The organism is Streptomyces adelaidensis (assembly GCF_016598475.1).
GTDB lineage: Bacteria > Actinomycetota > Actinomycetes > Streptomycetales > Streptomycetaceae > Streptomyces > Streptomyces adelaidensis.
In genome coordinates this window covers 114100-171770 of record NZ_JAEMUX010000005.1, presented here as the reverse complement: position 1 = coordinate 171770, position 57671 = coordinate 114100, and the positions used below count along the sequence as shown (strand labels likewise).

Sequence of the window (57671 nt, the reverse complement as noted above, 5' to 3'; positions counted from 1 at the left end):
CCCGGCCCGTTGTCAGTGGCGTACGGCATGCTGTGATCAGTGGCTGCCGTACGCCACTGATGCGACGGGGAGGCTTTGTGCTCACGGGGATCGACGACGTCGAATGGGCGTCGATGGGGCATGCGTACACCGAGTCGGCGACCGATGTGCCGGACCTGCTGCGGGGCCTGGCGTCGGACGACCCAGCCGAGCGGGACATCGCGCTGGACGGAATGTACGGGGCGGTGCACCACCAGGGGGATGTGTACGACAGCACGGTCGCGTGCATTCCGTTCCTCTTCGAGCTGACGGCGATGGAGGGCCTCGCCGACCGGGCCGCGATCGTGCATCTGCTGTGCAGCATCGCGGGTGAGGAGGAGCCCGACCCTGAGGAGATCGGCGGCCTCTTCGAGGACGAGGAGGAGGACGCGGCGTTCGTCCGGCCGTTCCTGGACGCCTGGACGGGGGTCCGTGAGCGCGCCGACGCCTTCCTCCGGCTGCTCGCCGATCCGGACGCCGAGGTGCGCGCGGCGGCGGCCGAGGCGCTGGCGCATGTGCACCCGGATCCGGTGCGGGTCTTCGGGGTGCTGCGCGACCGGCTGTCCAGGGAGCGGGATTCGGGGGCGCTGTGCGCGTTGGCCGGGGCAATCGGCACGCTGGGCGTCCGGCACGCGGAGTCGATGGGGGCCGAGGCGGGTCCGGTGCTGCGTGAGCTGGTGATGTCCGGTGACTCGGGCCCCGAGGTACGGCTGGCCGGACTGGCCCGGCTGGCCAGCTGCGCCCCGGAGTCCCTGCCCCATGACACCGCTGAGATCGCCCTCGCCGTCATGCGGCTCGCGTACGAGCGGAAGGCGTCGGGTGCGCCTGCGACCGAGCCGGAGCCGGAGCGTCCGCGGACGAACACGATGGTGTCGTATCTGCGCGAGCTGAAGGCCGGGCACGACGCGAGCATCGACGCCGACGTCGCCGACGACCTCCTCACCGAGTTGCACCACGCGCTCGGCGACCGGGCGGACCTGCGGTACGCCCTGCTCCTCGGGCAGTTGCGAAGCCCCGACCGGGGGCAGCGTATGGCGGCGGTGAGGATGGCCGGGGCCCTGATGACGGGGTGGCGGGTGCCGGACGAGGAGCCGTTGATCGCGCTCGCCCAGCAGTTGCGCGATCCCGAACTGCGCCTGAACAAGGCGGTGTTGCACGAGCTGCGGTATCTCGCCCCGATCGCGCGCGTGGTGGCCGACGACGTGGCCGCGTACGTCGAGGGGTGGGCGGACAGCGGACGCAGAGAGGGCGACACCGGCTTGGGGTGGAGCGCCACAGCCCTCGGCAAGGCCGCCGAGGTGCTCACGCTCCAGGGCGACGAGCGGATCGTGAACGCCCTGAAGTCCATCCTGGGCCGGCTCGATCCCCCGGAGGACATCGTGCGATGGCTGGCCGCGTTCGGACCGGAGGCTGGCCCCGAGCTGGGCCCGGTGCTGCACGAGCGTCTCGCCGGCCTCGACCCCGCCGACCGGAGCGTCACCCTGCACCGAATCCTCGACGGCATCGGCGTCCTCACCCCTCTCGACTCCCTGCCCTTCGTCCTCACCCTGCTCCGGGCGAGCCACACCGACGAGGCGACCCAGCGGCACGCGCTCAAGGCGCTGGCCCGGTACGGCCCGGCCGCGGCAGAAGCCACCCCGCTGCTCAGGGAGTTGGTCACGGACGCAGCCCTCTCGGACCTCAACCGGCTGGAGGCCGCGGCAGCCCTCTGGGCGGTGACCGGCGACGCCGAGGCCGTGCTTCCCGCACTGCGCGCCGGCCTGAAGTCCGACGGCTGGTACGACCGCCATCTCGCCGTACGGCTGATCGGTTCCCTCGGCCCGGCGGCCGGTCCCCTGATCCCGGATCTACGCGCCGGCGAACGAGGCGTCGAGGAGGCGATCGCGCTGTGGAAGGTGACCGGTGAAGCCGACGAGGCGCTACCGACATTCCTCCGCCGATGGACCGCCGACCCCACGGCCCGTCCGAAGATCGCCGCCTGTCTGGCCGAGATGGGCACAGCGGCGGCACCCGCGCTCCCCCTCGTACGGGCGGAGCTGGCATCGCCCCGCCGCCATCGCACCGACAACTCGTCCATGACCGCCGGCGCGAGCGTGAACATGCGTGGTGACGTCACCTCGGACGAGGAGCTGCTGAGAGACTGCCGTCGAATAGTGGCCGAGCCAGGAGCCGTATCGGACTGAGACTGAGCTCGCCGTTCAGGGGCGCGGGGAACCGCACGGCCGGGCCCCACGCACCTGCGGACAGCCGACGAGGCAACCCCTGCCTCCGGGCAGGGCACTCACGCCTTCTTGGCCCTGCTCGGCTGCACCCGCTTCGGCTCCCCAGGCATCTTGGGATACTCCGGCGGATACGGCAGGTCACCGAGCCCATGGTCGTGTTCGTCCCGCGCGGCCAACTCCAACAGCGCCTCCAGGGAGTACGCGTGGTCGTCCATGTCGGCGTGGACATCACCGACCTCCGCGAAGCGCGACGGCATCGTCCCCAGGTCGAAGTCGCGCGGCACGGCGACACCCACCTCGTTCCAGGTGAGGGGCGCGGAGACGGGCGCGTGCGGGCGGGGCCGTACGGAGTAGGCGGAGGCGATGGTGCGGTCGCGGGCTGTCTGGTTGTAGTCGACGAAGATCTTCTCGCCCCGTTCCTCCTTCCACCAGGCGGTGGTCACCTGGTCCGGCATCCGGCGCTCCAGTTCGCGGGCGACGGCGATGGCCGACCGGCGCACCTGGGTGAAGGTCCAGTCGGGCCGGATCGGCACGAAGACGTGCAGGCCGCGTCCGCCGGAGGTCTTGGGCCAGCCGCGCAGGTCGCCGTAGTCGTGGAGGACGGAGCGGAGTTCGTGGGCGGCGCGGACCGCGTCGGCGTAGTCGGTGCCGGGTTGCGGGTCGAGGTCGATCCGGAGTTCGTCGGGGCGGTCGACGTCGTCGCGGCGGACGGGCCACGGGTGGAAGGTGAGGGTGCCGAACTGCGCGGCCCACACCACGGCGGCGACCTCGGTGGGGCACATCTCGTCGGCGCTGCGGCCGCTGGGGAAGGTGATGTGGGCGGTGGGGATCCAGTCGGGCATGTTCTTGGGTGCCCGCTTCTGGAAGAAGTTCTCGCCCGTCACCCCGTCCGGGTAGCGCTCCAGCGTGGTGGGCCGGTCGCGCAGGGCCCGCAGGATGCCGGGGCCGACGGCGATGTAGTACTGGGCGAGGTCCAGCTTGGTGAAGCCGCGCTGCGGGAAGAAGATCTTGCCGGGGCTGGACAGCCGTACCGTCCGGCCCGCCGCCTCCAGTTCCACCGCTTCGCCCATGCGAGCCACGGTAAGCGGAACGGATGGATGACGCATACCGGGCGAATCGGGCTGTTGGGCCGCAGAATCGTAGGCATGGATCTTCCGGTGATGCCGCCTGTGAAACCGATGCTCGCCAAGTCCGTGGCGAAGATCCCGTCTGATATGCACTACGAGGCGAAGTGGGACGGGTTCCGGGCGATCGTGTTCCGCGACGGGGCCGAGGTGGAGCTCGGCAGCCGTACGGGGAAGACGCTGACCAGGTACTTTCCCGAGCTGGCGACGGCGCTGCGGGAGCGGTTGCCGGAGCGCTGTGTGGTGGACGGCGAGATCGTGATCGTGCGGGAGGGGCGGCTGGACTTCGACGCGCTCACCGAGCGCATCCACCCCGCGGACTCCCGCGTCCGGATGCTGGCGGAGACGACCCCGGCCTCCTTCATCGCGTTCGACCTGCTCGCCCTGAACGACGAGTCACTGCTCGACGTCCCCCTGACCGACCGGCGCGCCCTCCTTGAGCTGGCCCTGTCCGAGGTCACGGCCCCGGTGCATCTCGCTCCCTCGACCACGGACCGCGAGCTGGCGGAGCAGTGGTTCGAGCAGTACGAGGGGGCGGGCCTGGACGGGGTGATCGCCAAGCCGCTCACTCTGCTGTACCGGCAGGATGAACGCGCCATGTTCAAGATCAAGCACGAGCGCACGGCGGACGTGGTGGTCGCCGGGTACCGCCTCCACAAGAGCGGGCCGATCGTCGGTTCCCTGCTGCTCGGCCTGTACGACGACGGCGGCACCCTCCAGCACGTGGGCGTGAGTGCCGCGTTCCCCATGAAGCGGCGTGCGGAGCTGGTGGAGGAGCTGGAGCCGCTGCGGATGGCGGATGCCGGGGAGCACCCCTGGGCCGCCTGGTCCGACGAGGCGGCGCACGAGACGGCCCGGCTGCCGGGCGCGCCGAGCCGCTGGTCGACGAAGAAGGACTTCTCCTGGGTGCCGCTGCGGCCCGAGCGGGTCGCGGAGGTGGCGTACGACCACATGGAGAACGGCGTCCGCTTCCGTCACACGGCCCGCTTCCGTCGCTGGCGCCCCGACCGCAACGCCGAGAGCTGCACCTACGCCCAGCTGGAGGAGCCGGTGAACTACGACCTGGCGGAGATCCTCGGGCCCGGCTCCTAAAAGGACAGAGATGCTCGGGCCCGGATCATGAGGGTCAGGGCTCCATCAGCACCTTCACCGCCCCGTCCTCCTTGCGCTGGAACATCTCGTACGCGTGCGGTGCCTCGCCGAGCGGCAGGCGGTGCGTGGCGAAGGAGTCGACGCCCAGGACGTCGTCCTCCGTGAGGAGGGGCAGGATGTCGTCGACCCAGGTACGGACGTTGGCCTGGCCCATGCGGAGCCGGATCTGCTTGTCGAACATGGTGAGCAGCGGCAGCGGGTCGACCTTGCCGCCGTAGACGCCGGAGAGGGAGATGGTGCCGCCGCGTCGTACGAGGTCGATGGCCGTGTAGAGGGCGGCCAGCCGGTCCACGCTGAGGCGTTCCGCGAAGCGGGCGCCGATCGCCCGGGGCAGTAGTCCGGCCGCGTTCTGGGCGAGCCGGGCGGCCGCGCTGCCATGGGCCTCGGTGCCGACGGCGTCGATCACCGAGTCGGGGCCGCGTCCTGCGGTCCGGTCCTGGACCGCGGTGACGAGGTCCTTCTCGTTGTCGAAGTCCCGGAGGTCGAACGTCTCGACGCCCCGGTCGCGCGCCCGGCGGAGCCGCTCGGGAACCAGGTCGACCCCGAACACCTGCTCGGCCCCGCGCTGCTGGGCCACCCGGCAGGCCATGTCCCCGATGGGGCCGAGACCGAGCACGGCGACGCTGCCGCCGGGCGGGACGTGCGCGTACTCGACGGCCTGCCAGGCGGTGGGGAGTACGTCGGAGAGATAGAGGAACCGGTCGTCGGGCGGGCCTTCCGGCACCTTGATCGGCCCGAACTGGGCCTGCGGGACGCGCAGGTACTCGGCCTGAGCGCCCGGGACCGCGCCGTACAGGCGGGTGTAGCCGAAGAGGGCCGCGCCCATGCCCTCACCGGTGCACTGGGTGGTCTCGCACTGGGTGGGCAGCCCGGTCAGGCACATCCAGCAATCGCCGCAGGCGATCTGGAACGGCACGACGACCCGGTCCCCGACCGCGAGATCCGGCACCCCGGCGCCGACCTCCTCGACGATGCCCATGGGCTCGTGGCCGAGGATGTCGCCCGGCGTCATGAAGGGCGTAAGCACCTCGTACAGATGCAGGTCGGAGCCGCACAACCCGGTCGAGGTGATCCGGACGATCGCGTCCGTCGGCTCCTGGATCACCGGATCGGGCACGGTCTCCACGCGTACGTCCCGCTTGCCCTGCCATGTCACTGCCTTCATCGCGCCCACGCTCCGTCCTCGTCTCGGCCTGCGGGTTCCCCACGAGTACCCGGCGTCCCACCCCCGAACCTCCCGTCCCTCCCGGATCACCGGGGCTCCCGGGCCGCCGATCACCGGCCCGTCGGCCTTTCTGAACGCATGCGGTCAGAAAAAAACAAGGATGGCTATCTATCGACCAATAAGCGCACAATCAAAGACAAGCGCGGGAACGGGGATGGCCAAGGTGAGCAGAGGGTTGAGAGCGCGGCGGTCACATCGGTCGCCGCAGCGAGGGACAACGGGGCTGCTCGCCGCCCTGACGACGGCCGCCCTGCTGGCGGGCTGCACCGCGGGCGGCCCGGACGGCGACGACGGGCGCGGGCCGGACGAGGGTCGCGGGGACGACCGCACCAGCGCGGCCCCAGCCGGCTCCGTACTCGCCGTGAAGATCGACAACGTCGACGCCGCCCGCCCGCAGACGGGCCTCGACGCCGCGGACATCGTCTACGCCGAGCAGGTCGAGGGCGGCCTGAGCCGGCTGATGGCGGTGTACGCGACGAAGTTCCCGGAATCCGTCGGCCCGGTACGCAGCGCCCGCGAATCCGACCTGGAACTCCTCCGCCAGTTCCACGAGCCGACGCTCGCCTTCTCCGGCGCCCAGGGCAAGCTGCTCCCGCTCATCGACCGGGCGCCCCTGCACGCGGAGACCCCCGAGGACGCGGCCGACGCGTACTTCCGCGGCGACGAGAAGCCCGTCCCCCACAACCTGTACCTGCGCCCCGAGGAACTGATCGACTCCCCACCGGGCGCCCAAGCCCTGACCACCGGCTTCCGCTACGGCCCGGCCCCAGCCAGCGGCACCCCCGAAGACTCCCGCACGGTCCGCTACCCGGCGGCGCGCTTCACCTTCAGCTGGTCCGAGGACCGACAGCGCTGGCTGGTGTCGATGGACGGCACCCCCACGGTGACGACGGACGACGCCCGCGTGGCCCCGGCGACGGTGGTCGTGCAGTACGTGAACATCCGCAAGTCCCAGTTCCACGACTATCTGGGCAACAACACGCCGTACACGGAGACGGTGGGCTCGGGCCGCGCGGAGGTTCTGCGCGACGGGCAGGTCTTCGACGCGAACTGGCAACGGGAGATACCCACGGACGGCACGAGTTTCACGACGCGGGACGGCGAGCGGATGAACTTCGCGGAGGGCCAGGTGTGGGTGGTCTACGCGAAGAAATGACCCGGGTGCTCAGCGCCCCCTCAGGGGCGCGGCGCTGTGACGTGTGTGGACTCTCCCGGGCACCGCAACGTCTCCGCCGCGTCAGCGACCCGCCGTATCAGCTCGAAGAATTGTTCCTGCTCCGTCGCCGACAGCGGCGCCAGGAACACCTGGTTCATCCGAGCCGTGCGGACGGTGAGCTTGCGATGCCTACGGACCCCGTCCTCCGTGAGCCGCAGCAGAGACCGCCGCCCGTCCTGCGGGTCGCGGACCTTGTCGAGGAGCCCACGGCGGCCGAGCCGGCTGATGACCTCGGACATAGTGGAGCGGTCGAGCCCGACCCGCTCCCCCACCGTGCGCTGGTCGAGCCCCGGCTCGTCGACGAGCGTGTTGAGGACCGCGAACTGCGGCGAGGTGATCTCCTCGGAGACCATCACGTTCCACAGCAGGTAGTGCGCCTGCTGCAACCGTCGGGCCAGGTGCCCGGGGTGGATGGAGAGGTCCACCGCGGCCATGTTCGCTCCTCGGCTCGGCACAGTCGGACGTGCACGGTGATTTGTTCGTGCACTGAACGATACCCGCCACCCATCGGCACATGTCCATCACCGTGCAGACGTTTGACCTCACTGATCTCCCGGGTCTTGACGAGGGGCCCGTCGAGTGGCAGCGTGAAAGAAACTTCACTGAAATACTCAGTGCCCTGATTAATCGGTCGATCCATTGGTCACCTTTCACCTGGGCGCTCGGACGAGATGGGGCCTCACGGATGGACAAGGTGGTCGCCACAGCCCTGGAGGCGGTGGCCGATGTGCCGGACGGCGCGACACTCACCGTCGGTGGCTTCGGGCTGAGCGGTGTGCCGAACGTGCTGATCCAGGCTCTGTACGAGCGCGGGGTCTCGGGTCTCGGCGTGGTGTCGAACAACTGTGGGGCCATGGAGTCCGGCCTCGCGGTCCTTCTCGCGGCGGGCCGCATCGCCCGGGTGACCGGTTCGTACATCGGGGCGAACAAGGAGTTCGCGCGACAGTACCTGGCCGGTGAGCTGGAGGTCGAGATGATCCCGCAGGGCACGCTCGCCGAGCGGCTGCGCGCGGGCGGCGCGGGCATCCCGGCGTTCTTCACGCCGGCCGGCGTCGGCACCCAGGTCGCCGACGGCGGACTGCCCTGGCGCTACGACGGCGACGGCGGAGTCGCGCTGGCCTCGCCGCCGAAGGAGGTCCGGGAGTTCGACGGCACCGAGTACGTGCTGGAGCGCGGCATCCGCACCGACTTCGCGCTCGTCCGGGCGGCCAAGGGCGACCGGCACGGCAACCTGGTCTTCAACAAGTCCTCCCGCAACTTCAACCCGCTCTCCGCGATGGCCGGCAAGGTGACGATCGCCGAGGTCGAGGAGCTGGTCGAGCCCGGCGAGATCGACCCGGACGAGGTCCATCTGCCGGGCATCTTCGTGCAGCGGGTGATCGCCCTCACCCCCGAGCAGGCGGCGGACAAGAAGATCGAAAAGCGAACGGTTTCCGCACCCCCGGCACCCCCGGCATCTGCGGCACCCCCGGCATCTGCGGCACGAGCGACGGTGAGCGAGTAATGGCCTGGACACGCGAAGAGATGGCCGCCCGCGCCGCGCGCGAGCTGGCGGACGGCCAGTACGTCAACCTCGGCATCGGCCTGCCGACGCTGATCCCGAACTACCTCCCCGACGACGTCGAGGTGATCCTGGAGTCCGAGAACGGCATCCTGGGCACCGGCCCCTACCCGACCGACGACCAGGTCGACCCCGATCTGATCAACGCGGGCAAGGAGACCGTGACGGTCCTGCCCGGGGCGTCGTACTTCGACTCGGCACTGTCGTTCTCGATGATCCGCGGCGGCCACATCGACGTCGCCGTCCTCGGCGCGATGCAGGTCTCCGCCGGCGGCGACCTGGCCAACTGGGCCATCCCGGGCAAGCTGATCACCGGGATCGGCGGTGCCATGGATCTGGTCCACGGCGCCCGTACGGTCATCGTGGTGATGACCCACACGGCCAAGGACGGCTCGGCGAAGATCCTTGAGGAGTGCGCGCTGCCGTTGACCGGCAAGGCGTGCGTGAACCGGATCATCACCGACCTGGGTGTCCTCGACGTGACCGACGAGGGCCTGGTGCTGGTGGAGACCGCGCCCGATGTGACCGTCGAGGAGATCGTCGCGAAGACCGCCGCCAAGGTGCGCATCCCCGAGGAGATCCAGTCATGAGCAACGGTCTGAAGGACGTCTTCGTCGTCGATGCCGTCCGCACGCCGATCGGCCGCTACAACGGCGCTCTCGCCGGCCTGCGCCCCGACGACCTGGGCGCGCACGCCATCCGTGAGCTGCTGGCCCGTACGCCGGACCTGGACCCGGCGCGGATCGAGGACGTGTACTTCGGCAACGCCAACGGCGCCGGCGAGGAGAACCGCAACGTCGGCCGCATGGCCGGGCTGCTGGCCGGGCTGCCCACCTCCGTTCCTGGCGTGACCGTCAACCGCCTGTGCGCCTCCGGTCTCGAGGCCGTGATCCAGGCGGCCCGCGCCATCGCGCTGGGCGACGCCTCGATCGCCGTCGCCGGCGGTGTCGAGTCCATGACCCGTGCCCCGTACGTACTGCCCAAGAGCGACCGGCCCTTCCCCGCCGGGCACACCGAGCTGTACTCGACCACGCTGGGCTGGCGCATGGTCAACCCGCGTATGGACCCGCAGTGGACCATCCCGCTGGGCGAGTCGGCCGAGCTCATCGCCGACAAGCACAAGATCAGCCGGGATCAGCAGGACGAGTTCGCGCTCGCCTCCCATCAGAAGGCCGCCAAGGCGCAGGCCGCCGGGGCCTTCGACGGCGAGATCGCCGCCGTCTCCATCCCGCAGCGCAAGGGCGACCCGGTCGTCTTCGGCGCCGACGAGTGCGTACGGGCCGACGCGTCGCTGGCGGCGATGGCCAGGCTGAAGCCGTCGTTCCGCACCGCCGAGGGGACGGTCACCGCGGGCAACGCGTCGCCGCTGAACGACGGTGCCGCCGCGCTGCTGCTGGTGGACGAGGAGGGCCTGGCGGCCACCGGCCGTGAGCCGCTCGCCCGGATCTCGGCGTCCGGTGTCTCCGCGATCGACCCGCATTACTTCGGGCTCGCCCCCGTCGAGGCGGTTACGCGTGCGCTGGCCAAGGCGGGCAAGGGATTTGGAGATCTGTCGGTCCTGGAGCTGAACGAGGCGTTCGCCGCGCAGGTGCTCGGCTGTGTCGCCGAGTGGCCCGAGTTCGACCCCGCGATCCTCAATCCGCAGGGCGGTGCGATCGCCCTTGGCCATCCGCTGGGTGCGTCCGGTGCGCGCCTCGCCGGGACCGTGGCCCACCAGTTGGCCCGCGAGGGCAGCGGTGTCGGCGTCGCCACGCTGTGCATCGGGGTGGGGCAGGGACTCGCCCTCGTCCTGGAACGATAGCGCTCCGCTGGTAGAGCCGTTCGGAGACTGCGGGGCCGTATGTGGCTGGTCGCGCAGTTCCCCGCTCCCCTTACGGGGCGCTACGCCGCGCCCGATTTCGACGAAACCGTCAGAGACCTCAGGAACCCCGTATGACACTGACCCAGCACGACATCGACCTGGAGATCGCGGCCGAGCACGCCGCGTACGAGAAGCGGGTCGCCGACGGTGCGCCGGTCGAGCACCAGCCGCGCCGCGACTACGCCCCGTACCGCTCCTCGGTGCTGCGGCACCCGAAGCAGCCGCCGATCGGTATCGATGTCACCAAGGACCCGGAGCTGGTGGAGCTGTCCTCCCCCGCCTTCGGCGAGCGGGACATCACCGAGATCGACAACGATCTGACCCGGCAGCACAACGGCGAGCCGATCGGCGAGCGCATCACCGTCTCCGGCCGGCTTCTCGACCGCGGCGGGCGTCCGTTGCGCGGCCAGTTGGTCGAGATCTGGCAGTCCAACTCGGCCGGCCGCTACGCCCACCAGCGGGAGCAGCACGACGCGCCGCTGGACCCGAACTTCACGGGCGTCGGCCGTACGCTGACCGACGCCGACGGGCAGTACCACTTCACGACGATCCAGCCGGGCCCGTACCCGTGGCGCCAGCACGTCAACGCGTGGCGGCCGGCCCACATCCACTTCTCGCTCTTCGGCTCGGCGTTCACGCAGCGGCTCGTGACGCAGATGTACTTCCCGAGCGACCCGCTGTTCCCGTACGACCCGATCATCCAGTCGGTGACGGACGACTCGGCCCGGCAGCGGCTGGTCGCGACGTACGACCACAGCCTGTCCGTCCCTGAGTTCTCGATGGGCTACCACTGGGACATCGTGCTCGACGGGCCGAACGCCACCTGGATCGAAGAAGGGCGCTGACCTGCCATGACGAAGATCGACACAAGCCGTCCGGAGACGGTGCTCCCGACCCCGTCGCACACGGTCGGCCCCTTCTACGGCCACGCCCTGCCGTTCCCCGGTGGCGGCGACATCGCCCCGGTCGGCCACCCGGACAGCATCTCCCTCCAGGGCTACATCCTCGACGGCGAGGGCAATCCGCTGCCGGACGCCTTCCTGGAGCTGTGGGGCCCGGATCCGGACGGCAACCTCTCGCAGGTCGACGGCTCCATGCGGCGCGACCCGGCGAGCGGCGGTTTCCTGGGCCGCAACGGCGTGGAGTTCACCGGGTGGGGCCGCGTCCAGACCGACGCCAATGGCCACTGGACGGCGCGCACCTTGTGGCCCGGCGCGCGCGGGCGGAGCGCGCCGTACCTCAGCGTCTGCGTCTTCGCGCGGGGCCTGCTCGTCCACCTGTACACCCGGATCTACCTGCCGGGCGACGAGGCCGCGCTGGCCTCCGACCCGCTGCTCGCCCGGGTGGAGGAGGCGCGCCGCGGCACGCTGATCGCCGAGGACCAGGGCAACGGCACCTACCGTTTCGACATCCGCCTTCAGGGCGAAGGCGAGACGGTCTTCCTGGAGTTCAAGTGACACCAGCTCATGCTGACGGCGACACCGGTCTGCTCGCCCCCGGGTGGACCGGTTCCCCCGTCGCGGCCGCGACGGGGGACACCGCCTACCTCCAGGCGCTCCTCGACGCCGAGGCCGCACTGACCCGGGCCCAGGCCGCGCTGGGGCTGGTCCCCGCCGCGGCCGGGCCCGCGGTGACCTCGGCCGCGGACGCCCGCGCCTTCGACGTGTCCGCGCTCGCGGAGCGCGCCCGCGGCGGCGGGAACCCGGTGATCCCGCTGGTCGCGGACCTCACGGCGGCGGTGGGCACGGAGTACGGCCCCTGCGTCCACCGGGGTGCGACCAGCCAGGACATCATGGACTCGGCGACGATGCTGGTCGCCGCGCGCACCCTCGACCTCGTGCTGGCCGACCTCGGCCGTACGGAGGCCGCGCTCGCCCGACTCGCCGCCGCGCACCGGGACACGGCGATGCCCGGGCGCACTCTCACCCAGCACGCGGTGCCGACAACCTTCGGGCTGAAGGCGGCGGGCTGGCGCTCGCTGGTCCTGGACGCCAGGGACCGGCTCACGGTCGTACGGGCCGGTCTGCCCGCTCAACTCGGGGGCGCGGCTGGCACGTTGGCGGCGTTCACGGTGTTCGGGTCGGCCGACACCCGGGCGCTGACCGCCGCCTATGCCCGTGAACTGGGCCTGTGTGAGCCCGAGTTGCCCTGGCATACCCTGCGCACTCCCATCGCGGACCTGGCCGGGGCACTCGCCTTCGCGGCGGGCGCCCTGGGGAAGATCGCCGCGGATGTGCTCACCCTGGCCCGTACGGAGATCGCGGAGGTCGCCGAGGGCAGTGGGGGCGGCTCGTCGGCGATGCCGCACAAGGCGAACCCGGTGCGGTCCACGCTGATCGCGGCTGCGGCCCGGCGGGCGCCCCAGCTGGCGGCGACGCTGTACGGCGCGCTGGCGGCCGAGGACGAGCGGCCGGCCGGGGCCTGGCACGCCGAGTGGGAGCCGTTGCGTGATCTGCTCCGGCTGGTCGGCGGGGCCGCCCGGGACGCGGTGGCTCTCACGCGGGGCCTCCGGGTGAACGCCGACACGATGCGCCACCACCTGGACCTCACCCATGGGTTGATCGTCTCCGAGCGGCTGGCCGGCGAGCTGGCCCCGCTGATCGGCCGGGCCCGCGCCAAGGAACTGCTCACCCGGACCGCCGAGCGCGTCTACACGGAGGGCCGACCGTTGGGCGAACTCCTCGCCGCGGAACCGGAGCTGAAGGACCTCACCCCCGCTGAGATCGCGGACCTCACCGACCCCACCCGCTACCTCGGCTCCGCCGGAGCCCTCACCGACCGTGCCCTGGAGCGACGTTGACCGACAGGCTGCTCAACCACCGTGCGGAGGGCCCTGCTTCGGCTCCCCCGCTGCTGCTCGGCCCCTCGCTCGGCACCTCCACCAAGCTGTGGGACAAGGTGGCGCCCGAGTTGTCGATCACCCACCGGGTGATCCGCTGGGACCTGCCGGGGCACGGCGGCTCCCCCGCCGACCTCATCGGCCCGGGGGCGACGGTCGCCGACCTGACCGATCTGGTGCTGGGCCTCGCGGACTCCCTCGGTGTCGAGCGGTTCGCGTACGCGGGCGTGTCCCTCGGCGGCGCGGTCGGTCTGCACCTGGCCGCACACCACCCGGAGCGGATCTCGTCCCTCGCCGTGCTCTGCTCCTCCGCCCACTTCAACGGCGCCAAGCCGTGGCAGGAGCGCGCCGAACTGGTGCGCCGGGAGGGGCTGGCCGGGGTCGCCGCGACGGCCGACTCCCGGTGGTTCACACCCGGTTTCACCGTGCCGGAGCTGGTCGCCGACCACCGTAACGCCGACCCTGAGGCATACGCGGCCTGCTGTGACGCACTCGCCGCCTTCGACATCCGGGAGCACCTCCCCAGCATCTCGGCACCCACCCTCCTCGTCGCCGGCCGCCAGGACCCGGCGACACCGCCCGCGCATCTACGCGAGATCGCGGACGCGGTGCCGGGGTCCTCCCTCACGGAACTCTCCGGCGCCTCCCACCTGGCCCCCGCCGAGCGCCCGGAAGCCGTACTGGCCGCCCTGCGCGCCCACTTCGACGGATACGCGCGACGCGGCATGGAGGTACGCCGCCAAGTACTCGGCGACACCCACGTCGACCGCGCCCAGTCCCGCCAGTCCCCCTTCACGGCCCGCTACCAGGACTTCATCTCCCGCTACGCCTGGGGCGAGATCTGGACCGACCCGACCCTGTCCCGCCGCGAACGCAGCATGATCACCCTGACCGCCCTGGTGGCCCACGGCCACTACGACGAACTGGCCATGCACATACGAGCCGCCCGCCGCAACGGCCTCACCCCGGACGACATCGGCGCCGTACTCCTCCAAACCGCCGTCTACTGCGGCGTCCCAGCCGCCAACTCAGCCTTCGCCACGGCCCAACGGGTCCTCGCGGAGGAGGAGCCGGACGAGGCGTGATCCACGGCCTGATCCACCGGCCCGGCCGGCGAGATGCCAACCCCCTGGCCGCCTGGGGGGATCACCGGTAGGTGACCGACATGATCGCCTACAAGTTCCACTCCGGAACACGGTGAGCCCACCTCCCGGAGAAGTACGGCAGCCGGCGAGGCGTCTACGACGAGGACCCCAAGTGGCCCGTCTCGGTGGACTCCACCGTCCTGCGTGCTCACCGGCATGCCGTCGGCCAGGCCGGCGACAACGTCCGCTTTCGCCTGGGTGATGGCCAGCCTGCGCGTGCCCCGCCTACGCGGACGACCCCGCAGGCGGCCGGGATGTCGTCCTGGCCGACAAGGCCTATTGATCCCGCGCGATCCCGTGAACACCTACGCAGGGCGGTATTCCGGAGCTGATGCCCGTTCCGGCGGACCGGGCGTGGCCATCGGCTGCGGCGGAGCAGCCGGGGCGACAGACCGCCCTCTTTCGACCGCGAGGCATACAGGCGGCGCACCACCGCCGAGCGGTGCATCAACCGCCTGGAACTGTGGCGCGGGCATCGCCACCTGCTACGAGAAGACCGCGCCCCCTACGTGAGCCCGTCGAGTGCCTTCCGGGCTTGCCGGGCCAGGCCGTCCGCGCCGCAGGACTCGGCCAGGGTGAGGCCCCGGTTGAGTTCCTGGACCGAGCGGGTGGCGATGCCGTATTCGACGCGAGCCGCGGCGTGTTCGTAGCCCGAGGGCGAGGCGGCGAGATAGGTGACGGCCTTGGCGTAGAGATGAGCGGCCTGTTTGCCCGTGGCGAGGGTGGCCTCCACCCTCAAGGCTTCGCCGATGGCGGTGTCCGTGCCGAGGCGTTCGGCACGGACGCGGACGCTCGCGGCGAGTTCGACGGCACGCCGCGGGTCCACGTTGGCGAGGGCCCGAGCCAGGTCGCCTCCCCAGGGGGCCAGGACCGTGTTGTGGTGGCCCCGGGCTGCCGCCGACTTCTCGGCGGCCTCCAGTTCGTTGATGCCGTCCTCGGTGTGACCGACGGCCAGGAGCAGTCGGCCCCGCACCGAGCGAGGGACGGGCAGCACGACGGTGGACGGGTACGGCGGCGCGAAGTCGTGCTCCTCCGCAATCTCCCAGGCCTCCTGGACGTGCCCGCGGGCGAGCAGCGTGTCGACGAGGTTGCAGGTCGAGTTCCAGTACAGGGGCAGTCTGCGGCCGACCCCCTCGGCGAGTGTCAGTGACTTGCGCAGCGCCCTTTCGGCCTCCTTGAGGCGGCCCCGCCTGCGGTGTGCGATCCCGACGTAGGCGTGGGCCAGGGCAAGGTGACCGCCTGTCCAGCCGGCTGCCTCGTAGGTGCGCAGCGCCTCCGTGTACAGGCTTTCCGCCCGGTCGAGCCGGTCGGCGTAGGCGTAGGTGGTGGCCAGCATCAGCAGCGGTTCGATGCCCCACTCGGCGTCGGTCCAGCCCAAGCCGGGTGCGAGGCGGGCGTTGACGAGGGCACGGTCACAGAACTCGACGACTTCTTCGACGTTCTCGCCGCGTGCCAGCGCATCGAAGCCGCGCAGGATGAGGAGCACGCGCTCAGAGTTGTCCCTGCCCTCGCAGGTGGTCGCGAGGGCGGCGAGCTCCTGGGAGTACGTGGGGGTCAGCGCCTCACCCGCATGCATGCCCTCCCACATGTATCGCGCGGCCTGGAGCCGCGTCCGGGCGGGTCCCGGCCGCTGTCGGGGGATCTCCGCCGCGACGGTGCGGACGGCCTCCTCCAATTGGTCGTTGTGGAGGAGCGCCTGAGACAGACGGAACACGGCGTCCACCCGCTCGGTGCTGTCGAGACCAGGTTCCGCGAGTGCCGAGCGGAGGTATTCGACGGTGGTGGCGGGTGTGGTGAGGAGGGTGGCGCAGCCCAGTTCGTAGAGGACTCGGACGCGGGCGTCCGGCTCCGGGGGCTCTGTCAGAGCGCGTTCCAGGCAGCGTCGGGCCGCGTCCGGGGCACCGACGGCGAGGTGTTCGGACGCGGCGGCGCGTAGTTGCTCGACGACGTCGGACTCGCCGTCGGCGTGCACCTCGATGAGGTGGCGGGAGGCCGCCGCGGGACCGCGGCCGGACTCGGTGACGACGGTCGCGGCCACGCCGTGGAAGGCGGTGCAGACAAAGGGCGGGATCGCTTCGTAGACGGCGGTGGCGATCAGCGGGTGGACGAAGACCAGTTCTCCGTCGTCGGGCTGGCGGTTGGCCGGATCGGGTGGGGTGAGAATGCGGGCCTGGGTCAGCCGCTCGGCGCACTCCGCCGCCGTGTCCGGGGGCAGGCTGGCGAGCCGGGCCACGATCTCCACCGTGATTCCGGAGTGCAGGACGGCTGCCGCCCAGGCGAACCGGGTGGCTTCGACGCCGAGTTCTTCGAGGCGGGCGACGAGGCCGTCGCCGCGCGCCGTCTTGTTCAGGGGGCGCAGCTTGGCGGCGAGGTCCTCGACCGGGTCCAGCCGGCTGTCCTTCACCTTGGCGAGGAGTTCGACGGTGAGGTACGCATTTCCGCCGGTGACCGCCCACACCTCGCGGCAGAACGCGTCGTCGGCGTGGTCACCGAGCGTGGTCCGGGTGAGCCCGGCGGTGGCTTCGGGGGTGAGCCTGCTGAGCGTGGTGATCGGGCGGGCCTTGGCGGCGACCTGGGCGAGGTGCTCGGCGCGGTCGCCGGAGACCTCGCCGGGGCGGCGGGCGACCACGACGAGGACGCGCATCCCGGTCAGCCGGTCGGCGAGCGCGGACAGCCAGTGCAGGGTCTCCTGGTCGGCCCAGTGGGCGTCGTCGATCAGCAGCACGAGCGGCCACGTCCGCCGTACGAGCCGGTTGACGGCCGCGACGATCCCGTCGCACACGTGCTGGGGATCGACCGGTGCCTCGCCCGGTTCGCAGAGCCCGAGGGCCGGCCCCGCGATCTCGTACCAGTCGCCCAGGTAGTCGCGGGTCTCGCCCTCCATCAGCTGCATCAGCGCGGGCTGCAGCAATTGCCGTACGACGTGGAAGGGCACGGACGTGACGGTCTCGCCGCCGCGTGCGTACCAGGCCGTGCAGCCGCGTTCCTGGGCGATCCGGCGGGCCTCGGTGAGGAGGGCGGTCTTGCCGATGCCCGCCTCGCCGCTGAGGACCAGGACGCTGCCCGGGGACGCCTTGTCGACACAGAGTTCATCGATCGCCTGTGTGATGGCGGCGATCTCCGCGTCGCGCTCCCACAGGGAAGCCGAGGCGGCCCCATCCGGCCGTCCCTCCGTCATTCCGCTACCTCCCCAGGTCGCCCAAACGACGTACAGGTCATTGAGCGTAGCCCCCTGGCTGCCGAAGTGGAGGCTGGTCCGGGCAGCTATTGCCGGGTCGGGTGACATCCAAGGGCCGTCGGTCGACGCATCCGGCCGCCCACCTGCCGCGTTGAAAGTGATGGACAGTCAACTGCCCGTGCTCCGAGGCCGATTTTCCGGCGTCGGCAGGGCCCCACCCCTTCAGGAGACGGCATGACCGCATCCCCATGCGGACCCGGGTAGGACGTGCGCTCCGGCCGGCCCGAGCGGTCCCGCGGAGCGCTGCTCGCGGGCTCGGTGGGCAACTTCATCGAGTGGTACGAGTTCGGTGTCTACGGCTGCTTCGCGACGATCATCGCGGCGCGGCTCTTCCCCCCGGACGGGGGCAGCGAGATCGAGGGGCTGGTGAAGACGTACGCCTCGTTCGCGCCGGCGTTCTTCTTCCGGACTACGCGCTGCCCGCACCGAAGACGACGGGCAAGGAGCTCTTCCACGGCGGCTGTCCGCGCGCCGCGCTGTCCGAATTCGCGGGCCCCCGCCCGGCTGACGTCATCGCGACCCTCACCCTCCTCACCGCCCGCACGGTCACGGACGCCACCCGCGCGGTGCGCGCCACGGAGGTGATCGTGTCGGGCGGCGGCACCCGCAATCCGACGCTGATGCGGATGCCCGGTGCGGAGCTGGCGGGCGTATCGCTGCGGCTCTCCGACGAGTTGGGGCTGCCGGCGGACGCGAAGGAGGCGTACGCGTTCGCGGTGCTGGGCTTTCTGACGGTGCACGGACTGCCGGGCACCGATCCGGCGGGCACGGGTGCGCGGCACGCGAGTGTGCTGGGGTCGGTGACGCCGGGGCGGCTGGGGTTTCCCGGGCTCGACCGGAGAGGCGAACGTGAAGCAGGGGTGCCGACGGGGTCAGCGGGTTCGACGCGAACCGTGCGGTCCCCGGTGCGGCTCGTCATCGGCTGAGGCACGGCCCGTCGGCCGGCGCTCGGGCCGTCGCGGGGGCGGGAAAGCGCGGAAGTTCGACGAATAACCCTCCCCTCTCATCCGCTTTTCACTCCGGCCTCATACGGTTGCCCCATGACGCAGGTGACTCCTCCCGGCTGGTACCCCGACCCCGGGCAGACAAGTGACGCGCCCGCCACCGAGCGCTGGTGGGACGGCAACGCATGGACGGACCAGGTCCGGTCCGTGGGCTCGGCCACGGGGTTCGGTCCCCCGGCCCACCCGCCGGGGGCCGGACCGTACCCGCCGGGGGCCGGACCGTACCCGCCGGGGGCCGGGTACCCCGGGTATCCGGGATACCCGGTCGCGGCTCCCAAGCGCGGTCTGCGCACGGGCATAGCCGTCGCCGTGGCGGCGGCGGTCCTGGCCAGCATCGGGGTCGGCGTGTACGCCCTGACCGGCAACGACGGCGGCAACGAGGGCAGTACGACGTCCCAGGGGTCCGGCGGGCAGAACGGCCAGGGCGGTACGGACGGCGGTCAGGGCGGGCCGGGCGGCAGCTCCGGTGGCCAGGGCGGTCCCGGCGGGTCGGGCGGTTCCGGCGGCCAGACCCCGGCGCCCGACGGGTCCGGGCAGCCGCCGCAGACCGAGGAGGGGTACGCCACCGACGCGGTCAGCGGCGTCAGCCTTCCGGTGCCCGACGGCTGGCTCACCGCGCCCCTCCAGGTCGGCGCGCAGGTGGTGACGGAGGAGTCGTACGAGTGCCCGGCCGACGCCACGAAGACCTGCACACGCGGCGGCGCCTACTCGATGCCCGCGGAGGAGCTGGAGCTGAAGGCCACCACGGCCGAGGCGGCGGCCAAGGAGGACATCGCCGGCAACGCCGAGAACGCCTACGGCACCGAGGGCTACGGGAAGATCACCTCGCACGAGGAGCTGGCCTCCGAGGCGGTGACCGTGGCCGGCGAGAAGGGCTATCTGGTCCGCTGGAAGGTGGCCACGAGTAAGGGCGACGACGGCTATGTCGAGTCGCTCGCCTTCCCGTCCCCGGCCGACTCCTCGGTGCTCGTCGTGGTCCGCTTCGGCATCGACGTCAGCGACGAGGCGCCCAAGCAGTCGGTGATGGACGAAATAACGAAGGGCATCAAGAAGGCGGCCATCACCGGCACCGGTAGCGGGGGCAGCGGCCAGGACGTGTGAGCGGTCCGTCCCGCCACAGAGACGTATGAGCGGTCGTCCCGTCACAGAGAAGTCGGCCGGGTGGGGTTCCTCTCCGCTCCAGAGGAACCCCACCCGGCCGGGGTTACGCGCCGCCCCCGTCCCCACGGTGCGGCGCGATCAGGTCGTCGTCCGGTCGTTCCACGGACGGCGGCCTGAGTCTCAGTCGAGGCCGAGCGTCGGGAGCACGGCCGCCTCCATGAACTTGGTGATGTATGTCTCGTCCGCGTCCCGTCCCTCCAGGACGGGGCGGGCGCGCAGGACGCCGAAGATCTGCGCCGGGACGAACTCCAGCGCGGGATGGTCCGCAGGGACCTCGCCCCGGATGACGGCGCGGTCGATCATCGTCCGGAGCGCGTCGATCTCCGGCTCGATGAGCGCGTCGCGCAGGGCGGCCCGCAAGGCGTCGTCCTGGACGACGGCATGGCCGAGGGCCTGGAGGATGCGGCCCTCCATGGCGTAGCCCTCGCCCGCCTGTCGGGCCACCTCGCGCAGGTCCCCGGCGAGTGTGCCGGTGTCGATCCCGCCGAAGCGCACGCTGCGGCGCGCGCGCAGCGCGGCCGCCACGAACTGCGGCTTCGTCTTCCATTGACGGTACAGCGTCGACTTGCTGCACCGCGTGCTGGCGGCGACGCCTTCCATGGTCACCGAGTCATAGCCGCACTCGCGGACCTGTTCGAGCACGGCGTCGAAGAACTCCTGCTCACGCTCGGGCGTGAGTTTGGAGCGGCGCGAGGCGAGGGCCGTCTCCGGCCCGTCCGCTGCCTGCGACGTCATGGCTCTTGTCTCCTTCGGTCGTCCCCATGCCGAAAGGCCTGTCAATACGCCACTGTACCGGAACGCGACCGTATCGGTACAGTGGCGTATCGATACCCCCTCGTTTCGGTACAGTGGCGTATCGGTACACTCTCGTATCGGTACATCGACGTTTCGGTACGTCGGCGTATCGAAATCTTGTACCGATCGCTTGTACCGATCCGCTTGTACCGCCATGGGAACCAGCGCCACCAGCGCCGTCAGTGAAAGGGCCGGGGGATGGAATGCCGCACCGAGCCTGCTGAGGAGCGGGCCGCCGCCGCGATGTCGCGGCCGCCCCTCGTCCGTGAGTTCCTGCTCGTCGCAGGGCTCTTCCTCGTCTACAAATTCGGCCGGCTGCTGGCCAACGGCCACACCTCCGAGGCCTTCCGCAACGCCCACCAGGTGTGGGACTGGGAGCGCGCCCTGGGACTGCCGGGCGAGGGCTCCGTGCAGTCCGCGCTGCTGCACGGCGACACGCTGGTCCACATCGCGAACGTCTACTACGCGACCGTCCACTTCCCGGCCACCGCGGCCTTCCTGGTCTGGCTCTATCTGCGGCGCCCGGCGCACTACGTCTGGGCGCGCCGCGTCCTGGCCGCCCTCACCGCCGCCGCCCTCCTGCTGCACCTGGCCTTCCCGCTGGCCCCGCCGCGGATGCTGGACGTGGCCGGTCTGATCGACACCGGCCAGGCCTACGGGCCGACCGTGTACTCGGCGACCCCGGCGACCGACTCCATGGCGAACCAGTTCGCGGCGATGCCGTCCCTGCACTTCGGCTGGGCCCTGATGGTCGCGATCGGCCTGATCGCCGCCACCCGCTCCCGTCTGCGCCTGCTCTGGCTGCTGCACCCCCTGGTGACCCTGGTGGTGATCGTCGGCACCGCGAACCACTACTGGCTGGACGCGATCGTGGCGGGCGGTCTTCTGGCCATCGCCCTGGCCGTGATCCAGCTCCCGCACCGGACGGCCACGACCGCCGGGCAGCACACCAAGGCCCTCGTACCGGCCGAGGAGCCCGTTCTGGTCGGAGCGGGCCGATGAACGCCACTCTCGTCGCCGTCGCCCTGTCCCTGGTCTCCGCCGTCGCCTACGCGGCCGCCGCCGTGGCCCAGGAGCGGCTCGCCGCCCGCAGCGCCGACGCGGGCGTACGGCGAATGCTGGTCAGCGGCGCCTGGTGGAGCTCGGTCGCGCTGAACGCGGGCGCCGCGCTGCTGCACGTGGTGGCCCTCAAGTACGGCCCCCTCACCGTCGTCCAGCCCCTCGGCGCGCTCACCCTCGTCGCCGCGGTGCCACTCGGCGCACGCGTGGCCGGACGCCGGGTCACGGCGACGGAGTGGCGCGGCACCGCGCTCACCCTGGCCGGCCTGGCGGGGATCCTGGTCGCCGCGTCGGGCTCGGCGCCGGACGATGTGCTGAGCCTCCCGGAAGCCCTGGCGGTCGCCGGTGCCACCGCCGCTCTGATCGGCCTCCTCGCCCGGCGCGGTGCCGAGCCCGGGCTGCGGCACGCCTCCGCCTCCGGCATGGCCTCGGGCGTCGCCTCCGCCCTCACCCAGACCGTGACGGTCGCCGCCACGGACCGCTCGGGCTCCCTCCTCAGCGCCCAGGTCGTCCTGGTCGCCCTCCTGGTGGCCGCTTTCGCCGTCGGCGGCCTCCTCCTCTCCCAGACCGCCTACCGGGGCGGCCTCGGCGCGCCCCTCGCGGTCGTGACCCTGGCCAACCCCGTGGCGGCCGCCGTGATCGGCCTCTCCCTCCTCGGCGAGGGCCTGCGGGGCGGAATGGCGGGGGTGCTGCTCGCCGTGGCCGGCGCGGCGCTGGCGGCGCGGGGTGTGCTCCTCCTGACCCGGGTGACGCCGGTGGTCGAGACCCGACCGACGCAGCATGCACCGGTGCACGAGGACCACCCGGTCGCGGCAGTACTCGCCTTGGAACCCCGCCACGCCCCCACTGAGCCGTCGTTGCTGTCCCGCCGGCCGACGTCCCCGGCGCCGGGGCACCTCACTCCCCTCTGAGGCGGAGGGGAGGCGCTTGCCGGGGCGACAGGGTGCCGAGGCGCAGGCATCCAGGGGCGCGGGGAACTGCGCGGGCAACCACGGACAACCCGCAGCCGCCCGCTCACAGCTCCCCCGAGCCGTCAGGCGCCCTACCGCCGCCCCAGCGCCGGATCGCTCACCCCGGCTCGCCCGTTCTCCACATGCCCGCCGAACCTCCGGAGGAACCCCGCATCGGAGGTGACGGTCAGGTCGTACCAGCGGCGGCTCGCCCGCAGGTCCACGACGTACCGGACGGTCGCACCGGCTCGCACCTTGACCGTGCGGGAGCGGCCGCCGTACGCGCTCTCGACCTTCAGCCCCACCGTGCCGGAGCCCTTGTTGGTGAAGGTCAGCTCCACATCGCCGCCGGCGTGTCGCGCGGTCACCTCGGGCCCACTGGTCCTCCCCAGCCCCTCGAAGACACGCAGGAAGCCGTTCGGACCGTGGACCGTCAGGTCGTACGAGCCGTCGGAGGAGGCCTGGTTCCACGTGTCCGACACGGTCTTGCCCGCCTCGGTCGTGTACGTCCACGGCCCGTCCGTACGGTTCCCGGAGGTGACGAGGAAGGCCGCACCGGCCTTGCCGCCGGAGGCGAATGTCAGGGTGAAGGTGCCGGCCTTCGGGTCGGCCGAACCGTCCACCTCGGGCGCGTACTTGAGCGGCCGGGCCGGGCGAAGCCCCCGCTCCTGCCGAGGCATGCCGGGGTCGGCCGGCGCGGTCGGCCGGTAGTCGGGATGGCGCTCCCGGTCCGGCGGCTCGTACCTGTCGGTGTCCGGCAGCGCGGCCGGGCGGCTGTCCTCGCGGGAGAAGTCGAACGCGGAGGTGAGGTCGCCGCAGACGGCCCGCCGCCACGGCGAGATGTTGGGCTCCTTCACCCCGAACCGGCGCTCCATGAACCGCACGATCGAGGTGTGGTCGAGGGTCTCGGAGCAGACATAACCGCCCTTGCTCCAGGGCGAGACGACCAGCATCGGCACCCGGGGGCCGAGTCCGTACGGCCCGGCGACGCGGTTGGTGTCGCCCTCGTAGAGGTCCGGGCCGACGTCGACCGTGGACTTGCCGCGCGAGGCGTCGCGCGGCGGCAGCGGCGGTACGAGGTGGTCGAAGAAGCCGTCGTTCTCGTCGTACGTGACGAACAGGGCGGTCTTCGCCCAGACGGCCGGGTTGGAGGTGAGCGCGTCCAGGACCTGCGAGATGTACCAGGCGCCGTAGTTGGAGGGCCAGTTGGAGTGCTCGGAGAACGCCTCGGGCGCGGTGATCCAGGAGATCTGCGGCAGCTTGCCCGCCTCGACGTCCGCCTTCAGCCGGTCGAAGTAGCCGTCGCCGGCCTTGACGTCCGTACCGGTGCGGGCCTTGTCGAACCACGGGTCGCCGGGCTCGGCGTCGCGGTACCTGTTGAAGTACAGGAGCGAGTTGTCGCCGTAGTTGCCGCGATAGGCGTCCGGTATCCAGCCCCAGGAGCCGGCCGCGTCCAGGCCGTCGCCGATGTCCTGGTAGATCTTCCAGGAGACCCCGGCCGCTTCCAGGCGCTCCGGGTACGTCGTCCAGTCGTAGCCCACCTCGTCGTTGCCGAGGACGGGGCCGCCGCCCTTGCCGTCGTTGCCCGTGTACCCGGACCACAGGTAGTAGCGGTTGGGGTCGGTCGAACCGATGAAAGAGCAGTGGTAGGCGTCGCAGACGGTGAAGGTGTCGGCGAGGGCGTAGTGGAACGGGATGTCCTCGCGCGTCAGATACGCCATCGTCGTGGTGCCCTTGGCCGGCACCCACTTGTCGTACTTGCCCCCGTTGTAGGCGGCGTGCCCGTCCGGCCAGCTGTGCGGCAGGCCCTCCAGGAACTGCATCCCGAGGTCGTCGGCCTCCGGACGGAACGGCAGCACGTCCTTCGCGCCGTCCGACTGATGCCACACGGACCTGCCGTTGTCCAGCGTCACCGGATGCGGGTCGCCGAAGCCGCGGACGCCTCTCAGCGAGCCGAAGTAGTGGTCGAAGGACCTGTTCTCCTGCATCAGGACGACGATGTGCTCGACATCCTCGATCGTCCCGGAACGGTGGTGCGCGGGCAGCGCCGCCGCCCGCTGGATACTCGCCGACAGAGCGCTGAACGCGGTGGTCGCGCCCGCTACTTGGAGAATCGCCGCCGGTTGACTTCAGGCATGGGTGGATGACCTCTTGTCCGGACGTGGTGCGTCGGATGTGACCTGCGCGCAAGGAATGGTCCAAGAGGAACGAACGACAGGGAAGGGTTCGTGGCGCCCATGTGACGCCGGAAGGTCAGCGACGCGAACAGCGCCGCCGTCCCGCCGCGGCGGGACGGGGATACGGCCGGCCCCGGCTCACCGTTCGTACGCTCCCGCGCGCGCGGCAGCCGTGGCGGCTTCGGCGGCGCGGTCCGCCACGGCTTCGTCGAGTGGGGCGGCGGTGGTCAGCAGGCGGTAGTAGAGGGGGGCCGAGACGGCACGGATCACCTCGTGGGTGTCGGTGCCCGCAGGTACCTCGCCCCGGTCGCGAAGGAGACGGGCAGGGCAATCCCGCAGATCGCCCTCAACTGGCTGCTGCGACGGCCGACCGTGTCGTCGGTCATCATCGGTGCCCGGAACGAGACCCAACTGCGCCAGAACCTCGGCGCCCTCGACTGGACGCTGACCACCGAACACCTCGCCGTACTCGATGCCGCGAGCACCAGCACAGCGCCGTACCCGTACTTCCCCTACCGACTCCAGGAAGGCTTCGCCCGTCTCGCCCCGCCTGCTGGGCGATAGGGCAGCTCGGGACGTCCGGGGGCCGAATGGTTCACCGACCCCTGAGCGCCTCAGCACGATGTGAAGACTGCGGCGCTGGAGAGGCAGTGCACGGTCGTCGCCGCCCCGGGCTCGGCCCGTGTGCGGGAGCGGCTCTCCAGGAACGTGGCCGCCACCAGCGAGAGCATGCCGAGGAACGGCACGACATAGGCCCACCAGGCCACGCCGGTAGCGGATGCGGCGTCGGCCGCGGTGACGATGACGACGCCGCTCACCCCCAGGCACAGGCCGAGCCACTGCCGGCGCGAGACGTACTGACGCAGGAGCGGTCCGGCGAGCGCTCCGGCGACGAGGGGCTGGACACCGTCGATCAGGGCCGTGGTGCCGCTGGAAACGCCGAGCCGCTCTGCGACAGGAGTCCGATCACGGCCTGGCGGGCCGCATCCCGCACGGCGAGTCCTCGCCATGACGTTCTGACGGCGGCAACGGCGATCAGGAGGACGGCGAGCGGCAGGAACCGCCACATCAGGATCGTGACGACGGAGGCACGGCCTGAGCACCTTCCCTGAGCCGATCCGAGCGCGGTGGCCCCGAGGGACCATCGCGCTCGGTCATGTGGCGGCGGTGTGTCGGGCCTGCGGTGTCAGGCCGCGAAGTCGCGGTCGCGGGTCTCCGGCAGGGCCAGCACGCAGAGCAGACTGACCAGGCAGAGCCCGCCCGCGTAGACGCCGAGGACGAGCGGTGACTTCCACTGGGAGTTGAGCCAGGTCGCGACGAGCGGGGCGAAGCCGCCGCCGAGGGTGTTGGCGAGGATGAAGGTCGCCGAGGCTCCCGTGTAGCGCAGCCGGGCCGGGAACAGCTCCGGCAGGAAGGCCGCGATCGGCCCGAACATCAGGATGAACAGCACCAGGCCCACGGTGAACGCCCCGCCGATGAGCAGCCCGTCGCCGGTCTCCAGGGAACCGAACATGGGCAGCGCCCACACGACGCAGCCGGTGGCCCCGGTCAGGATCACCGGCCGTCGCCCCACGCGGTCGGCCAGCCGGGCCACCGGTATCGTCGCGGCGGCCGCGACGGCGGCGGCCACACTCGCGGCGGCCAGCACGGTGTTCTGCGCGATACCGAGCGACTTCGGCGCGTACGACAGGCTGTAGACGATCGTCAGGTAGTAGACGGCCGAGCCGCCGACGGCCGCGCCGATGCCGAGCAGCAGCTGTCCCGGGTACTCCTTGACCAGGGCGCCCAGCGGGAACCGGGGGGCGGCGGGGCGGTCGGCCGGGTCCTGGCGGCTGAACACCGGGGATTCGCTGACCCGGGTGCGCACCCAGAACCCGACGGCGATGAGCAGGGTGCTCAGCAGGAACGGCACCCGCCACGCCCAGTCTGCGAAACCGTCCCGGCCGACGATCTCGATCGTCGAGAGGATCACCGCGCTGGACAGCAGGAAGCCCAGCAGCGGGCCGATCTGCGGAATGGACGCGTAGACCGCCCGCCGCCCCGGCGGGGCGTGCTCGGCGGCGAGCAGCACCGCGCCGCCCCATTCGCCGCCCATGCTCACGCCCTGCACCAACCGGAGCGTGACCAGGAGCACCGGGGCGAGGATCCCCGCGGCCTCGTAGGTCGGCAGCAGGCCGACCCCGACCGTGGCGATGCCCATCAGCACCAGCGAGATGACCAGGGCCCGCTTGCGGCCGAGCCGGTCGCCGATCGTCCCGAACAGCACGACGCCGACGGGGCGGGCGAGGAACGCGGCGGCGAAGGTGAGGAAGGCCGCCAGGGTGGAGACCGTGGAGTTGCCGGACGGGAAGAAGGCCGGCCCCAGGACGAGCGCGGCGGCCGTGCCGTACACGGCGAAGTCGTAGTACTCGATCGTGGTGCCGACGAGGCTCGCGACGGCCACCCGGGAGACGTTCTCCCTGGCCGCGGGCGGTGGGGCGGGTGGGGTGACGGTACCGACTGCTGTTGCGTCGCTGCTCGTCTCTGACATGGAGCGGTTCACCTCCGACAGGCCCGGATCATGGAGTGATCCGGGCCACAGTGGGGACTGGTGCGGTGGACTGTAGGAGGCCGCCGACCTCGCGGCGCACCACTGTGCCGCCCTGCGGAACGGCAGCCGGTTGTCTGCGATATGGGCGTTTGGGCGCCTGCAAGTCGCTTGGCGTGCCGGTCACCGCTCCTTCGCCGTGGCCACCGCGAACCCGGCGATCCACGCCGGAATCGCCTCGTAGAAGCGGGACGTCAGGTCGTACGGGCCGGTGGCGGCGAGTGAGGCGAAGGCGGCGATCCAGGTGCGGACCTCGTGGGCGGAGTTGCCGCCCTCCTCGGCCATGGCCTCGACGGTCCAGGTGTCGAACTCCGCGAGCTCGCCCTTTTCGAGGTGGTCGAGGAGCCGGTTGTCCCAGGCGGGGTTGATGGGGATCATCGCGGTCGAGCCGGCGGCGTAGTCGCGGCCTGCCTGGACGACCCGCTGCTCGCCCTTGGCGCGCTGCTCGGGGGTGGGCGGGCGGCCCTCGATGAGCGCGTCGGCGACCCTGGGGGGCGCTCCGTCCAGGACCGGCACGGGTGGGTCGTGGGAGAGGCCGCCGGAGGCCAGGAACAGCACCCTGCGGTCCAGGTCGGCGGCGGCCCGTCCGATCGCGGTGCCGAGCGCCCGGATCCGGCCGACCGGGCCGAGCGGAGTGGCCACGCCGTTGACGAACACGGGCACCACGGGCACCCGGTCGATCCCGCCGAAGAGCACCTCCAGGGGCTGGGCGAAGCCGTGGTCGACGGTCATCCGGGCCGAGACGGTCAGATCGACGCCCCGGTCGAGCACGCCCTGGGCCAGGGCCTTCGCGGCGGCCGTGTCGACCGACAGCGGGCCCGCCGGGGTGTCGAAGTCACCCACCGCGTGGGCCTCGGTGGCCAGGCAGAAGGGCGGCATCTCCTTGTAGAAGAAGCCGTTGTAGTGGTCGGGCGCGTAGAGGACGACCAGCTCCGGGTCGTAGGCGCGGATGAACTGCCGGGCACCCTCGACGGCCTGGTCGACGCGGGCCAGAACGTCCGGGTCGGGGTCGTTCTTGCCGATGAGGGGCGAGTGGGACAGCCCGACGGCTGCTGCGGTCATGGCGGTTTCCGTTCCTTACTGCTGGGGGGTGCCGGGGCGGGCCGGGCCCGGCGGGTGGATGACGAGTTTTCCGGTGAGGCCGCCGTCGATCATGAGCTGGAGGCCCTTGTGGATCTCGGCGAGCGGGAGCGTCCGGTCGATGACCGGCCGGACACCGGTGGCCTCCATCAGCCGCAGCATGGCGACCAGTTCGACACGGGTGCAGCCGGTGGAGCCGAGGATGCGCTGCTGGAGATAGAAGATCCGCCCGAGGTCGGCGGGCGGGTTCATCCCGCTCGTCGCGCCCGCGATGACGACGGTGCCGCCGGGGCGCAGCGACTTCAGCGAGTGCGACCAGGTCGCCTCGCCGACCGTCTCGATCACCACGTCCACCCGCTCGGGCAGCCGCTCGCCGGGGGCCACTGCGGCACGGACGCCCCAGGACTCGGCCTCGGCGCGCTTGTCCGCGCTCCGGCTGGTGGCGTAGACGACGGCGCCGGCGGCCACCGCGAGCCTGATGGCCGCGGAGGCGACACCGCCGCCCGCGCCCTGCACGAGCACCCGGTCGCCGGCGGTGATCCCGGCCTGGGTGAACAGCATCCGGTAGGCCGTGGTCCAGGCGACCGGCAGACAGGCGGCCTCGTCGAAGGAGAGCCAGTCGGGCTTCGGGATCAGATTGCGGGCGGGCACGGTCAGATACTCCGCGAACGCCCCGTCGTGCCGCTCGGACAGCAGCGCGCGGTCGGGGTCCAGCGTCTCGTCGCCCCGGCCCGCGTCCGGGTCGCCGATCACCGGGTGGACGATGACCGCGTTGCCGTCCTCGTCGTAGCCGGCGGCGTCGCAGCCGAGGATGATCGGCAGCCGGTCCGGGGGGTGTCCCACTCCCCTCAGCGTCCAGACGTCATGCATGTTCAGCGAGGAGGCCACCACGCGGACGCGTGACCACCCCGACCGCGAGGCCGGCACAGGGACATCGCGCAGCACCAGCCCTGACAGGGGGTCGGCGGCGCTCTGGGAAATGGCGGTTGCAGCAAGCACCCGGCCACGGTCGCGCCGACCGGCCGACCTGCCCTAGTCCGTGTGCCGCTGGGCAGCACGGGGGTCCGTGTAGGGCCCAGCGATACGTACGCGAGCGCGCCACCAGCCGGTACGGGGTACGGCTGATGGCGCGTCGGGTCCGCTCGGGGCCACTCGCGTCCGTTCAGTGGGGCATGTCGTCCAGAGCGGTGGACAGTTCGGCGATGTCCGGTGGTTCGACGGCGAACAGTACGACGGAGCCGTCGGGCAGGTCGGCCTCGGTGATCCTTCGCAAGCCCCCGGCCGCCAGGACGCGCTGCGCTTCGAGGTCGTGCTCGTCCGGCGCGGCGACGACACGGCGACAGCGCGCGTCGGCGGCGAAGAGGGCGGGGACGAGGGCGCGCAGCAGCGCCGAGGCGGACTCGGAGCCGTGCAGGGGCCCGCGCCCGGCACGGTCGCCGCGTTCGTCCAGCCGTACGACGAGGTCGTGCGCGCCGTAGGGGTAGCAGGCCCGCAGCGGATGGTGCCGGACGTGCTGGACCCGGACGAGGAACTCCTCGGGGCCGGCGCCGTCACCGGGCGAGGCCGTGTAGCCGTTCGCGGCCGAGCGACGGGCGCCGAGCGGTTCGTCGACCGGCCGCAGGACCCAGCCGTCGCCGATGGCGGTCACGGGTGGCAACGGCGGCGCCGGTGGCGTCGGCGCGGTTTCGGGAGGGGGGGCCACGACGCGTGCTCCTGGATCGTTGGACCGTGGGCGGGTTCAGGCCGTGGGCGGGTTCAGGCCGTGGGCGTGCTCTGCCGCGCCATCACCCACCGCCGCAGCTCGATCTTGTCCAGCTTGCCGCTGGCGTTGCGGGGCAGCCGGTCGATGACCATGACCTGGGTGGGGAGCTTGTAGCGTGCCAGATACCGGTCCGCGAACGCCCGCACCTCCTCCACCGTGAGCTCTTCGGACTCCGTGGACTCCGTACCGGGCGCGCAGTTCACGACGGCCAGTACGGTCTCGCCCCACTTGGGGTCCGGTACGCCGATGACGGCGGCCTCCAGGACTCCGGGGTACTCCACGAGGACCCGCTCCACCTCGGCGGGGTACACGTTCTCGCCGCCGGTGATGATCATGTCCTTGAGACGGTCCACGATGTAGTAGAAGCCGTCCTTGTCCCGGTAGGCGATGTCGCCGGTGTGGAACCAGCCCATGTCGTCGAAGGCGGCCCGGGTGGCGTCCGGGTTGTCCCAGTAGCCGGAGGTCACATTGGGGCCGCGTACGCAGATCTCGCCCTGGGTGTCCGGTTCGTCGATACCGGCCCCGGTGCCCGGGTGCGTCAGCCGGATCTCGGTGTACGGCATCGCGACGCCGGCCGATCCGGTCTTCTCCAGGGTCAGCCGGGCCGGCAGATAGGTCGCGAACGGGGCCGTCTCGGTCAGCCCCCACGCCTGCTGGAGCAGCAGACCCGCCTCGCCGTAGTCCCTGATCAGCTGTGGCGGGACGGGAGCACCCGCGACGATCGCGGAGCGCAGGGCGCCGAGGTCGGCGTCCGCGAAGCCGGGCACCCGGGCGAGGGCCGCGTACATGGCGGGGACCGCGAAGAAGGTGTTCACGCGATGATCGACGAGGTCCTTCAGGCACTGGGCCGGATCGAAGCCCCGGCGCAGCAGCACGGTGCCGCCGCGCACCAGGGTGCGCAGGGTGAGGGCGTTGAGGCCGCCGATGTGGAACAGCGGGGCGAGGGCCAGGTTCACGTCGTCGGTGCGGGTGTCCACGACTGCGTCGACGTTGACCGCGTTCCACCAGAGGTTGCCGTGGGTGAGCATGACCCCCTTGGGCCGGCCGGTGGTGCCGGAGGTGTACATCAGGGCGGCGAGGTCGTCGTCGTACAGCGCGACGGGTTCCCGTACGGGGCGCCCGGGGCCGCGCAGCGCGGACAGCGGCGTCCACGCGGGCGCGGGCGCGTCCGTCGCGGGGCACTCGGGGTCGGTGTCGACCAGCAGCCGGCTGCGGGCGGGTATGCCGGCCAGGATCGACTCCGCCGCCTCGCGGTGGCCCTCCTCGACGACGATCGTGTGGGCGCCGCAGTCGTTCAGGATGTGGCGGACCTCGTCGGCGGCGAGACGGAAGTTGAGGGGGACGAAGACCGCGCCGAGGTGGGCCGCGGCGAACAGGGTCTCCAGGAAGGTCACGCTGTTGAAGCCGAGGTACGCGATCCGGTCCCCCCGGCGCAGCCCGTGCTCGGACAGCCCGGCGGCGAACTCCCCGACCGTACCGCTGAGTTGCGCGGCGGAGATCTCGCGGTCCTCGTAGACGACGGCGGTGGCCGTGGGATGCAGTGCCCTTCGGTGCAGCGCGGCGGCGGGGCTGATGTCGACGGCGACCATGGCGTCGGCTCCTTCAATGGCTGTCGGGCGAGATACTCATGGGGCGGGTGGGTCAGAGGCCCGCGCCGCCGGCCGGCGCGCGGAAGCCGCGTACGGCGATGCCGCCGTCGGCGGGGATCACGGCACCGGTGACGGTGCCGCTGTCGGTGCGGGATGCCAGCAAGACGTACGGGCCGGTGAAGTCCGCCGGTTCGACGCTGGAGTCGTACAACGGGATCAGCGGCGGCGGTTTCTCGCCGGAGAGGGCCTGGGCCTCCTCGTTCCTGGCGAAGGACTCGGCGAGCGTACGGTTGTTCAGGCCGAGGCTCTCGGGGCCGCGCAGCTGGGTGCGCATACCGCCGACGGCGACGCCGTTCACCCGGACCCGCGGCGCCAGTTCGAAGGCGAACTGGCGCAGCAGGCCGAGGCAGGCGTGCTTGCTGGCGGTGTAGAGGGAGCCGCCGCCGTCGGTGTGGAAGGAAGCGTTCGACAGGGTCATCACGATGCTTCCGCGCGCGGCGACCAGGTCCCGCCAGGCGGCCTCGACGGCCAGTACGTATCCCTTGACGTTGATCGCGAAGATTTCGTCGAAGGCCTCGGACAGTTCCTTGCCGGACAGCCGGGTCACACTGCGGTGGTAGTCCCAGATGCCGGCGTTCGGGACGAGGATGTCCAGCTTGCCGAACCGTTCGACCGTGGTCTCCACCGCCCGGTGCAGGTCCTCCGGGCTGCGCACGTCGCCGGTCAGGGGCAGCACCCGGTCGCCGAGGTGGCCGGCGGCGGTCACCACCTCCTCCAACTGCGCGGCCGTACGGCCGAGGAGGGCGACGCGCGCGCCCTCGGCGAGGTAGCGCAGGGCGACGGCACGGCCGATGCCGGAGCCGCCGCCGGTGATCAGGGCGACCTCGCCCTCCAGCCAGCCCATGGTTCAGTGCTCCTTGAGGAAGTCGGTGACCAGACGCTCGAACTCGGCCTGCCGCTCCAGCTGCACCCAGTGGCCGCAGCCGCCGAACACATGCAGCTGGACGTCACGGATCTGCTTGAGCATGAGCTGCGCTCCGTCCAGGGTGATCGTGCGGTCGTCCCGGCCCCAGAGCAAGAGGGTGGACGCCTTGATCCGGTGGACGCGCTGCCAGAGCGGGTCCATGCCGTGCCGTTTGGCGAAGGCCGCGTTGTAGGCGTGGTAGAAGGCGATGTGGGACTCGTCGAGCGAGGCCTCGTAGCGGGCCTGGGCGGTGTCCGCCCAGCGCTTGGGCTCGGCGGTCATCACGCCGATGAAGTCCCGCATCTTCTTCAGCGTCGGGCCCTCGCCGTTGTAGTACCGGAACATCGCCTTCTGGCCCTCGGTCGGGGTGGGTCCGAAGGGCAGCCAGCCGCCGCCGGGTGCCATGAGCACCAACTTCTCGACGCGGTCCGGGACTTCGAGCGCGGTGGCGATGGCGGCGGCGCCGCCGAGGCTGTTGCCGAGCAGGTGGAAGCGGTCGATGCCGAGGGCGTCCAGGGTCTGCAGCAGCGCGTCGACGGTGATCTCGGTGATGCTGCGGGCGTCCAGGTCCGCCTCGGTGGGCCGGTAGCTGCCGCCGAAGCCCGGCTGGTCGGGCAGGACCACGCGGAAGTGGGGGGCGAGGGCGGGCAGGTTCTGACGGTAGTTGGCGACCGCGCTCGCGCCGGGGCCGCCGCCGTGCAGCATCACCAGCGCCGGTCCCTCGCCGGTCTCGCTGACCGCGACGGGCCCGAGCGTGGTCATCACGGTGTGCTCGACGAGCTTCGGCTCTTCGGTCTGGGCTGTGGTCACGAGGGTCTCCGGTCGTCCGGTCAGGGGAGGTCAGAGGAAGGTGCTGATGTTCTTGGCGAGGAGGACGTTCTGGTCGAGCAGGATCGTGCGGCGGGCGATCAGCAGCCGCCCGTCGTCCGGGTCGCGGCGCAGCAGGTCGGTGCGGCCACCGGCGTAGAGGTCGACCTCGCGTTCCAGGCGGTTGCGGTAGCAGAGGAAGGCCGACTCGGCGACGTACTCCCCCGGTTCTTCGGCGTCCCGGACCATGACGTTGGTGATCAGGTGCCGTGACCGTGACGGCGGGTCCTCGGCCCAGGCCATGCCCGAGTCGAAGCGGCGGATCCGCCAGGCCAGACTCGCCTTGGTCTCGTCGAAGATCGCCACCTCCCCGGGCGCACCGTCGGCCAGCGCCTGCTGCCGGCGCAGCCGGTTGGTGCGCACCGGGGCCCAGTAGTGCAGATCGTCGGTGAACAGCTCCAGCCAGTCGGCGTAGCGATGCTGGTCGAGCAACTGGGCTTCACCGGCGTACAACCGCTGCACTTCGAAGTGCAGCCGGATGTCGGCATCGGCGCCGGACCCGGTCTCGGCGACCGCCGGCTCCGGGATATGGATACTCATCGGGGCTTCCTCCTGCGGGCCGCGCTGGGTGAAGACATTCCAGCGCGGAGTGCGGGGTGGGGGGAGTGCGTGTGCCGTGGTGCGGCACGACCGCGCAGACCGACCGACCAGGCCACGGCCCGGCTTCCGGGGCCGCTCGGCCGGGTTCGCGGTGTGACCGCCGGGGCGGGGCCTACGGGTCGCGGCACGACCGCCGGGGCCTGACATACGGGTCGCGGCACCACCGCCGGCGGCCGCTCGCACAGGCCGCTGCACCACCGCCGAAGCCAGCCGCACAGATCGCGGCACCAGCGCCCGGGCCTGACGTACGGGTGGGACAAGTCGCCGGACGACGGGGGTCGGGCGGAAAGGGCTCGGTACTACCGCCGGGGCCTGACAGACGGGCTGCGGCACCACCGCCAGGCCGGTCGGACAGGTCGCCGCACGACCACCGGGGCCGGCCGCACAAGCCGCCGCACGACCCGGGTCGGTCGACAGGTCGCCGGACGACCACCGGGGCCGGCCGCACAAGCCGCCGCACGACCACCAGGCCCAGTGGACGCACAAGCCGCCACCCGGCCTCCGGAAGACGACGGACAAGCCGCAGTGCAGGTGCCGGGGCCCCGGGGCGGGAGCGGGCCGGGGGATTCAGCGGTTCAGCAGGGTTCGTAGGTCGGTGTGCTCGTCGGTCAGGTCGGTGGGGGACAGCGGGACGCCTCGGTCGATGATGCGGCGGGCGGCCTTGATGTCGCGGGCGCGGTCGATGGTGGCGGCTGCGATCAGGTGGTCGCCGCGCAGGCCGAAGGCGGTGAAGGCGCCGGTGGCCGGGTCGCCGCGGAGGACGGTCCGGTCGGCGTCCGCCATCGTGCCGACGGCCTCCAGGCGGGAGCCGTGTCGGTCGGACCAGAACCAGGGGGCGCCGGCGGCCGGCACCGGACGGCCCAGGATGCCGAGGGCGGCGGCCTCGCCGTCCCGTTGGGCCGCCTCCCAGTGCTCGTGGCGGACGCGGTGGCCGTCGGGGCGGGCGACGTCGCCGACGGCGAAGACGTTCGGGTGGGACGTGCGCTGCCCTGGGTGGACGACGACGCCGTTGCCGACCCGCAGGCCGGCGGTTTCGGCCGTCTCCGTGGCCGGGCGGATGCCGATGCCGGCCACCAGCGTGTCGGCGGCGAGGGGGTCGCCGTGCCCGGCGAGGCGTACGAGGAGGCCGCCGGGGTGACGCTCGACGCTCCCGACTCCGGCGGTGACCACCTCGATGCCCTCGGCGGTGTGTCTGCGGTGCAGCGCGCCCGCGATGTCACCGCCGACGGCCGCGGCCAGCGGCACCGGCACCGGGTCGACGAGGGTGACCCGGCAGCCCAGGGCGACGGCGACGGCAGCGGTCTCGGCGCCGATCAGCCCGGCACCGACGACGATCACCCGGGCGCCGGGCAGCAGCCGTTCGCGGAGGCGCTCGGCGTCCTCCCAGGTGCGCAGCAGGTGGACCGCCGGATCGTCACCGCCGGGCACCGGCAGCGGGCGCGGTGTGCCGCCGGTGGCCAGCACGACGCGGTCGGCCGCGGCCACCGTGCCGTCGGCCAGTTCAAGGCCGCCCGAGTGGGGGCGGATCGCGGCCACCCGGGCGCCCGCACGCAGTTGGACGCGCTGGTCCGCGTACCACTGCTCGGGCCGCAGCATGATGTCCGCGCGCCGGGATTTGCCGAGCAGTACGTCCTTGCTGAGCGGCGGACGGTCGTAGGGCAGGCCGCGCTCGGCGGAGTACAGGACCAGCTCCCCGTCGTACCCCTGGGCGCGCAGCGCGTCGCAGGTGGAGACGGCGGCCAGGCCCGCGCCGACGACGGCGATCCGCCGGGGCGAGGACGGCGGGGAGCTCATTCGGCGGCCTCCGCGGCGGTGCGACCCGGGTGGAGCCAGATGGCGTCGTCGCGGACCTCGACGCGGTGAGTGCGCACGGCGAGGGTGGCCGGCATGCACTGCGGCTCGCCCGACTTCAGACAGAAGCGGGCGCTGTGCAGCGGGCACTCGACCTCGCCGTCCTCGATCCAGCCCTCGGACAGGGACGCCTGGCCGTGCGAGCAGATGTCGTCGAGGGCGTAGTAGGCGCCGCCGTCGTGGAAGACGGCGATGGCGTCGCCGTGACCGCTGGTCTCGGGGGGCACCCGCAGCGCCTCGCCGTCCTCGATGTCGCCGACGGCGGCGACCCGGATACCGATACCTGTGCCGGTGATACCTGTGCCGGTGATACCTGTGCCGGTGGTGGTCATGCGGCGTCCTTCTCGTCCTTCTCGTGCCAGGCGGGTGTGTTCATCAGGTCGCGCCAGCGGGCGTACAGGCCGCGGGCGGCGCCGTCGGTGTAGAGGCGGCCGGTGGTGCCCGGGTGGACACCGTCCTCGGCCTCCAGCCCCAGCCCCATCTGGTAGTTGAGGGTCATCGAGCCGGACACGAAGCCGTGGGCCGTGGCCTGCACCTCGCTCCAGTTCTCGCCGTCGTCCTGCTCGAAGATGCCGGTGGGCCCGAACGTCCGCAGGTTGTAGAGCCGTTGCGCGTCCTTCACGTCGTCCGGCATGGACCGGTCGACGAGTGTCCAGGCCCAGACCTCCATCCGGTCCGGGCCCTTGGGGTGCCAGACGCGGATGGAGCCGTTGACCGGGAGGTAGGAGAAGTTGGGGAAGACGGTGGCGTGGCCGGTGGTCATCGGCCCTTCCACCCGGGCGTCACCGAGCCGCTCGCGCAGCGCCTCGTAGTCGTAGTGGGCGTGCACGACGCGGTCGTCGAAGCGGCTCTTGGGGTGGGTCGGGAAGCCGTGCCCGTGCCCGAGCGGATCGGCGTACTGCCGCCCCGGCGTCTGCACGATCTCCGACTTGGGGCCCTTGCCCGTCGGGGACATGACCATCAGCGCGGAGGCGTGCGAGATGTTGACGTGGTACCAGTCGGAGGCGAACTGCTCGGCCGCCAGCTTCCAGTTGCCCTCCAGCACCCACTTGTGCACCCCGCCGACCACCTCGGTGCCCTCCGGGTCGCGGTCGAGCATGGCGTCCATGTACCAGGTCATGCCGCCCAGCGCCTCGACGAGCGGGGGCGCCCCGGGGTTCCAGGTGGCGAAGACGAGCCCCTTGTACGAGTCGAGCCGCGCGACCTCGACCAGTCCCCACCGCTCCTGCTCGAAGTGGTCCGGGTAGTCGCCCTGATTGGGGACGTTGACGAGCTTGCCCGAGGTGTCGTACGACCAGCCGTGGTAGCTGCAGGTGAACGCCTTGGTCGCGCCCGCGTCGGCCCGGCAGACCCGCATCCCGCGGTGCCGGCAGGCGTTGAGGAACGCCCGCAGCCTGCGGTCCCGGCCCATCGCGACGATGACCGGGTCCTCCCCCATGTACGTGGTGAAGAAGTCGCCGGGCTTGGCGAACTGGCTCTCGTGGGCGAGGAACAGCCAGCTCGGCGCGAAGACCCTGCGCAACTCCTGCTGGTACAGGGCCTGGTCACTGAAGATCGTACGGTCGACGAGCCCGTGGTCGAGGTCGAAGTACGCGCTCACGTCGACGGACGGTCGTGGCACCCCGGCGAGACGGTCCGTGGGCCGTACGGGCGTCGCGGTCATCGCTGGGCCTCCTCTGCGCGGGTCGGGTCGGGGGCGAGGCGGCGGGGCGGTCGGCTCGGTCGCACGGCGGCTTTCCGTTCTCCTTGCTGGTGGTCCACAGGACGGTGGGGGTCGGCTGGGACGGTCGCGGGGGCGCGGGACGCGTGCACCGCAGCGGACAGCACCGCGCCGGACAGCACCGCGCCTACGGTGCCGCCGCCCCCGGTTCCACCAGGGTTCCGCTTCCGCCGGGTCGCGCCGGGCCCCGGTGGCCTCACGGACGGCCCGCCGAGCCCCCGCTCACGGCCTGCTGAGCGGAGCGTCGGCGCTGCGGTGTCGTGTCGGTGCATGCGCACAGGAGACGCCGCGGCCGGACGCCCGGCACAGCCCGCGTGCCGTGATGTGGCACGCCGACGTGCCCTGACCGACGTACCGTCCCCGCCCGTTTACAACCCGGAATTGGTCCCCTAGATTGGACGCGCGTCCATTTTGATGGCTGCGTGTGCATCGTTCCAGGAGCCCGCCATGTCAGTTCACTCCCCCACTTCCGAGCTCACCGACACCACGCTCCTTCAGGAGCCGACCGCGCCGTCGGACCAGCGGACCGCGGTCGACAAAGCGCTTGTCCTGCTCAAGTCCCTCGCCGAACAGGACCGGGAGGTCGGGGTGAGCGAGCTGGCCCGCCGCACCGGCCTCACCAAGTCGACCGCCTTCCGGCTCCTGGGCATCCTCCAGCGCAACGACCTGGTCGAACGGGTGGGGAGCGACTACCGCCTGGGTGCCCAGCTCTTCGACATGGGCACCCGGGTCTACGGCCCGACGTCCTTACTGCTGCGCGAGCGGCTGCTGCCGCATCTCGCGGACCTCTATGTGCTGACCCACGAGACCGTTCACCTCGCGGTGCTGCACGACACGGACATCGTGTACGTCAACAAGATCCACGGGCATCGTGCGACCCGCTCGCCCTCCCGCATCGGCGCCCGTCTGCCCGCGTACTGCACCGCCGTCGGCAAGGCGTTGCTGGCCTTCGACCACGACGCGGCGGAAGCGGCCATCTCGGCGGGGCTGTCGAAACTCACCGACTACACGGTCACCGACCCCGCCGCCTTCCGCGCGGAGCTGCGGCGCATCCGCCAGGACGGCATCGCGCACGACCGCCAGGAAGCCACCCTCGGTCTCACCTGCGTCGCCGTCCCCGTCATGGGACCCGCAGGCCGGCCGGTCGCGGCCCTCTCCGTCGCCGGCGCCGACCACCGCTTCGACCGGGCCCGCTTCGCCCCCGCGCTGCGCCGCGTGGCCTACGAGGCGGCGCGGGCGATCACGGCGGCCAAGGCACAGCGGACGGCACCGTCCACCGCACCGTCCACCGCACCGTCCGGCCCACCTTCCACCGCGCCTTCCGGCGCCGGGAGCACGCCGGCGGCCTGAGCCGGCGTGGCCCCGGGCCGCTGCCCCGGCGGGCGGCGTTCAGTGCGCGCCGTCTCCGTGGGTCCGGGTCGTGGTCATGCCCCCGGTGCCGGGCTGCACCCGCGGCACACTCACCACGATGTGCACCAGGCTCTCGCCGTCCAACGACTGGTACACATGGGGCCGGTCGCCCGGGTAGCGCACGAAGTCGCCGGTGGACAGCTCCACCGGGCTGTCGGCGGGGCCCACCCGCACCCGGCCACTGATCACATACAGGTGCTCCAGCGTGCCGACCGGGTGCGGCGCGGTCGGCCTGCCCGCCCCGTCCGGGTCGGGGCCGACGCGTACCAGATAGTTCTCGATGACACCGGAGCCGTAGACGTGGTCCAGGGCCCGGGTCTCGAACCCGTCATGCGTCTTCCAGACGACATCGGCGCCGCGCTGAACGGTCATCACCTGCTCCCGCTCGGCCACCAGCCTGGTGACCGGCACCCCCAGCGCCGTCGCGATCGAGAACAACGTATCCACGGTGGGGTTGCCGGTGCCCTGCTCCAGCTTGGACAACGTCTGTTTGGCGAGCCCCGCCTGCCGGGCCAACTCGGCCAGGGACAGACCCCGCTGCTCTCTGAGAAGGCGCACGTTGCGCGCGACGACGGAATTTCCTGAGGACACCACACCACTGTAAGCGGGGGACGATCTCGGCCACCGGCCGCGTCCCGGACAGCGGTACGTCAGGCGCGGCCGGTGGCCGCGACGAGCCCCGCGATGTCGTCCTCGTGGGTCAGGTAGCGGCCGGTGAGCGCGTCGGCCTCGCCCCGGACCAGCCGCAGCAGGTTGGCGATCGCCTCGGGGAGGGGGGTGTACCGGCCGGCCTCGCGCTGGGTGTCGAGCCAGGTCTCGATGCGGCGGTCCCACGGATTGTCGCTCCGCCGTGTCGCGGTCGCGGACGATCCGAGGCCGACGTCCACGATCCCCGGGTGGTAGCTGAACGCGGTGATCCCGTGCGGCAGCAGCTCGATGGCGATGTTCTCGGTCAGCTTGTTCGCCGCCGCCTTGGACACCGAGTACGCGCTGACGTGCGGCCAGCGGGTGTGCCCCGCGTGGCTGGAGATCGTGACGACCCGCCCCCGGCCACGCTCGATCATGCCGGGCAGCACCGCCCGGCAGGCCGCCAGCGCGCCACCCAGATTGACCTCCATGGCGTGCCACCACTCGGCCGGGTCGTTCTCCCAGGCGGGTCCGGCCGGTCCGGGCACACCGGCGTTGTTGACCAGCACGTCGATCCCGCCGAGCCGCTCGGTGGCCAGCTCTACGGCCTTGGTCAGCTCGGCGTCGTCGGTGACGTCGGCGACAGCCGTGACGACCTCGGGGCCCCGGTCGAGACCGGCCGCGGCCCTGGGCAGCGAGTCCGCGTCCCGCGTGGTCAGCACCAGGCGCGCGCCCGCCGCGTGCACGGCCTCGGCGATGGCCCGGCCGAGCCCACCGGCCGCCCCGGTCACCATGACCCGCAGCCCGGCCAGGTCCGTCGTGTCTTCAGACATCACAACCTCCACCATCATCGAGTGAATTGCCGGGGCCCGCCGCACGAGGTGGACCGGCCTCGGCACGGCCCGGCCCAGGTAGCCGATCACCAGGCCCCCGGACCTGGCCGTACCGCCCCATCACGCGCCCGCTTCCGCCGGGGCGGCCAGCGCCCGGTGGAGATGGTCGGCCAGGGACCGCGGTGCGGGGTGGTCGAACACGAGTGTGGCGGGCAGCCGGAGCCCGGTCAGGGCGCTCAGGCGGTTGCGCAGTTCCACCGAGGTCAGCGAGTCCAGGCCGGACTCGAGGAGGCTCCGATCCGGGGGCAGGGCCTCGACGCCCCGGTGGCCGAGCAGCTCGGCGGCGAGCGTGCGTACCTCGGTCAGGAGCCGTTCGGCCCGCTCGGCCGGAGCGAGGTCACGCAGCCGGACGGCGGGTGCGGCGGTGGCCGTCACGGCGGGCACGAGGCCGCGCAGCAGCGCGGGTGCCCCGCGGGTGCGCAGCTTGGCGATGTCGAACCTGGCGAGGGTGAGGACCGGGTCGTCCTGTCGCAGCGCCTCGTCGAAGAGGGCCAGCGCGAACGCGGTGGGCATGGGCAGGGTGGCGTCCGGGAGGGTGCCGTTCCGGTCGGCCTCGCGCAGCACCTCGGTCATGCCGGAGGCTTCCTCCCAGAGGCTCCATGCCTGGGACTGCGCGGGCAGCCCGTCGGCCCTGCGGCGCGCGGCGAACGCGTCCAGGAACGCGTTCGCGGCCGCGTAGTTCCCCTGCCCCGGGCTGCCCAGCACCCCGGCCAGCGAGGAGAACAGCACGAAGGCGGCCAGCTCGGTGTCCTTGGTCAGCTCGTGCAGGTTCAGCGTGCCGTCGAGTTTGGGGCGCAGCACCCGCTCCACCTGTTCGGCGGTCATCCCGGTCACCACCCCGTCCGCGAGCACCCCGGCCGCGTGCAGGACCGCGACCAGCGGGTGCCGGGCGGGCACCAGGTCGAGGGCGGCGGCGAGTGCGTCCCGGTCGGCGACGTCGCAGGCGGCGACGGCGACCTCGGCGCCCAGCTCCCTCAGCTCCGCGAGGAGAGGGTCGTCGTCCCGCGCCCCGCCGCGGCTGGTGAGCAGGAGGCTGCGGACCCCGTACTCGGTCACGAGGTGTCGCGCCAGCAGGGAGCCGAGCGTGCCGGTGCCGCCGGTGATCAGTACCGTGCCGCCGCTGAGGTCCGGGCGGGCGTTCCGCGCCGGCGTGACCCGCGCCAGTTCCGGCGCCTGGAGCCGGCCCGCGGCGATCCGTACGTGCGGTCGTCCGGCGGCCACCGCGTCGGCCAGCCGTGCCGAGGACCGGGGGGCCTCGTCCATGCCGTCCATCTCGACCAACAGGAACCGTCCGGGATGCTCGGACTGCGCGGACCGCACCAGGCCGCGCGCCGCCGCGCCGGCCGGGTCGTCGCCGCGGGTCAGTACGACGAGGGGGACGTCGGCCGGGCGGTCGGCCGCCAGCCAGTGCTGGACGTGGGACAGCGTGTCCAGCGTGGCTTCCCGGACGTCGTCGGGGGCCGGGGTGCAGATGACCGCGTCGGCATCGGCGAGATCGCCCAGGTCGGCGGTGACGTCGAGGCCGAGGCGGTCGGTGCCCAGCAGCGCCCATGTGGGTGCGGGTGACGTCACCCGATCGGCGAGTTCGGTCCACCGCATCCGGTACACCGAGTCCGTCGGCAGTGCGCCCGCCAGCTCGCGCAGGGCCACCGTACGGGTGCCGAGTGTGCCCCGGAACAGCGGTTCGCGCTCGGCGGTGGTGATGGCCACGGTGAACTCGTCCCGGCCGCTGGGTGCCAGGTGGGCGTAGGCGTGGGTGGTGCGGCTCTCGCCGGCCCATACGTCGCGCCACACGAACGGCAGCGCTATGTGGCCGTCCTGGACAGGTCGGGTCAGGGCGAGGGCGTGCAGGGCGGCGTCGCCGAGCACGGGGTGCAGGCCGTGGCCCGCGAACCCGCCGGGTGCCTCCTCCGGCAGCCGCAGTTCGGCGAAGAGCTCCCCGCCTCGCCGCCACAGCCCGCGCAGGGCCCTGAACGCCGGGCCGTACTCGTTGCCGCGCTCGGCCAGCGACGCGTAGTCGACGTCGATCTCCTCGGCGTCGGCCGGAGGCAGCGCCCCGACGATCGGCTCGGCGAACGGCTCGGCGAACGGCTCGGCGCGGGTGTCGTGGATCGTGCCGTGCGCGTGTCGTCGCCACTGGCCGGCGGGCTGCTCCGGCCTGCTGAACACCTCGACCGTACGCCGGGCCGGATCCGCCACGACCTGAAGCTCCGCCGTGCCCTCCTTGGACAGTACGAGTGGCGCCTCGATGACCAGCTCGTCGATTGCGCTGCCGCCGGTGCCGTGCGCGGCGCGCAGCGCGAGGTCCAGCAGCGCGGTGCCGGGCAGGATGCAGGTCCCGTTCACCGCGTGGTCGGCCAGCCACGGCTGCTCGACCGGCGAGACCCGGCCGGCGGCCACGAACTCACCGCTGCGGGCGGATTCGACCGGCGTGCCGATCAGTGGGTGGCCGCCGGTGCCCGCCCTGGACGAGGCGGTGGTCGTGAACCAGAACCGCCGCCGCTGGAACGGCGTGGTCGGCAAGGGGACCGGCCGGCCGGGGCGAGTGCCGGTGCCGGTGCCGGTGGTGAGGCGCAGGCCTCCCACCCCCCGCGCGTACAACTGTGCGGCGGAGGTCAGGAACCGTGCGGGACCGCCGTCGTCACGACGCAGGGTTCCGGTGACGACCCCGTTCGTGGCGCTCTCCTCCAGCGTCTGCTCGACGGCGGAGGTCAGCGCCGGATGCGGGCTGGACTCCACGAAGGCCCGGAAACCCTGGTCGACGAGATGCTCGACGGCCGGTTGGAACAGCACGGGCTGCCGGAGGTTGCGGTACCAGTACGCGCCGGTCAGCGTGGCGTCGCCGACCCAGTCCAGGTCCACGGTGGAGTACATCGGCACCGAGGGCCTGGCGGTGCGCACCTCCCCCAGCCTGGCCACCAACTCCTCACGCAGTGCCTCCATCTTCGGACAGTGCGAGGCGACGTCGACACGGATCCGCCGGGCGTGCACGCCGTCCAGCGCGCACTCGGCGAGCAGCCCGTCGACCGCCAGGTCGTCACCGGCGACCACGGTGGTGGACGGACCGTTGAGCGCGGCGATCCAGAGCCGGTCCGGCCAGCGCTCCAGCAGCCACTCCACCTGTGCGCGGGACGCGGTCACCGACGCCATGCCGGCGCTGGCGCCCAGCTCGGCGATGACCTGGCTGCGCACCACGACGACGCGGGCGGCCTCCTCCAGCGACAGCGCGCCCGCGACGCACGCGGCGGCCACCTCACCCATGGAGTGGCCGATCACCGCGTCGGGTTCGATACCACGGGAGCGCCACAGGGCGGCCAGCGACACCATCACCGCGAACAGCGCGGGGTGTACGAGGTCCAGCCGTTCCAGCCGGCCGGCGTCGTCGGCCAGTACCTCGGTGAGCGACCAGTCCACGTGGGGTTTGAGGGCCCGTTCGCAGGCGTAGACGGATTCGGCGAACACCGGTTCGCCCATCAGCCCGGCCGCCATGCCCACCCACTGCGTGCCCTGCCCCGGGAAGACGAACGCCACCTTTCCGTTCGCATCGGCCACTCCGGAGACACTGTTCCGCGCCGGCCTCCCCTCGGCGACGGCCCGCAGCCCGGCGAGCAGCTCATCGCGGTCGCCGCCGACCACGACGGCCCGGTGGGTGAAGTGGCCGCGCGACACCGCCAGCGAGTGCGCGAGGTCCACCGGTGCGACGTCCCCGGCCACGGGGAGCAGTCGGGCCGCCCAGTCCCGCAGCCGCTCGGGAGTTTTGCCGGACAACGCCCAAGCGACGACCGGCGATTCGACGGCGGGCGCCTCGGTAGCGGGCGGCTCGGTGGCCGGCGGCGGTGCGGGTTCCTCCGGTGGTGCCTCCAGGATCAGGTGCGCGTTGGTGCCGCTGACCCCGAAGGAGGAGACAGCGGCGCGCGGCGGCCGGTCCCGTTCCGGCCACGGCATGGTCTCGGTGAGCAGCCGGACGTCTCCCGACGCCCAGTCGACGTGCGGCGACGGCTCGTCCACGTGCAGGGTCTTCGGCAGGGTGCGGTGCAGCATGGCCTGTACGACCTTGATCACACCGCCGACCCCGGCCGCGGCCTGGGTGTGCCCGATGTTGGATTTCAGCGAGCCCAGCCAGAGCGGGGCGCCGCGGTCCTGCCCGTAGGCGGCCAGCAGCGCGCCGGCCTCGATCGGGTCGCCGAGCCGGGTGCCGGTGCCGTGCGCCTCGACCGCGTCCACGTCGGACGGTGAAAGACCGGCGTCCCGCAGGGCGAGCCGGATCACCTCCTGCTGTGCTGTCCCGCTGGGCGCCGTAAGGCCGTTGGACGCGCCGTCCTGGTTCACCGCGGAACCCCGGATCACGGCCAGCACCGGGTGCCCGGCGCGGCGGGCGCCGGACAGTCGTTCCAGCACCACCATGCCGACGCCCTCCGCCCAGCCGGTGCCGTCCGCCGCCGCGGCGAACGCCTTGGACCGACCGTCCTCGGCCAGCGCGCCCTGCCTGCTGTACTCCACGAACGTCTGCGGCGTCGCCATGACGGCCACACCGCCGGCCAGCGCGAACTCGCACTCGCCCCGGCGGATCGACTGTGCCGCGAGGTGGATGGCCACCAGGGACGAGGAACAGGCGGTGTCGACGGTGAGCGCCGGACCGCGCAGTCCCAGCACATAGGCGATCCGCCCGGAGGCGGCGGCGCCGACCGTGCCCGTACTGATGTAGCCCTCCAGCTCGCGGGGCACCCGGTCGGGATCGGTGACGTAGTCGTGGTGGATCAGCCCCGCGTACACGCCGACCCGCTGGTCGCGCAGGGACGTCGGGTCGATGCCGGCGCGCTCCAGTGCCTCCCAGGAGGTCTCCAGGAGCAGCCGGTGCTGCGGGTCCATCGCCAGCGCCTCGCGCGGCGAGATCCCGAAGAACTCGGGGTCGAAGTCGGCCATCTCACGGAGGAACCCGCCCCGCCGGGTGCGAGAGGTGCCGCTGCGGTCGGGGTTGGGGTCGAACAACCGGTCGAAGTCCCAGCCCCGGTCGTCGGGGAACCCGGAGGTGGCGTCGACCCCGTCGGCCACCAGCCGCCACAGCTCGTCGGGGGAACGGACCCCGCCGGGGTAGCGGCAGCCGATACCGACGAGCACCACGGGATCGTCGTCCGGATCGACGTCGGTGCCGGCCGACGCGGCGACCGTGGCCCGCTGCTCGGGTGAACCGGTGAGCTCGGGTGAACCGGTGAGCTCACCTCGCAGATGCCCGGCGATCGCACGGACCGAAGGGTGGTCGAACACGAGCGTCGTCGGCAGGCGCAGCCCCACGGCGGCGGCGATCCGGTCCCGTAGCCGGACCGCGTCCGCCGAAGTGAGCCCGTACTCGCGCAGGGCGCGGTCCGGCTCGATGGCACCCGCGTCGCCCAGCACCTCGTGGACCTGGCCCGCGACGAGGTCGACGAGCCTGCCGCCGAGGTCGGTCCCGGTGATCCCGGTCAGGTCCACCCTGGCCGGCAGCCGGTCCGGTGCGGTGGCCGGCGCCGACCACACGGTCGCGACCAGCGTGCTGCCCGGCCGGCTCAGCGCGACGTCCACGGAGTTGCGGATCCGGTGGTCGGTCAACCCCTCCGCCAGCACCAGGGTGGTGGGGGCGGACCCGGCGGGGGCGATCGTCACGGTGGAGCCGGTGACCGTGACGGTGACGCCGTCCTCCGTGCCGGACGGCCCCACGCGCCGGGCCTCGTGACCGGCCACGAGGTGGCGGGCGATCAGGTCCGCGAGGTCCCCGGCGTCTCCCGCCAGGGTCACGTCCCGGCCGGCGAGCGGACCGGCCCCGGTGGGCAGTGCGGTGCCCGGGAGCAGGGCCGGCGCACCGTCGGCTCCCACGAGGTGCAGGCCGTCGTGGGAGCCGGCGACGGCGAGCAGCCGGCCGGGCAGCTCCGTCAGCGCCTTGCGCGCGATCTTGCCCGTGCCCGTCCTCGGCAGTGCGGTCACGGCGCGGATCTCCACCGGCACCTTGAAGTAGGCGAGGTCGCGACGGCACCGCGCGAACAGCTCCGCGCAGTCGACGGCTGCCACGTGCTGGGGGTCGGGCACCACCAGCGCCACCGGGACCTGGCCGAACTCGTCGTGCGCCAGTGCGGTCACGGCGGCGTCGCGCACACCGGGCACCCGGGCGAGTACGGCCTCGATCTCGGTGGGGTGCACGTTCTCCCCGCCCCGGATGATCACGTCGTTGCGCCGGCCGGTGATCCAGAGGTACCCGGCGTCGCTCTGGCGGGCGAGATCGCCGGTGCGGTACCAGCCGTCGCGGAGCACCTCCGCGGTGGCCTCCGGCAGGTTGTGGTAGCCCAGCATGACGTTCGGGCCGCTGACCCAGACCTCGCCCTCCGCACCGGTCGGCACATCGGCACCGGTGTCCGGGTCCACCACACGCAGGCTCAGCCCGGGCACCGGCGGCCCGCACGAACCGGGCACGCGCTCGCCGTCGGGCCGCATGGCGGTCATCGTCCCGCTCGTCTCGGTGCTGCCGTAGCTGTCGGTGAGCCGGACGCCGAAGGCGGCCTCGAACGCCTCGGCGAGCGCGGGCGTGCTGACCGCGCCCGCGATGAAGCAGACGCGCAGCGCGGGCAGCGTGAGTCCTTCCGCACCGGCGGCATGGACCAGGTTGTGGTAGATCGTCGGCACGCCGACCAGGAACGTGTAGGGCCGGGAGCGCAGTTCGTCGAGCACCTCGGGGGCGGAGAGCCCCGGCATCAGATGCGCGGTGGCGCCGACCGCGGTCGTGCCGATCACGCACAGGTGGTGGCCGAGGGTGTGGAACAGGGGCAGCGGGAACAGCAGCGTGTCCTCGGCGGACAGTTCGACGATCGGGACGTAGCAGGAGGCGACGTTCCACAGCGCGGCGCGCAGCGTGGACAGCACGCCCTTGGGGCGGCCCGTCGTTCCGGAGGTGTAGAGGAGGAAGGCCGGTTCGTCCAGACCGAGATCGTCGCGTGCCGGGACGGCGGGATCGCGCGTGGCGAGACCCTCGTACGCCATCGTCTCCGGATCTTCGTACGCCACCGGGTCCGAACCCTCGTACGACACCGGGGCCGGGCGGTCGCCGACCACGACGAGGTGCCGTGGTCCGGGCGGCAGTACCGCGCGCACCTGGTCGGCGTGCGCGGTGTCGGTGATCACCGCTAGGGCGTCGCTGTCGGTGAGCAGGTGCCGCAGCTCCGCGTCGGAGGAGTGCGGGTTGACCGGCACACCGACGCAGCCGGCGCGGTTGACGCCGAGGTAGCTCTCCACCATCTCCACGCGGTTGCCCAGCAGGATCGCCACCCGCGCGCCCCGGGGCAGACCCAGTGCGACCAGGTGGCCGCCGAGCCGGGCCGTACGCCGTTCCAGTTCCGTATAGGTCACCGCCCGCCGCTCGTCGGAGAAGGCGACCTTGGTCCCGCGCAGCGCCGCGTGGGTGCGCAGCAGCTCGGGCAACGGGCGGATCAGGTCGTCGGCACCGCGGGTCGCGGACATGCCTGCCCCTTCTCGCGGTTCGGTCACTCGCGGCCCGGTCACTCGGGATTCGGTCATGAGAGGGCTCCCGTCACCGACTCGACGGCGGCGAGAACGGCGCCTGAGCCGACGAGTTCGACAGTGTTGTTGATCTCGGGCGACAGATACCGGTCCGGGCCGGGACCTGGCACGCCGGAGGACCTCAGCAGCGCCACGACCGCGCCGGTGGCGGCGGACGGCGTCAAGGGGGCGCGTAGATCGAGCGCGCGTGCGGCGGTGAGGACCTCGATGGCGATGACGCGGGTGAGGCCGTCGACGGCCCGCCGCAGTTTGCGGGCCCCGCCCCATCCCATGGACACGTGGTCCTCGAACATCGCGCTCGACGGTATGGAGTCGACCGACGCGGGTGCCGCGAGGCGCTTGAGCTCGGAGACGATCGCGGCCTGGGTGTACTGGGCGATCATGTAACCGCTGTCCACACCGGGGGCGTCGGCGAGGAACGCCGGCAGGCCGTGGTTGCGGGCGACGTCCAGGAACCGGTCGGTTCGGCGTTCGCTGATCGAGGCGATGTCCGCGGCCGCGATCGCCAGGAAATCGAGGGCGTGGGCGACGGGTGCGCCGTGGAAGTTGCCGTTCGACTCCACCCGTCCGTCGCTGAAGAGCACGACCGGGTTGTCGACGGCGGCGGCCAGCTCGCGGCCGGCCACCGCGGCGGCGTACTCCACGGTGTCACGTGCGGCGCCGTGGACCTGGGGCGAGCACCGAAGGGAGTAGGCGTCCTGCACGCGTGTGCAGTCCGGTCCCCGGTGGGAGGCGACGACACCGGAACCGGCCATGATCGCGACCAGGTTGGCCGCGGAGGCGGCCTGGCCGGGATGAGGCCGCAGTGCCTGGAGGTCGGGCGCGAACGCTCTGTCGGTCCCGAGCAGTGCCTCGACGGACATGGCGGCGGCGATGTCCAGGGTCTTGAGCAGCCGCCGCAGATCGGTGATGGCGAGGACGAGTTGGGCCAGCATGCCGTCGGTGCCGTTGATGAGGGCGAGGCCCTCCTTCTCGTGCAGCTCGACCGGGCCGAGCCCGGCGGCGGTGAGTGCCTCCGCGGCGGGCATGAGGGCACCTGACGCGTCGCGCACCTCGCCCTCGCCCATCAACGCCAGCGCGCAATGAGCGAGCGGTGCCAGGTCGCCCGAGCAGCCGAGCGAGCCGAACTCCCGTACCACCGGCGTGATTCCGGCCGACAGCAGAGCGGCGAGCCGCTCCGCGGTCTCGGCCCGCACGCCCGTGTGCCCGGTCGCGAGCGTCGAGAGCCGCAGCAGCATCATTCCGCGGACGACTTCCCGCTCGACCTCCTGCCCGGAGCCGGCGGCGTGGGACCGGACCAGGGACCGCTGCAGCTGGGCCCGCTGCTCCGGCGGGATGTGCCGGGTCGCCAGCGCGCCGAACCCGGTCGAGATGCCGTACGACGGTCTCGGCGCGGAGGCGAGTTCCTCCACCACGGCCCGGCCCTTCTCCAGCACCGAGAAGGCGTCGTCACCCAGGCAGACGGTCGCGTCATCGCGTGCGACGGCGGCGACGTCGACGAAGGAGAGCGGGGCGGTCCCGACGGTCACGGTCTGGCGCGGCATACCCATCAGACGGCCACGTCCGCAGGGGCGAAGTCCCACTTGAGGTGTTTGTTCACGGCGTTTCCTCCTGGCGAGCTGGTCACGTCGGGGTCACGGCTGGCAGGGACGGCGTGCGCTTCCCCGCACCTCCACGGCGGGAGAGCGCGGTCTTCAGCGAGGCGGTGGCTGTCTTCGACAGGGCCATCCGGTTGCGATCACAACCTGGAGGACGAGCGCCGAGCCGCTGTCCGGAAGCCTCTGTGGTTCTTGCGGCCCAGGGCACCGAGGGCGACGAGGCCTTCCAGGAGGAGGGCCGGTTTCTGCTCCGGGTGGGCGAGTTGGTCGTACAAGCGGTGCTGGATGGCCAGCGAGACGTCCAGACCGATCGTGTCGAGGAGGGCGAAGGGGCCCATGGGGAAGCCGTAGCCGTTCTCGATGGCCGTGTCCGTGGCCTCGATGTCGGTGCCCGGGCGCCGCAGCAGATCGACCGCCGCGCCGAGGTAGGGGAAGAGGAGGCAGTTGACTATGAAGCCGGCCCGATCGGGACAGGTGACCGTGGTCTTCCCCAGTCCGGCGGCGAAGGTCCGGGCGCCGTCGAACACGTCGTCGGAGGTGCCGTCGGTGCGGACCAGTTCGACGAGTCGCAGTATGGGCGCGGGATTGAAGAAGTGCATGCCGACGACATCGGCGGGCCGTCCGGCGGCTTCCGCGCAGGCGGTCACCGACAGGCTGGACGTGGTGGTCGCCAGGATGGCTCCCGGTTTGGCCACCGTGCCGAGCCGGGCGAAGAGGAGGCGCTTGACGTCGAGGTCTTCCGCCACCGCTTCGATGACCAGATCGCGGTCCGCGACTGCTCGTACGTCGGTGGCAGGGGTGAGCAGCGGCAGCGCCGCGGCCTCCTGCTGGGGGGTGATCCTGCCGCGGCGGACGGCGCGGGTCAGGGATTCCGAGATCGCCGCGAGGGCGGTCTCCGCCTTCTCCGGGCTGCGCGCCACCAGCACGGTGGGATGACCTGCGGTCGCTGTGGCCTCCGCGATACCGCGGGCCATGACGCCGGAGCCCAGGACGGCGACCGTACGCACCGGACGGCGGACGGTGCCGGGGTGGTCCTCGGGCCTGTCCCGTGGTGCGACGCCCTCGCCGCCCTCGCTGTCGTAGGTGTCGTAGGTGTAGAAGCCTTCGCCGGTCTTGCGTCCCAGGCGGCCCGAGTCGACCAGGCGGGTCAGCAGCGGGGCCGGGGCGAACGAGTCGTCGCCGGTCCGCCGGCGCAGTCTCGTCAGGGTCGCGTGGGCCGTGTCCAGTCCGATGGCGTCCAGCAGTCGCAGCGGCCCGGCCGGCAGACCGCAGCCGAGTCGCATCGCCGTGTCGATGTCATCGCGTGCGGCATGGCCGGCGTCGAGAAAGGCCACGGACCGGTTCAGGTAGGCCATCACGAGTGCGGTGGCGTCCTCCGCCGGCCCGGCGCCGATCTCGGCCCGTGTCAGGCCCAGTTCGGCGATCAGCGAGTCGACGGCGCTCGTGGTGGACGGGGAGGTCAGGGCGGTGGGTGCCGGTTCCACCGTGCCGCCGGGGCCGGGAGGGACGAGGAAGCGCAGGCCCGAGACCGTCTCCGGCCGGCCGGACGCGACGGCGAGGTGCGGGACGGAGAGCGCGGAGGTCGTGGTGAGCACCGGGGCCCCCGAGACCTCGCCGATACGGCGAAGTAAGTCCGCCTTGACGGCCAGGTCGTCGGGTACGGCCTCGATCACCACGGTGGCGTCCGCGAGTGCCGCCACATCGGGTGTGAAGACGACGTCGGGCGTGAGGACGGCCTCGGGCATGACGACGGCCTCGGGCGTGACGACGGATGGCTCCCGCGCGCCCTCGGTAACCGCCTTGAGGCGGTTGCCGACCCGTGCGAGTACGTCGAGGTCGGTGTCGACAGCCACGATGCGATGGCCGGCCCGGTGGGCCAGGCGCAGGAACGCCTCGCCGACCGTGCCGAGGCCGACGATGCCGGTGAGGGGTCGCTGATCGGTCGTCATGACGTTCCTCGCACGTTCTGCTCCTGCTTCCGCTCCCGGAAGCGGTTGATGGCGTCGATGTGCCTGGCGCGCAGGGCGTGGTCGCGCACACCGAGGCCCTCGCGCGGGGCCAGGCAGAGGATGCCGACCTTCCCCTGGTGGAGGTTGGCGTGCACCTCGTACGCCGCGTGCCCGGCCTGCTCCAGGGGGTAGACCCTCGACAACGTCGGATGGATCCTGCCCTTGGCGATGAGCCGGTTGGCCTCCCAGGCCTCGCGGTAGTTGGCGAAGTGGGTGCCGACGATGCGCTTGAGGGACATCCAGAGGTAGCGGTTGTCGTACTCGTGCATGTATCCGGAAGTCGACGCGCAGGTGGCCACGGTGCCGCCCTTCTTCGTCACGTACACCGACGCGCCGAACGTCTCCCGGCCCGGGTGCTCGAAGACGATGTCGACGTCCTCGCCGCCGGTGAGTTCCCGGATGCGCTTGCCGAACCGCTTCCACTCCTTGGGGTCCTGGGTGCGTTCGTCCTTCCAGAACCGGTAGCCCTCGGCGTTCCGGTCGATGACCGCTTCGGCACCCATGGCGTGGCAGACGGCCGCCTTCTGCGGCGACGAGACCACACAGATGGGGTTCGCGCCCCCGGCGAGCGCCAACTGGGCGGCGTACGAACCGAGTCCGCCGCTCGCGCCCCAGATCAGCACGTTGTCGCCCTGCTTCAGCTGCGCGCCGTTACGGGAGACCAGCTGCCGGTACGCGGTGGAGTTCACCAGGCCCGGAGCGGCGGCCTCCTCCCAGGTCAGGTGCTCCGGCTTGGGCATCAGCTGGTTGGACTTGACGAGCGCGATCTCGGCGAGGCCGCCGAAGTTGGTCTCGAAGCCCCAGATGCGCTGCTCGGGGTCCAGCATCGTGTCGTCGTGGCCGTCGGGGCTCTCCAGCTCGACGGACAGGCAGTGGGCGACGACCCGGTCGCCCGCGCGCCACCGGTTCACGCCGGGCCCGGTGCGCAGCACCACCCCCGCGAGGTCGGAGCCCAGCACGTGGTACGGCAGGTCGTGGCGTTTGGCCTGATCGCTGAGGCGCCCGTAGCGCTCCAGGAAGCCGAAGGTCGGCAGGGGCTCGAAGATCGAGGACCACACGGTGTTGTAGTTGATCGCACTCGCCATCACGGCGATCAGGGCCTCGCCCGGTCCCGGCTCCGGTGTCGGGACCTCCTGCACCTGGAGGGACTTGCGCGGATCCTTCTCCTTGGAGTCCATGCCCTCGAACATCGCGGTGTCCTCCCGGCGCACCACGTTGCCTCGGTAGTACTCCGGCAGGCGCAGGCCCGTCACATCCCACGATGTGACGTCCTCCGAGAGGAGAGCGCCGATGATCTCATCCATATGCCATCCCGTGATGTGTCGAGTGGATCGGGTGGAGGGAGAGTGCGGTCTTCAGCGAGGCGGCGGACTCCTGATGGCGTCCGCCGCGGGCGTCCGTCGGGGGCGTGCCGTCGGGGGCGTGCGTCCGGACGTCGCCGACGAGGCGCCTGAAGTGATGGAGGTCCGGCCGTTCGAAGCTGGTCCGCGCCGGCAGGAGGTGGCCGGGGCTCCGGTGCCGACGGGGCTGTCGGGCCGTCCCGACCGGCTGCCGTACTCGTCCAGCACATGAACGGAGCCAAGAACCTCATACCGCATCAGATCCCCTGCCGTCCTTGGATGGAGAGCGTGCCGGCGGGCTGTCACCAGGAGATGACCTTGAACATCGCAGTGTCATCCCCCCGTGCCACGGAGCGGCACGAACAGAGGCGCAGCGCGGCCGGTCAGGGGCACGCTCGGGCCGAGAGGTCCTGGTGAAGGCCCGGTGCAGTGGCCCGAGTCGACCCGAGGAGTGACCTGACTATCCATCACCTCCTGTCCCAGACACCCTTGGTGGCCCGTACCGAGCCACCGGACGCCACAGCCGGGCCGGACCCCCTCCGCCAGGGGCGCCAGGCCGGTCCCTCGCCCCCGGCCCCCCTTCCCGGCACCGCTCCGCGCCGGCCGAGCCGGAGTTGACCCCGCCCACCCACCTCGGGCCGACGCATGAGCGCGACCACACCGAACGAGACGACCGAGAGGAAGAGCGACATGACCCGTCAGCCCACGGATGCGCCCGCCGAGGACGTCCAGCCACGGTTCAGGCCGTACACGGCCAAGGCCGCCGAGCCCTGGGAGGAGCTCGCGCACGACCGGGCCCGCTGCCCCGTCGTCCGCAACTCCGAGCTGAACGCGGTGCAGGTCTCCACCTACGAGGGAGTCAAGGAGGTGCTGGCCGGATACCAGCGGTTCTCCAACGCGTCCGGCAACATCTGGCCGCTGAAGGAGCCGCTGCCGCCCGAGGAGCAGGTGCTCGGCTGGGCCGACCAGCCGATCCACACCCGCCAGCGGAAACTGCTGGTCAAGGCGTTGTCGGCGTCCCGTATCCGGAACATGCGCGCGTTCAGCGAACGCCTCGCTGACGACATCGTCGACGAGCTCTCCGCGCGGGGATCCTTCGAGATGTACGAGGACTTCGCGGAGCGGATGGCCGCCGGTCACGTCTGCGAGCTGCTGGGCATCCCGGAGAGCGAGCGTGCCGAGTACGCGCGGGCGGCGAAGCGGATGGAAGAGCTGGTCACCATCACCATGGACGGCCGCGAGGAGGGCGGATACGGCACCGAGCTGAACGAGTGGCTGGACCACCTCAGCGGGATGATCCACGCCAGGCGGGCGGCCGGGCCCGACAGCGACGACCTGATCACCCAGTTGTCCTTCGCCCAGGTGGACGGCGACTACTTCGAGGCGCACGAGATCGCGCGAATGATCCAGCTGCTGAACGTGGCGGGTATCGGTACGACGATCGGGGCGATCGGCAACAGCGCCTACCTGCTGGACCGGTACCCCGAACAGAAGGCCCGGTTCCTGTCCGACATCGAGGGACTGTCACTCTCCCTGGCGGCGGAATCACTGCGGTTCGAGACACCCATCTCGGGTCTGTGGCGGACCTGTTCCAAGCCGACCAGGATCGGGAACATCGATGTCGAACCGGGAGAGAAGGCCTTCGCTCTCATCAGCGCCGCGAATCACGACCCGCTGGTCTACGACCGGCCGGACGAGTTCATCATCGAACGTGACTGGGCCAGACTGCCGCAGGATCTTCCGTTCGGGCAGGGCATCCATTTCTGCCTCGGCATGAACATGGCCCGAATGGAGATGCAGGTCGCCACCGCGAAGATGTACCGGCGGCTGCCCAACCTCCGGGTCAGGCCCGGCTTCGAGCCCGAGCTCCTGCCGGGGGCGGTGCTGCGTCGTTTCGAGACACTGGAGATGGTCTTCGACGGCCCGGCACTGCCGAGGACCACCTGACGGCCTGCCTCCGGCGAGTCCGTACGGACTCGCCGGAGGCAGGCCGCGGCCGAAGTCCGAGCGCGGTCTGCGCGCGGTCCGGGCGCGGGCTGCGCGCGGGCTCATCCCCTGCGGACGGACAGCACCTGGGTGTTGGTGTGCTCCAGCACGCCCTCCAGGCCGTTCTCGACGCCGAGGCCGGACGCCTTGTGGCCGCCGAAGGGCAGGTCCGGGGTCGGCATCGCCTCCTGGTTGATCCAGACGGTGCCGACCTCGATCCGCGCGGCCAGTTCCTCGGCCGCCGCGGCGTCGCGGCTCCAGACGGTGCCGGCGAGCCCGTACTCGGAGTCGTTGGCGCGGCGGACGACATCGTCGACATCCCGGAACCGCAGCAGGGGGACGACCGGGCCGAACGGCTCCTGGGTGACGATCGCCGAGTCGTCGGCGGGGTCGTCCACCACGGTCGGGTGCACGAAGTAGCCGGGGCCGTCCGGGATCGCACCCTCGACCAGCAGCTTGGCGCCGGAGCCGACGGTCTCCTTGATCAGGCCTACGACCTTCTCGTACTGCGCGCGGTTCTGGAGGGGGCCCAGCTGGACGCCGTCCTCCAGACCGTCGCCGACCTTGACGGACCGTGCCAGCTCGGCGAACCGCTCCGCGAACGCGTCGTAGACGTCCTCGTGCACGTAGACCCGTTTGGCGGCGATGCAGAGCTGGCCACTGTTGGCGAAACAGGTCCAGAAGACCCGCGGCGCGACCTCGTCGACGTCCACGTCGGGCAGCACGATCGCGGCGTCGTTGCCGCCCAGCTCCAGGGTGACGCGGGAGAGGTTGCGGGCGGCGGAGGCCATGACCTTGCGGCCGGTCGCGCTGGAGCCGACGAAGGCGATCTTGTCGATGCCCGGGTGCTCGGTGAGTCTCGGTCCGAGGCTGTCGCCCCCACTGACGGTGTTGATGACGCCTGCGGGTACGACGTCGGCCAGCAGCTCGCCGACACGCAGCGTGGTGAGCGGGGTGAACGGCGAGGGCTTGACCACGATGGTGTTGCCGGCGAGCAGCGCCGGGCCGATCTTCTTGGCGGCCAGGACGACGGGGAAGTTCCACGGCACGATGCCGGCCACGACGCCGAGGGGTACCCGGCGTATCCGGATGCGGTGGGTCTCGGTCTCGGTGACCTCGTCGTCGGGGTACTCCATGGCGGCGTGCGCGTCGAGCCAGGCGGCGAAGGTCATGATCTCGGCGCGCGCGTCGGCCAGCGGCTTGCCCTGCTCGGTGGTGAGCAGCACCGCCAGTTCCTCGGTGTGCTCGCCGACGACGGCCGCGGCGGCGCGCAGCACGGCGCGGCGCTCGTCCACGGACGTGGTGCGCCAGGTGACGAAGGCACGTCGCGCGGCCGAGACGGCGGCCTCCAGCTGGGCGTCGGTGGCATCGGGTACGCGGCCGACGATCTCCTCGGTGGCGGGGTTCAGCACGCCCAGCGGGTCGCCTTCGGCGCCGACGAGCCGGCCGCCGATGAGCATGCGATGGGTGGGTTCCGGGTGGATCACTGACGTCACTTCGCTACTTCCCTACGCCATGAGGGCCTTCGCCCGTCGAACCCGGGCGAAGGCCTCGGTTCAGGTGGGCAGAAGGCCCTCGGTTCCGGTGATCAGCGGATGCAGGCCTTCGTGCGCATCAGGAACGATTCGAGGTAGTCGTCATGCGGGATGCCGGGGGGCAGCCAGTACGTCGGGTGGTCCCCGAGATAGACGTTGGCGATGCTGGGCTCGTCGAAGAGCCGGTCCACCAGCGTCTCGTCGTCGGTGACGGCGGTGAGCACCACGGTGTCCTTGAGCGGCTCGACCCCGGCCTGCGGGCTCCACGGCGCCACCCAAACACAGGGAAAGCGCTGCTCGATACGGGTCTGCGGGGCATCGGGCCGGGACACCTGGTGCACGGCCGGGCGGAGCACGGCGGTGCCGTCCCCGAGGTCGTCGACGATCCCGTCGCCGCCCAGCCACGGGGTGGTGCCGGCGGCCTTGGCCAGCAGGAACCGCTCGATCCGGCGGGCCTCGTCGATCGGCTTCACCGGCAGCACCGCCTTGGGGTCCTGTGGCGGCAGGCTGGGCAGCACGGAGAGCCGCTCGGCGATCGCCCGCGCCACCGGTGCCGGGTCGCCCTCGACGAACACCGCGGTGGTGTTGATGCAGGCGGCACCGCCGTGGGCGCTGACCGAGGAGACGATGGTGTCCAGGTAGGAGGTCCAGTCGGCGTCCTTGGTGATGAGGAACTTCGACCGCCCCGGCCCCTGTGGCAGCACCGTCGCCATCGAGGCGTACTTGCGCACCACGTCGTCGTCGCCGTACACCATGGCCAGGTCCGCGCCCCGCACGACCTCGTCGGCCGTGGTGTGGTCGGTCGGCAGCAGGGCGACCTGGTCGGCGCCGAAGCCGGCGTCGCGCAGTGCGGTGATCCACCGGTGCGGGCTGAACGGTTCACGGCTCGACGGCCGCACCGCCACCCGGTAGCCGAGGGCGAGGGACTGGAGCCACAGGGTGTGGGCGCTCGGTGTGTTGCCGG

At 72.0% G+C, this 57671-nt stretch carries 39 protein-coding genes and 7 pseudogenes (1 of these 46 running past the window's edge); 19 read left to right on the top strand and 27 right to left on the bottom strand.

The window, feature by feature from the left end; all coding sequences use genetic code 11:
• Positions 1-77: 77 nt before the first annotated feature.
• On the top strand, positions 78-2201 hold the full coding sequence (locus I8N67_RS43720) for a HEAT repeat domain-containing protein (RefSeq protein WP_200301242.1): 2124 nt from the start codon (positions 78-80) through the stop codon (positions 2199-2201).
• Positions 2202-2299: 98 nt separating this feature from the next.
• Here I8N67_RS43720 and ligD read toward each other — a convergent pair whose 3' ends face one another.
• Positions 2300-3310, bottom strand: coding sequence for a non-homologous end-joining DNA ligase (gene ligD / locus I8N67_RS04500; RefSeq protein ID WP_200301241.1), 1011 nt, complete (start codon positions 3308-3310; stop codon positions 2300-2302).
• 75 nt (positions 3311-3385) lie between these two features.
• Here ligD and I8N67_RS04495 point away from each other — a divergent pair, with 75 nt between their 5' ends.
• A complete protein-coding gene (locus tag I8N67_RS04495; protein ID WP_200301240.1) occupies positions 3386-4456 on the top strand; it encodes an ATP-dependent DNA ligase in 1071 nt (356 codons plus the stop codon).
• A 34-nt stretch (positions 4457-4490) separates the two neighbouring features.
• Here I8N67_RS04495 and I8N67_RS04490 read toward each other — a convergent pair whose 3' ends face one another.
• Positions 4491-5681 (bottom strand): zinc-dependent alcohol dehydrogenase, encoded by a 1191-nt coding sequence (locus I8N67_RS04490; protein WP_200301239.1) that lies wholly within the window; start codon positions 5679-5681, stop codon positions 4491-4493.
• Positions 5682-5895: 214 nt separating this feature from the next.
• Between I8N67_RS04490 and I8N67_RS04485 the strand changes: the two genes are divergently transcribed.
• On the top strand, positions 5896-6897 hold the full coding sequence (locus tag I8N67_RS04485; protein WP_200301238.1) for a DUF3048 domain-containing protein: 1002 nt from the start codon (positions 5896-5898) through the stop codon (positions 6895-6897).
• Positions 6898-6917: 20 nt separating this feature from the next.
• Here I8N67_RS04485 and I8N67_RS04480 read toward each other — a convergent pair whose 3' ends face one another.
• Positions 6918-7391, bottom strand: coding sequence for a MarR family winged helix-turn-helix transcriptional regulator (locus I8N67_RS04480; RefSeq protein ID WP_200301237.1), 474 nt, complete (start codon positions 7389-7391; stop codon positions 6918-6920).
• 251 nt (positions 7392-7642) lie between these two features.
• Between I8N67_RS04480 and I8N67_RS04475 the strand changes: the two genes are divergently transcribed.
• The 8 genes and pseudogenes from I8N67_RS04475 to I8N67_RS42260 all read left to right on the top strand — a co-directional run.
• The gene (locus tag I8N67_RS04475) at positions 7643-8461 is read left to right on the top strand and encodes a CoA transferase subunit A (protein ID WP_200301236.1); all 819 of its coding nucleotides are present in this window, start codon (positions 7643-7645) and stop codon (positions 8459-8461) included.
• Positions 8461-9108 carry a CoA transferase subunit B gene (locus I8N67_RS04470; protein WP_200301235.1) on the top strand — a complete coding sequence of 216 codons (648 nt, stop codon included), beginning with the start codon at positions 8461-8463 and terminating at the stop codon, positions 9106-9108. Before I8N67_RS04475 ends, I8N67_RS04470 begins: the two co-directional genes overlap by 1 nt.
• 8 nt (positions 9109-9116) lie before the next feature.
• Positions 9117-10319 (top strand): thiolase family protein, encoded by a 1203-nt coding sequence (locus I8N67_RS04465; protein ID WP_200301270.1) that lies wholly within the window; start codon positions 9117-9119, stop codon positions 10317-10319.
• Positions 10320-10450: 131 nt separating this feature from the next.
• Positions 10451-11224, top strand: coding sequence for a protocatechuate 3,4-dioxygenase subunit beta (gene pcaH, locus I8N67_RS04460; RefSeq protein ID WP_200301234.1), 774 nt, complete (start codon positions 10451-10453; stop codon positions 11222-11224).
• Between the two features lie 6 nt (positions 11225-11230).
• Positions 11231-11836: a protocatechuate 3,4-dioxygenase subunit alpha gene (pcaG, locus tag I8N67_RS04455; protein WP_200301233.1), complete on the top strand. Its 606-nt coding sequence runs from the start codon at positions 11231-11233 to the stop codon at positions 11834-11836.
• On the top strand, positions 11833-13179 hold the full coding sequence (pcaB, locus tag I8N67_RS04450; protein WP_200301232.1) for a 3-carboxy-cis,cis-muconate cycloisomerase: 1347 nt from the start codon (positions 11833-11835) through the stop codon (positions 13177-13179). Before pcaG ends, pcaB begins: the two co-directional genes overlap by 4 nt.
• Entirely contained in the window at positions 13176-14303 is a 1128-nt protein-coding gene (gene pcaDC / locus I8N67_RS04445; RefSeq protein WP_200301231.1) for a bifunctional 3-oxoadipate enol-lactonase/4-carboxymuconolactone decarboxylase PcaDC, read from the top strand. The genes pcaB and pcaDC overlap by 4 nt, the downstream gene beginning before the upstream one ends.
• A 173-nt stretch (positions 14304-14476) precedes the next feature.
• Positions 14477-14836 (top strand): annotated as a pseudogene (locus I8N67_RS42260) (IS5/IS1182 family transposase); the annotation flags it as partial.
• Between the two features lie 32 nt (positions 14837-14868).
• Here I8N67_RS42260 and I8N67_RS04440 read toward each other — a convergent pair.
• Positions 14869-17541 carry an ATP-binding protein gene (locus I8N67_RS04440; protein WP_200301230.1) on the bottom strand — a complete coding sequence of 891 codons (2673 nt, stop codon included), beginning with the start codon at positions 17539-17541 and terminating at the stop codon, positions 14869-14871.
• A gap of 267 nt (positions 17542-17808) precedes the next feature.
• Between I8N67_RS04440 and I8N67_RS42255 the strand changes: the two are divergent.
• The 3 genes and pseudogenes from I8N67_RS42255 to I8N67_RS04430 form a co-directional block, all read left to right on the top strand.
• Positions 17809-18009: pseudogene (locus I8N67_RS42255) on the top strand (MFS transporter); the annotation flags it as partial.
• Positions 18006-18527, top strand: a pseudogene (locus tag I8N67_RS04435) (anhydro-N-acetylmuramic acid kinase); the annotation flags it as partial. The pseudogenes I8N67_RS42255 and I8N67_RS04435, both read left to right, overlap by 4 nt.
• 114 nt (positions 18528-18641) lie before the next feature.
• Positions 18642-19706 carry a DUF2510 domain-containing protein gene (locus I8N67_RS04430; protein ID WP_200301228.1) on the top strand — a complete coding sequence of 355 codons (1065 nt, stop codon included), beginning with the start codon at positions 18642-18644 and terminating at the stop codon, positions 19704-19706.
• Between the two features lie 180 nt (positions 19707-19886).
• On the opposite strand, the gene I8N67_RS04425 is transcribed toward I8N67_RS04430, so the two are convergent.
• Complete coding sequence (locus tag I8N67_RS04425) at positions 19887-20501, bottom strand: TetR/AcrR family transcriptional regulator (protein ID WP_200301227.1); 615 nt, start codon at positions 20499-20501, stop codon at positions 19887-19889.
• A gap of 258 nt (positions 20502-20759) precedes the next feature.
• Between I8N67_RS04425 and I8N67_RS04420 the strand changes: the two genes are divergently transcribed.
• Together I8N67_RS04420 and I8N67_RS04415 are read left to right on the top strand one after the other, a co-directional pair.
• The gene (locus tag I8N67_RS04420; protein WP_200301226.1) at positions 20760-21563 is read left to right on the top strand and encodes a phosphatase PAP2 family protein; all 804 of its coding nucleotides are present in this window, start codon (positions 20760-20762) and stop codon (positions 21561-21563) included.
• Positions 21560-22531 (top strand): DMT family protein, encoded by a 972-nt coding sequence (locus I8N67_RS04415; RefSeq protein WP_200301225.1) that lies wholly within the window; start codon positions 21560-21562, stop codon positions 22529-22531. The genes I8N67_RS04420 and I8N67_RS04415 overlap by 4 nt, the downstream gene beginning before the upstream one ends.
• A gap of 131 nt (positions 22532-22662) precedes the next feature.
• On the opposite strand, the pseudogene I8N67_RS04410 reads toward I8N67_RS04415, so the two are convergent.
• A pseudogene (locus I8N67_RS04410) lies at positions 22663-24707 on the bottom strand (phosphocholine-specific phospholipase C).
• A 178-nt stretch (positions 24708-24885) separates the two neighbouring features.
• Positions 24886-25056, bottom strand: a pseudogene (locus tag I8N67_RS04405) (TetR/AcrR family transcriptional regulator C-terminal ligand-binding domain-containing protein); the annotation flags it as partial.
• On the opposite strand from I8N67_RS04405, the pseudogene I8N67_RS04400 reads away from it, so the two are divergent.
• Positions 25045-25311: pseudogene (locus I8N67_RS04400) on the top strand (aldo/keto reductase); the annotation flags it as partial. The pseudogenes I8N67_RS04405 and I8N67_RS04400 sit on opposite strands and share 12 nt — an antisense overlap.
• A gap of 56 nt (positions 25312-25367) precedes the next feature.
• Here the strand turns inward: I8N67_RS04400 and I8N67_RS04395 are convergent.
• The 12 genes and pseudogenes from I8N67_RS04395 to I8N67_RS04340 form a co-directional block, all read right to left on the bottom strand.
• Positions 25368-25891 (bottom strand): annotated as a pseudogene (locus I8N67_RS04395) (EamA family transporter); the annotation flags it as partial.
• A 42-nt stretch (positions 25892-25933) separates the two neighbouring features.
• Positions 25934-27277, bottom strand: coding sequence for an MFS transporter (locus tag I8N67_RS04390; RefSeq protein ID WP_200301223.1), 1344 nt, complete (start codon positions 27275-27277; stop codon positions 25934-25936).
• 180 nt (positions 27278-27457) lie between these two features.
• A complete protein-coding gene (locus I8N67_RS04385; RefSeq protein ID WP_200301222.1) occupies positions 27458-28396 on the bottom strand; it encodes a 3-carboxyethylcatechol 2,3-dioxygenase in 939 nt (312 codons plus the stop codon).
• A 15-nt stretch (positions 28397-28411) separates the two neighbouring features.
• A complete protein-coding gene (locus tag I8N67_RS04380) occupies positions 28412-29413 on the bottom strand; it encodes a zinc-binding dehydrogenase (protein WP_200301221.1) in 1002 nt (333 codons plus the stop codon).
• A 163-nt stretch (positions 29414-29576) separates the two neighbouring features.
• Complete coding sequence (locus I8N67_RS04375) at positions 29577-30062, bottom strand: GNAT family N-acetyltransferase (protein ID WP_200301220.1); 486 nt, start codon at positions 30060-30062, stop codon at positions 29577-29579.
• A gap of 107 nt (positions 30063-30169) precedes the next feature.
• Positions 30170-31765 (bottom strand): acyl-CoA synthetase, encoded by a 1596-nt coding sequence (locus tag I8N67_RS04370; protein WP_200301219.1) that lies wholly within the window; start codon positions 31763-31765, stop codon positions 30170-30172.
• A gap of 52 nt (positions 31766-31817) precedes the next feature.
• The gene (locus I8N67_RS04365; protein WP_200301218.1) at positions 31818-32669 is read right to left on the bottom strand and encodes an SDR family NAD(P)-dependent oxidoreductase; all 852 of its coding nucleotides are present in this window, start codon (positions 32667-32669) and stop codon (positions 31818-31820) included.
• Positions 32670-32672: 3 nt separating this feature from the next.
• Positions 32673-33539: an alpha/beta fold hydrolase gene (locus I8N67_RS04360; protein ID WP_200301217.1), complete on the bottom strand. Its 867-nt coding sequence runs from the start codon at positions 33537-33539 to the stop codon at positions 32673-32675.
• Between the two features lie 30 nt (positions 33540-33569).
• Positions 33570-34136 (bottom strand): 3-phenylpropionate/cinnamic acid dioxygenase subunit beta, encoded by a 567-nt coding sequence (locus tag I8N67_RS04355; protein WP_200301216.1) that lies wholly within the window; start codon positions 34134-34136, stop codon positions 33570-33572.
• A 627-nt stretch (positions 34137-34763) separates the two neighbouring features.
• A complete protein-coding gene (locus I8N67_RS04350; RefSeq protein ID WP_200301215.1) occupies positions 34764-35990 on the bottom strand; it encodes an NAD(P)/FAD-dependent oxidoreductase in 1227 nt (408 codons plus the stop codon).
• Positions 35987-36379, bottom strand: a complete 393-nt coding sequence (locus I8N67_RS04345; RefSeq protein WP_234045020.1) for a bifunctional 3-phenylpropionate/cinnamic acid dioxygenase ferredoxin subunit — start codon at positions 36377-36379, stop codon at positions 35987-35989. The genes I8N67_RS04350 and I8N67_RS04345 overlap by 4 nt, the downstream gene beginning before the upstream one ends.
• Positions 36376-37710 (bottom strand): aromatic ring-hydroxylating dioxygenase subunit alpha, encoded by a 1335-nt coding sequence (locus I8N67_RS04340; protein WP_200301214.1) that lies wholly within the window; start codon positions 37708-37710, stop codon positions 36376-36378. Before I8N67_RS04340 ends, I8N67_RS04345 begins: the two co-directional genes overlap by 4 nt.
• Positions 37711-38214: 504 nt before the next feature.
• Here I8N67_RS04340 and I8N67_RS04335 point away from each other — a divergent pair.
• A complete protein-coding gene (locus tag I8N67_RS04335) occupies positions 38215-39117 on the top strand; it encodes an IclR family transcriptional regulator (RefSeq protein ID WP_200301213.1) in 903 nt (300 codons plus the stop codon).
• A gap of 39 nt (positions 39118-39156) precedes the next feature.
• On the opposite strand, the gene I8N67_RS04330 is transcribed toward I8N67_RS04335, so the two are convergent.
• The 6 genes from I8N67_RS04330 to ccrA form a co-directional block, all read right to left on the bottom strand.
• On the bottom strand, positions 39157-39768 hold the full coding sequence (locus tag I8N67_RS04330; RefSeq protein WP_307835150.1) for a helix-turn-helix domain-containing protein: 612 nt from the start codon (positions 39766-39768) through the stop codon (positions 39157-39159).
• A gap of 59 nt (positions 39769-39827) precedes the next feature.
• A complete protein-coding gene (locus I8N67_RS04325) occupies positions 39828-40637 on the bottom strand; it encodes an SDR family oxidoreductase (protein ID WP_200301211.1) in 810 nt (269 codons plus the stop codon).
• A gap of 120 nt (positions 40638-40757) precedes the next feature.
• The gene (locus I8N67_RS04320; protein ID WP_200301210.1) at positions 40758-48179 is read right to left on the bottom strand and encodes a type I polyketide synthase; all 7422 of its coding nucleotides are present in this window, start codon (positions 48177-48179) and stop codon (positions 40758-40760) included.
• 53 nt (positions 48180-48232) lie between these two features.
• Positions 48233-49783, bottom strand: a complete 1551-nt coding sequence (hutH, locus tag I8N67_RS04315; RefSeq protein WP_200301268.1) for a histidine ammonia-lyase — start codon at positions 49781-49783, stop codon at positions 48233-48235.
• Positions 49784-49977: 194 nt separating this feature from the next.
• Positions 49978-51786: a 3-hydroxyacyl-CoA dehydrogenase family protein gene (locus I8N67_RS04310; protein WP_200301209.1), complete on the bottom strand. Its 1809-nt coding sequence runs from the start codon at positions 51784-51786 to the stop codon at positions 49978-49980.
• On the bottom strand, positions 51783-53150 hold the full coding sequence (ccrA, locus tag I8N67_RS04305) for a crotonyl-CoA carboxylase/reductase (protein ID WP_200301208.1): 1368 nt from the start codon (positions 53148-53150) through the stop codon (positions 51783-51785). The genes I8N67_RS04310 and ccrA overlap by 4 nt, the downstream gene beginning before the upstream one ends.
• Before the next feature lie 726 nt (positions 53151-53876).
• Here ccrA and I8N67_RS04300 point away from each other — a divergent pair.
• Positions 53877-55133: a cytochrome P450 gene (locus I8N67_RS04300; protein WP_200301207.1), complete on the top strand. Its 1257-nt coding sequence runs from the start codon at positions 53877-53879 to the stop codon at positions 55131-55133.
• A 101-nt stretch (positions 55134-55234) separates the two neighbouring features.
• On the opposite strand, the gene I8N67_RS04295 is transcribed toward I8N67_RS04300, so the two are convergent.
• Complete coding sequence (locus I8N67_RS04295; protein WP_307835149.1) at positions 55235-56668, bottom strand: aldehyde dehydrogenase family protein; 1434 nt, start codon at positions 56666-56668, stop codon at positions 55235-55237.
• 92 nt (positions 56669-56760) lie between these two features.
• On the bottom strand, positions 56761-57671 hold the 3' portion of the coding sequence (locus tag I8N67_RS04290; protein WP_200301206.1) for an aldehyde dehydrogenase family protein. It continues 469 nt past the right edge of the window; only the last 911 of its 1380 coding nucleotides appear in the window; its start codon lies beyond the right edge, outside the window — the gene reads right to left on this strand; its stop codon occupies positions 56761-56763.

What these genes read in the sequence shown, in the direction of transcription:
- I8N67_RS04365 (WP_200301218.1), bottom strand. Translation starts at nt 32,669, where the DNA reads ATGGGCTGGCTGGAGGGCGAGGTCGCCCTGATCACCGGCGGCGGCTCC.
- ligD (WP_200301241.1), bottom strand. Translation starts at nt 3,310, where the DNA reads ATGGGCGAAGCGGTGGAACTGGAGGCGGCGGGCCGGACGGTACGGCTG.
- I8N67_RS04430 (WP_200301228.1), top strand. Translation starts at nt 18,642, where the DNA reads ATGACGCAGGTGACTCCTCCCGGCTGGTACCCCGACCCCGGGCAGACA.
- I8N67_RS04300 (WP_200301207.1), top strand. Translation starts at nt 53,877, where the DNA reads ATGACCCGTCAGCCCACGGATGCGCCCGCCGAGGACGTCCAGCCACGG.
- I8N67_RS04390 (WP_200301223.1), bottom strand. Translation starts at nt 27,277, where the DNA reads ATGTCAGAGACGAGCAGCGACGCAACAGCAGTCGGTACCGTCACCCCA.
- I8N67_RS04425 (WP_200301227.1), bottom strand. Translation starts at nt 20,501, where the DNA reads ATGACGTCGCAGGCAGCGGACGGGCCGGAGACGGCCCTCGCCTCGCGC.
- I8N67_RS04470 (WP_200301235.1), top strand. Translation starts at nt 8,461, where the DNA reads ATGGCCTGGACACGCGAAGAGATGGCCGCCCGCGCCGCGCGCGAGCTG.
- I8N67_RS04385 (WP_200301222.1), bottom strand. Translation starts at nt 28,396, where the DNA reads ATGACCGCAGCAGCCGTCGGGCTGTCCCACTCGCCCCTCATCGGCAAG.
- I8N67_RS04490 (WP_200301239.1), bottom strand. Translation starts at nt 5,681, where the DNA reads ATGAAGGCAGTGACATGGCAGGGCAAGCGGGACGTACGCGTGGAGACC.
- I8N67_RS04355 (WP_200301216.1), bottom strand. Translation starts at nt 34,136, where the DNA reads ATGAGTATCCATATCCCGGAGCCGGCGGTCGCCGAGACCGGGTCCGGC.
- I8N67_RS04485 (WP_200301238.1), top strand. Translation starts at nt 5,896, where the DNA reads ATGGCCAAGGTGAGCAGAGGGTTGAGAGCGCGGCGGTCACATCGGTCG.
- I8N67_RS04350 (WP_200301215.1), bottom strand. Translation starts at nt 35,990, where the DNA reads ATGAGCTCCCCGCCGTCCTCGCCCCGGCGGATCGCCGTCGTCGGCGCG.
- I8N67_RS04420 (WP_200301226.1), top strand. Translation starts at nt 20,760, where the DNA reads ATGGAATGCCGCACCGAGCCTGCTGAGGAGCGGGCCGCCGCCGCGATG.
- I8N67_RS04370 (WP_200301219.1), bottom strand. Translation starts at nt 31,765, where the DNA reads ATGGTCGCCGTCGACATCAGCCCCGCCGCCGCGCTGCACCGAAGGGCA.
- I8N67_RS04325 (WP_200301211.1), bottom strand. Translation starts at nt 40,637, where the DNA reads ATGTCTGAAGACACGACGGACCTGGCCGGGCTGCGGGTCATGGTGACC.
- I8N67_RS04310 (WP_200301209.1), bottom strand. Translation starts at nt 51,786, where the DNA reads ATGACGACCGATCAGCGACCCCTCACCGGCATCGTCGGCCTCGGCACG.
- I8N67_RS04335 (WP_200301213.1), top strand. Translation starts at nt 38,215, where the DNA reads ATGTCAGTTCACTCCCCCACTTCCGAGCTCACCGACACCACGCTCCTT.
- I8N67_RS04415 (WP_200301225.1), top strand. Translation starts at nt 21,560, where the DNA reads ATGAACGCCACTCTCGTCGCCGTCGCCCTGTCCCTGGTCTCCGCCGTC.
- I8N67_RS04440 (WP_200301230.1), bottom strand. Translation starts at nt 17,541, where the DNA reads ATGACGGAGGGACGGCCGGATGGGGCCGCCTCGGCTTCCCTGTGGGAG.
- pcaG (WP_200301233.1), top strand. Translation starts at nt 11,231, where the DNA reads ATGACGAAGATCGACACAAGCCGTCCGGAGACGGTGCTCCCGACCCCG.
- I8N67_RS04480 (WP_200301237.1), bottom strand. Translation starts at nt 7,391, where the DNA reads ATGGCCGCGGTGGACCTCTCCATCCACCCCGGGCACCTGGCCCGACGG.
- I8N67_RS04340 (WP_200301214.1), bottom strand. Translation starts at nt 37,710, where the DNA reads ATGACCGCGACGCCCGTACGGCCCACGGACCGTCTCGCCGGGGTGCCA.
- I8N67_RS04495 (WP_200301240.1), top strand. Translation starts at nt 3,386, where the DNA reads ATGGATCTTCCGGTGATGCCGCCTGTGAAACCGATGCTCGCCAAGTCC.
- ccrA (WP_200301208.1), bottom strand. Translation starts at nt 53,150, where the DNA reads ATGGATGAGATCATCGGCGCTCTCCTCTCGGAGGACGTCACATCGTGG.
- pcaH (WP_200301234.1), top strand. Translation starts at nt 10,451, where the DNA reads ATGACACTGACCCAGCACGACATCGACCTGGAGATCGCGGCCGAGCAC.
- hutH (WP_200301268.1), bottom strand. Translation starts at nt 49,783, where the DNA reads ATGCCGCGCCAGACCGTGACCGTCGGGACCGCCCCGCTCTCCTTCGTC.
- I8N67_RS04320 (WP_200301210.1), bottom strand. Translation starts at nt 48,179, where the DNA reads ATGTCCGCGACCCGCGGTGCCGACGACCTGATCCGCCCGTTGCCCGAG.
- I8N67_RS04475 (WP_200301236.1), top strand. Translation starts at nt 7,643, where the DNA reads ATGGACAAGGTGGTCGCCACAGCCCTGGAGGCGGTGGCCGATGTGCCG.
- I8N67_RS04345 (WP_234045020.1), bottom strand. Translation starts at nt 36,379, where the DNA reads ATGACCACCACCGGCACAGGTATCACCGGCACAGGTATCACCGGCACA.